Source organism: Maritalea sp. (assembly GCF_051251695.1).
GTDB lineage: Bacteria > Pseudomonadota > Alphaproteobacteria > Rhizobiales > Devosiaceae > Maritalea.
The window spans coordinates 57672-114955 of record NZ_JBPOEU010000003.1 but is presented as its reverse complement, the minus strand read 5'-3'; the positions used below and the strand labels follow the sequence as shown (position 1 = coordinate 114955).

The 57284-nt window shown below is 49.8% G+C and carries 55 protein-coding genes (1 of these 55 only partly in view); 33 read left to right on the top strand and 22 right to left on the bottom strand.

Annotated features, from left to right (window positions below; translation table 11 throughout):
- Window positions 1–514: 514 nt before the first annotated feature.
- Genes ACSHWX_RS02435 through ACSHWX_RS02415 form a run of 5 tightly spaced genes read left to right on the top strand, consistent with a single transcriptional unit; the run spans window position 515 to window position 5773 of the window.
- Window positions 515–2116: an ABC transporter substrate-binding protein gene (locus ACSHWX_RS02435; protein ID WP_435666589.1), complete on the top strand. Its 1602-nt coding sequence runs from the start codon at window positions 515–517 to the stop codon at window positions 2114–2116.
- A gap of 17 nt (window positions 2117–2133) precedes the next feature.
- On the top strand, window positions 2134–3195 hold the full coding sequence (locus tag ACSHWX_RS02430; RefSeq protein ID WP_435666588.1) for an ABC transporter permease: 1062 nt from the start codon (window positions 2134–2136) through the stop codon (window positions 3193–3195).
- A gap of 12 nt (window positions 3196–3207) precedes the next feature.
- Window positions 3208–4146, top strand: coding sequence for a nickel transporter permease (gene nikC, locus ACSHWX_RS02425; RefSeq protein ID WP_435666587.1), 939 nt, complete (start codon window positions 3208–3210; stop codon window positions 4144–4146).
- Window positions 4143–5000 (top strand): ABC transporter ATP-binding protein, encoded by an 858-nt coding sequence (locus tag ACSHWX_RS02420; protein ID WP_435666586.1) that lies wholly within the window; start codon window positions 4143–4145, stop codon window positions 4998–5000. Before nikC ends, ACSHWX_RS02420 begins: the two co-directional genes overlap by 4 nt.
- On the top strand, window positions 4997–5773 hold the full coding sequence (locus tag ACSHWX_RS02415; RefSeq protein ID WP_435666585.1) for an ABC transporter ATP-binding protein: 777 nt from the start codon (window positions 4997–4999) through the stop codon (window positions 5771–5773). The genes ACSHWX_RS02420 and ACSHWX_RS02415 overlap by 4 nt, the downstream gene beginning before the upstream one ends.
- A gap of 39 nt (window positions 5774–5812) precedes the next feature.
- Here the strand turns inward: ACSHWX_RS02415 and ACSHWX_RS02410 are convergent, their stop codons facing one another.
- Window positions 5813–6166 (bottom strand): PRC-barrel domain-containing protein, encoded by a 354-nt coding sequence (locus tag ACSHWX_RS02410; RefSeq protein WP_435666584.1) that lies wholly within the window; start codon window positions 6164–6166, stop codon window positions 5813–5815.
- A 138-nt stretch (window positions 6167–6304) separates the two neighbouring features.
- On the opposite strand from ACSHWX_RS02410, the gene ACSHWX_RS02405 reads away from it, so the two are divergent.
- The gene (locus tag ACSHWX_RS02405) at window positions 6305–6790 is read left to right on the top strand and encodes an MgtC/SapB family protein (RefSeq protein WP_435666583.1); all 486 of its coding nucleotides are present in this window, start codon (window positions 6305–6307) and stop codon (window positions 6788–6790) included.
- A 67-nt stretch (window positions 6791–6857) separates the two neighbouring features.
- On the opposite strand, the gene ACSHWX_RS02400 is transcribed toward ACSHWX_RS02405, so the two are convergent.
- The 3 genes from ACSHWX_RS02400 to ACSHWX_RS02390 all read right to left on the bottom strand — a co-directional run bounded on the left by ACSHWX_RS02400 (window position 6858) and on the right by ACSHWX_RS02390 (window position 8483).
- Window positions 6858–7052 carry a DUF3008 family protein gene (locus ACSHWX_RS02400; RefSeq protein ID WP_435666582.1) on the bottom strand — a complete coding sequence of 65 codons (195 nt, stop codon included), beginning with the start codon at window positions 7050–7052 and terminating at the stop codon, window positions 6858–6860.
- A 77-nt stretch (window positions 7053–7129) separates the two neighbouring features.
- Window positions 7130–7579 (bottom strand): MaoC/PaaZ C-terminal domain-containing protein, encoded by a 450-nt coding sequence (locus ACSHWX_RS02395; protein ID WP_435666581.1) that lies wholly within the window; start codon window positions 7577–7579, stop codon window positions 7130–7132.
- A 7-nt stretch (window positions 7580–7586) separates the two neighbouring features.
- Window positions 7587–8483, bottom strand: coding sequence for a LysR family transcriptional regulator (locus ACSHWX_RS02390; RefSeq protein WP_435666580.1), 897 nt, complete (start codon window positions 8481–8483; stop codon window positions 7587–7589).
- A 163-nt stretch (window positions 8484–8646) separates the two neighbouring features.
- On the opposite strand from ACSHWX_RS02390, the gene ACSHWX_RS02385 reads away from it, so the two are divergent.
- The 9 genes from ACSHWX_RS02385 to ACSHWX_RS02345 are packed head-to-tail and all read left to right on the top strand — an operon-like array spanning window position 8647 to window position 17730.
- Window positions 8647–10146, top strand: coding sequence for a CoA-acylating methylmalonate-semialdehyde dehydrogenase (locus ACSHWX_RS02385; RefSeq protein WP_435666579.1), 1500 nt, complete (start codon window positions 8647–8649; stop codon window positions 10144–10146).
- Between the two features lie 6 nt (window positions 10147–10152).
- Window positions 10153–11292 carry an acyl-CoA dehydrogenase family protein gene (locus tag ACSHWX_RS02380; protein WP_435666578.1) on the top strand — a complete coding sequence of 380 codons (1140 nt, stop codon included), beginning with the start codon at window positions 10153–10155 and terminating at the stop codon, window positions 11290–11292.
- A gap of 3 nt (window positions 11293–11295) precedes the next feature.
- Window positions 11296–12327, top strand: a complete 1032-nt coding sequence (locus ACSHWX_RS02375) for an enoyl-CoA hydratase/isomerase family protein (protein WP_435666577.1) — start codon at window positions 11296–11298, stop codon at window positions 12325–12327.
- A gap of 24 nt (window positions 12328–12351) precedes the next feature.
- Entirely contained in the window at window positions 12352–13236 is an 885-nt protein-coding gene (gene mmsB, locus ACSHWX_RS02370) for a 3-hydroxyisobutyrate dehydrogenase (RefSeq protein WP_435666576.1), read from the top strand.
- 39 nt (window positions 13237–13275) lie between these two features.
- Window positions 13276–14046, top strand: a complete 771-nt coding sequence (locus ACSHWX_RS02365) for an enoyl-CoA hydratase-related protein (RefSeq protein ID WP_435666575.1) — start codon at window positions 13276–13278, stop codon at window positions 14044–14046.
- Between the two features lie 9 nt (window positions 14047–14055).
- Complete coding sequence (locus ACSHWX_RS02360) at window positions 14056–14826, top strand: SDR family NAD(P)-dependent oxidoreductase (protein WP_435666574.1); 771 nt, start codon at window positions 14056–14058, stop codon at window positions 14824–14826.
- 10 nt (window positions 14827–14836) lie between these two features.
- On the top strand, window positions 14837–16021 hold the full coding sequence (locus ACSHWX_RS02355; RefSeq protein ID WP_435666573.1) for an acetyl-CoA C-acyltransferase: 1185 nt from the start codon (window positions 14837–14839) through the stop codon (window positions 16019–16021).
- Between the two features lie 30 nt (window positions 16022–16051).
- The gene (locus tag ACSHWX_RS02350; RefSeq protein ID WP_435666572.1) at window positions 16052–16801 is read left to right on the top strand and encodes an electron transfer flavoprotein subunit beta/FixA family protein; all 750 of its coding nucleotides are present in this window, start codon (window positions 16052–16054) and stop codon (window positions 16799–16801) included.
- Complete coding sequence (locus ACSHWX_RS02345; RefSeq protein ID WP_435666571.1) at window positions 16801–17730, top strand: electron transfer flavoprotein subunit alpha/FixB family protein; 930 nt, start codon at window positions 16801–16803, stop codon at window positions 17728–17730. The genes ACSHWX_RS02350 and ACSHWX_RS02345 overlap by 1 nt, the downstream gene beginning before the upstream one ends.
- A gap of 189 nt (window positions 17731–17919) precedes the next feature.
- Here the strand turns inward: ACSHWX_RS02345 and ACSHWX_RS02340 are convergent, their stop codons facing one another.
- The gene (locus ACSHWX_RS02340; protein ID WP_435666570.1) at window positions 17920–18090 is read right to left on the bottom strand and encodes a hypothetical protein; all 171 of its coding nucleotides are present in this window, start codon (window positions 18088–18090) and stop codon (window positions 17920–17922) included.
- Between the two features lie 277 nt (window positions 18091–18367).
- Between ACSHWX_RS02340 and ACSHWX_RS02335 the strand changes: the two genes are divergently transcribed.
- Window positions 18368–19204 (top strand): helix-turn-helix domain-containing protein, encoded by an 837-nt coding sequence (locus ACSHWX_RS02335; protein WP_435666569.1) that lies wholly within the window; start codon window positions 18368–18370, stop codon window positions 19202–19204.
- A 69-nt stretch (window positions 19205–19273) separates the two neighbouring features.
- On the opposite strand, the gene ACSHWX_RS02330 is transcribed toward ACSHWX_RS02335, so the two are convergent.
- The 10 genes from ACSHWX_RS02330 to ACSHWX_RS02285 all read right to left on the bottom strand — a co-directional run bounded on the left by ACSHWX_RS02330 (window position 19274) and on the right by ACSHWX_RS02285 (window position 29894).
- Complete coding sequence (locus ACSHWX_RS02330) at window positions 19274–20059, bottom strand: crotonase/enoyl-CoA hydratase family protein (protein WP_435666568.1); 786 nt, start codon at window positions 20057–20059, stop codon at window positions 19274–19276.
- Window positions 20056–20457 carry a DUF4440 domain-containing protein gene (locus ACSHWX_RS02325; protein ID WP_435666567.1) on the bottom strand — a complete coding sequence of 134 codons (402 nt, stop codon included), beginning with the start codon at window positions 20455–20457 and terminating at the stop codon, window positions 20056–20058. Before ACSHWX_RS02325 ends, ACSHWX_RS02330 begins: the two co-directional genes overlap by 4 nt.
- A 5-nt stretch (window positions 20458–20462) precedes the next feature.
- Entirely contained in the window at window positions 20463–21314 is an 852-nt protein-coding gene (locus tag ACSHWX_RS02320) for a hydroxymethylglutaryl-CoA lyase (RefSeq protein ID WP_435666566.1), read from the bottom strand.
- The gene (locus ACSHWX_RS02315) at window positions 21307–23289 is read right to left on the bottom strand and encodes an acetyl/propionyl/methylcrotonyl-CoA carboxylase subunit alpha (protein WP_435666565.1); all 1983 of its coding nucleotides are present in this window, start codon (window positions 23287–23289) and stop codon (window positions 21307–21309) included. Before ACSHWX_RS02315 ends, ACSHWX_RS02320 begins: the two co-directional genes overlap by 8 nt.
- Window positions 23290–23328: 39 nt before the next feature.
- Window positions 23329–23631 carry a hypothetical protein gene (locus ACSHWX_RS02310; RefSeq protein WP_435666564.1) on the bottom strand — a complete coding sequence of 101 codons (303 nt, stop codon included), beginning with the start codon at window positions 23629–23631 and terminating at the stop codon, window positions 23329–23331.
- On the bottom strand, window positions 23632–25239 hold the full coding sequence (locus ACSHWX_RS02305) for a carboxyl transferase domain-containing protein (protein ID WP_435666563.1): 1608 nt from the start codon (window positions 25237–25239) through the stop codon (window positions 23632–23634).
- 22 nt (window positions 25240–25261) lie between these two features.
- Window positions 25262–26410, bottom strand: a complete 1149-nt coding sequence (locus tag ACSHWX_RS02300) for an isovaleryl-CoA dehydrogenase (protein ID WP_435666638.1) — start codon at window positions 26408–26410, stop codon at window positions 25262–25264.
- A gap of 29 nt (window positions 26411–26439) precedes the next feature.
- A complete protein-coding gene (locus tag ACSHWX_RS02295) occupies window positions 26440–27036 on the bottom strand; it encodes a TetR/AcrR family transcriptional regulator (protein WP_435666562.1) in 597 nt (198 codons plus the stop codon).
- Between the two features lie 192 nt (window positions 27037–27228).
- A complete protein-coding gene (locus ACSHWX_RS02290; protein WP_435666561.1) occupies window positions 27229–29085 on the bottom strand; it encodes a hypothetical protein in 1857 nt (618 codons plus the stop codon).
- 341 nt (window positions 29086–29426) lie between these two features.
- Window positions 29427–29894, bottom strand: a complete 468-nt coding sequence (locus tag ACSHWX_RS02285) for an Lrp/AsnC family transcriptional regulator (protein ID WP_435666560.1) — start codon at window positions 29892–29894, stop codon at window positions 29427–29429.
- A 218-nt stretch (window positions 29895–30112) separates the two neighbouring features.
- Between ACSHWX_RS02285 and ACSHWX_RS02280 the strand changes: the two genes are divergently transcribed.
- The 9 genes from ACSHWX_RS02280 (at window position 30113) to ade (ending at window position 41410) form a co-directional block, all read left to right on the top strand.
- Window positions 30113–31381, top strand: coding sequence for a 3-methyl-2-oxobutanoate dehydrogenase (2-methylpropanoyl-transferring) subunit alpha (locus tag ACSHWX_RS02280; RefSeq protein WP_435666559.1), 1269 nt, complete (start codon window positions 30113–30115; stop codon window positions 31379–31381).
- A gap of 3 nt (window positions 31382–31384) precedes the next feature.
- A complete protein-coding gene (locus tag ACSHWX_RS02275) occupies window positions 31385–32401 on the top strand; it encodes an alpha-ketoacid dehydrogenase subunit beta (protein ID WP_435666558.1) in 1017 nt (338 codons plus the stop codon).
- On the top strand, window positions 32401–33654 hold the full coding sequence (locus tag ACSHWX_RS02270) for a dihydrolipoamide acetyltransferase family protein (protein WP_435666557.1): 1254 nt from the start codon (window positions 32401–32403) through the stop codon (window positions 33652–33654). The genes ACSHWX_RS02275 and ACSHWX_RS02270 overlap by 1 nt, the downstream gene beginning before the upstream one ends.
- A 103-nt stretch (window positions 33655–33757) precedes the next feature.
- A complete protein-coding gene (locus ACSHWX_RS02265) occupies window positions 33758–34639 on the top strand; it encodes a methyl-accepting chemotaxis protein (protein WP_435666556.1) in 882 nt (293 codons plus the stop codon).
- Between the two features lie 211 nt (window positions 34640–34850).
- The gene (locus ACSHWX_RS02260) at window positions 34851–36389 is read left to right on the top strand and encodes an ABC transporter ATP-binding protein (RefSeq protein ID WP_435666555.1); all 1539 of its coding nucleotides are present in this window, start codon (window positions 34851–34853) and stop codon (window positions 36387–36389) included.
- 40 nt (window positions 36390–36429) lie between these two features.
- Window positions 36430–37521: an ABC transporter permease gene (locus ACSHWX_RS02255; RefSeq protein WP_435666554.1), complete on the top strand. Its 1092-nt coding sequence runs from the start codon at window positions 36430–36432 to the stop codon at window positions 37519–37521.
- Window positions 37521–38441 (top strand): ABC transporter permease, encoded by a 921-nt coding sequence (locus tag ACSHWX_RS02250; RefSeq protein ID WP_435666637.1) that lies wholly within the window; start codon window positions 37521–37523, stop codon window positions 38439–38441. Before ACSHWX_RS02255 ends, ACSHWX_RS02250 begins: the two co-directional genes overlap by 1 nt.
- A gap of 45 nt (window positions 38442–38486) precedes the next feature.
- Entirely contained in the window at window positions 38487–39557 is a 1071-nt protein-coding gene (locus ACSHWX_RS02245; protein WP_435666553.1) for a BMP family ABC transporter substrate-binding protein, read from the top strand.
- A 131-nt stretch (window positions 39558–39688) separates the two neighbouring features.
- Window positions 39689–41410 (top strand): adenine deaminase, encoded by a 1722-nt coding sequence (ade, locus tag ACSHWX_RS02240; RefSeq protein ID WP_435666552.1) that lies wholly within the window; start codon window positions 39689–39691, stop codon window positions 41408–41410.
- 245 nt (window positions 41411–41655) lie between these two features.
- Here the strand turns inward: ade and guaD are convergent, their stop codons facing one another.
- Genes guaD through uraH form a run of 6 tightly spaced genes read right to left on the bottom strand, consistent with a single transcriptional unit; the run spans window position 41656 to window position 49198 of the window.
- The gene (gene guaD, locus ACSHWX_RS02235) at window positions 41656–42963 is read right to left on the bottom strand and encodes a guanine deaminase (protein ID WP_435666551.1); all 1308 of its coding nucleotides are present in this window, start codon (window positions 42961–42963) and stop codon (window positions 41656–41658) included.
- Between the two features lies 1 nt (window position 42964).
- Entirely contained in the window at window positions 42965–44194 is a 1230-nt protein-coding gene (locus ACSHWX_RS02230; RefSeq protein ID WP_435666550.1) for a urate hydroxylase PuuD, read from the bottom strand.
- Window positions 44184–45026, bottom strand: a complete 843-nt coding sequence (gene xdhC / locus ACSHWX_RS02225; protein ID WP_435666549.1) for a xanthine dehydrogenase accessory protein XdhC — start codon at window positions 45024–45026, stop codon at window positions 44184–44186. Before xdhC ends, ACSHWX_RS02230 begins: the two co-directional genes overlap by 11 nt.
- Before the next feature lie 3 nt (window positions 45027–45029).
- On the bottom strand, window positions 45030–47339 hold the full coding sequence (gene xdhB, locus ACSHWX_RS02220) for a xanthine dehydrogenase molybdopterin binding subunit (RefSeq protein WP_435666548.1): 2310 nt from the start codon (window positions 47337–47339) through the stop codon (window positions 45030–45032).
- Complete coding sequence (gene xdhA / locus ACSHWX_RS02215; RefSeq protein ID WP_435666547.1) at window positions 47336–48823, bottom strand: xanthine dehydrogenase small subunit; 1488 nt, start codon at window positions 48821–48823, stop codon at window positions 47336–47338. Before xdhA ends, xdhB begins: the two co-directional genes overlap by 4 nt.
- A 3-nt stretch (window positions 48824–48826) precedes the next feature.
- Complete coding sequence (gene uraH, locus ACSHWX_RS02210; RefSeq protein ID WP_435666546.1) at window positions 48827–49198, bottom strand: hydroxyisourate hydrolase; 372 nt, start codon at window positions 49196–49198, stop codon at window positions 48827–48829.
- Between the two features lie 212 nt (window positions 49199–49410).
- Here uraH and puuE point away from each other — a divergent pair, with 212 nt between their 5' ends.
- The 3 genes from puuE to ACSHWX_RS02195 are packed head-to-tail and all read left to right on the top strand — an operon-like array spanning window position 49411 to window position 52177.
- On the top strand, window positions 49411–50826 hold the full coding sequence (puuE, locus tag ACSHWX_RS02205) for an allantoinase PuuE (RefSeq protein WP_435666636.1): 1416 nt from the start codon (window positions 49411–49413) through the stop codon (window positions 50824–50826).
- Window positions 50827–50834: 8 nt separating this feature from the next.
- Entirely contained in the window at window positions 50835–51665 is an 831-nt protein-coding gene (locus ACSHWX_RS02200) for a bifunctional allantoicase/(S)-ureidoglycine aminohydrolase (protein WP_435666545.1), read from the top strand.
- A 2-nt stretch (window positions 51666–51667) separates the two neighbouring features.
- On the top strand, window positions 51668–52177 hold the full coding sequence (locus ACSHWX_RS02195; protein WP_435666544.1) for an ureidoglycolate lyase: 510 nt from the start codon (window positions 51668–51670) through the stop codon (window positions 52175–52177).
- Here the strand turns inward: ACSHWX_RS02195 and ACSHWX_RS02190 are convergent, their stop codons facing one another.
- Window positions 52178–52624: an Lrp/AsnC family transcriptional regulator gene (locus ACSHWX_RS02190; protein ID WP_435666543.1), complete on the bottom strand. Its 447-nt coding sequence runs from the start codon at window positions 52622–52624 to the stop codon at window positions 52178–52180.
- 236 nt (window positions 52625–52860) lie between these two features.
- On the opposite strand from ACSHWX_RS02190, the gene ACSHWX_RS02185 reads away from it, so the two are divergent.
- The 5 genes from ACSHWX_RS02185 to ACSHWX_RS02165 form a co-directional block, all read left to right on the top strand.
- Entirely contained in the window at window positions 52861–53976 is a 1116-nt protein-coding gene (locus ACSHWX_RS02185) for a saccharopine dehydrogenase family protein (protein WP_435666542.1), read from the top strand.
- Between the two features lie 453 nt (window positions 53977–54429).
- Window positions 54430–55209, top strand: a complete 780-nt coding sequence (locus tag ACSHWX_RS02180; protein ID WP_435666541.1) for an ABC transporter ATP-binding protein — start codon at window positions 54430–54432, stop codon at window positions 55207–55209.
- 49 nt (window positions 55210–55258) lie between these two features.
- On the top strand, window positions 55259–55981 hold the full coding sequence (locus ACSHWX_RS02175) for a transporter substrate-binding domain-containing protein (RefSeq protein WP_435666540.1): 723 nt from the start codon (window positions 55259–55261) through the stop codon (window positions 55979–55981).
- 147 nt (window positions 55982–56128) lie between these two features.
- Window positions 56129–56932, top strand: coding sequence for an ABC transporter permease (locus tag ACSHWX_RS02170; protein ID WP_435666539.1), 804 nt, complete (start codon window positions 56129–56131; stop codon window positions 56930–56932).
- Window positions 56929–57284: the 5' portion of an ABC transporter permease gene (locus tag ACSHWX_RS02165; protein ID WP_435666538.1), read on the top strand. Its footprint extends 484 nt past the window's final position; 356 of the gene's 840 nt are visible here — the first part of the coding sequence; its start codon is at window positions 56929–56931; its stop codon lies off the right edge, out of view. Before ACSHWX_RS02170 ends, ACSHWX_RS02165 begins: the two co-directional genes overlap by 4 nt.

Here is a 57284-nt window from a genome sequence, read left to right as displayed (position 1 = left end):
ACTGGTTGGTGATTTTAGAATTTGCCCAAATGCTTTTTTCATAAACCCTCTTATGGGTGCTCTAATTTGAAATACCTAAGCGCCACATTCGCAATAAGTGACCTCTTGAAAGGCACTTATAACCAATTTGGCAGATCGCTCTAGAACACAAATTCCGCACTCTGAATTATTGGAACACACTTAAACCGATCTAGCTTGTTTGAATAAGTTGGTGCAGGGGAAATTAAAACTGTATATTATATCCAAAAAATTCACTTTATTTTTTTGTTTTATTTCAGTTACTTAGCCCATCACCCCACAATACCCACCTCAAATTACACAGGGTTAAAGTATTTGCGATTGACAAATTGTTTGAACCAACAGCACACTTAGTAAAAAAATTATGATGGATTTGGAGATACGTAAAACTACATACCGTTTTTCGACCATGATGGTCGTAAATTCTTCACTGCGTGAAAAGACAAAAAACTGTGGTGGCGAACCAACACTTGTAAAGACCTTGAGGGAGGGAATGATGAAATTCAACCATTCAATCAAAGGGCTGTCGCTCGCGGCGGCGCTCTTAGCTTCAACCGCGATACCGGTTTTTGCCGACACGCCGGGTGATACATTTGTAATTGCCCGCAACACGGCTGATGTTATTACGCTTGATCCCGCTGAAACTTTTGAGTTTACCGGCGGTCGCGTAGTTGCCAACATTTACGAACGCGTGATGATGTTTGAGCCTGACGATCTAACCAAACTGGTTGGCGGCGCGACAGATAGCTATTCGTTTTCTGAAGATGGAAAAACGATCACGTTAAAACTGCGCGAAGGCATGACATTCCACTCCGGCAACCCGGTGACAGCTGCTGATGTGGCCTACTCACTTGGCCGCGTGATCAAACTCAACAAAACACCGTCCTTTATCTTCAAGCAAATTGGCTGGACAGAGGAAAATGTTGATGAGGCCGTAAAAGCGCTCGACGAGCTTACTGTTGAAGTCAATATTTTGGCGGACCTTTCACCGGCATTGGTGCTAAACCTGTTGTCGGCCAATGTTGGCTCGGTTGTTGATATGAAGCTGGTGCAAGAGAATGAAGTAGATGGTGATATGGGCTATGGTTGGCTCAAAGACCATTCTGCGGGTTCTGGCCCCTTTATGCTGAAATCTTGGAAGGCTAACGAGCTGATTATGCTTGAAGCCAATCCAAATGATCGCCATGGCGCGCCAGCAATGAAACGTGTGGTTATCCGTCACGTTCCAGAAGCATCTGCACAGCGTTTGTTGCTTGAAAAAGGCGACGTTGATGCGGCGATGGATTTGACCACCGATCAAATCAAAGGGCTTAAGGGCAAAGAAGGCGTTGATATTGATACATATCCACAGGGCACTGTGATGTATCTTGCCACCAACATGGAAAACCCAATTCTGTCTGATCCAAATGTCAGCCAAGCGCTGCGCCATATTGTTGATTATGATGGTATGGTTAGCTCATTCCTTGATGGCCAATATAAAACCCACCAATCGTTCTGGCCAACAGGCATGTGGGCGGCAAGTGCAGAAATCCCATTTGCCCATGATATGGCAAAAGCCAAGGAATTGGTCGCAAAAGCCAATTTGGCACCAGACGCCAAAATCACCATCGACACATTGAACCAGTCTCCGTTTAAAGAAGTTGCGCAATCTGTGCAGGCGAAATTGAGCGAAGTTGGCATTAATGCAGAGATCGTTTTGTCAGACGGCGCGACCCTGTGGCCAAAATATCGGGCACGTAAGCACGATCTAATCGTTGCTTATTGGGGACCAGATTATTCTGACCCACACTCAAATGCTGATGCGTTTGCCCACAATCCTGACAATAGCTTTGATGCTCAACTGACAGGTAAACTAACGTGGCGGAATGCTTGGGATGCTGGCAACCTTACCGCATTGACTGATGCGGCGGCAGCCGAATCTGATCCTGAAAAACGCTATGAGATTTATCAGGAACTGCAAAAACATGTACGTGAAGACTCTCCCTTCACTGTTATGTTCCAAGGAATTGGGCAGTTGGGTCGCCGCGATAACGTTGATGGCTTCATCAATGGGGTCACGTCCGACCAAGGGTTCTACCGTACTGTTGTCAAAAATTAGTCATCAGGACAGTTTGAATGTCTGAAACGTCTCAAACAGCTAAACGGGCGGCCGGCTGGTCGCCCCTTTGGCATCGGCTCGGCCAAGTTGGTGGCGTGCTGGCCATGCTCGCACTGACCATTATTGGGCTCACCGCAGTTACCTTTGTCATTGGCCGCATAATGCCCAATGACCCGGTGATTGCCATTGTTGGCCAACGCGCATCCCAAGATGTTTATGACGCGATGTATTTGCAGCTTGGGCTCGATAAACCGATTTGGCAGCAATATCTATTTTTCCTGCGCGACATTCTGCAAGGCAACTTTGGCACTTCGGTAATGACATCACGTCCGGTGATGGAAGACATATTGCGCTTTTTCCCCGCCACTTTAGAACTGGCCACACTCGGCACGATATCTGGCATTCTCATTGGGGTTCCAATGGGCGTCCTGGCAGCCGTTAATCAGGGGAAATGGATTGACCATGTTGTGCGCGTGGTTGGATTGCTCGGCCACTCCATACCTGTGTTCTGGCTGGGGATGGTTGCGCTTTTGGTGTTTTACGCCAAATTGGATTGGCTGCCTGGCCCTGGCCGGCTTGACTTTTACTTTGACGGCATCGTCGACCCGATTACCGGCATTATTATGATTGATGCGATCATTGCAGGGGAATGGGACGTGTTTAAAAACGCCTTCAGCCACGCAATATTGCCCGCATCCATGCTCACCGTTTATTCGCTTGCCTATCTGTCGCGCATGACCCGTTCCTTTATGCTGGATCAGCTCAATCAAGAATATATTTTGACCGCCCGGGTTAAAGGGTTGAGCGAACGTGAAGTTATTTGGTCCCACGCTTTCCGAAATGTGTTGGTTCAACTGATCACCATCATCGGGTTAACCTATGCAAGCCTTTTGGAAGGTTCCGTTTTAACGGAAACCATTTTCGCATGGCCGGGTATTGGCCAATATATCACCAACTCTTTGTTTAACGCGGATATGAACGCGGTGATTGGTGGCACATTGGTAATCGGCGTTAGTTTTGTGGGGATCAACATGTTGTCCGACCTCCTCTATCGTTTGGTTGACCCGCGTGCGAATTAGAGGACAGAACATATGAGTGAAAATTCTTCGTCCCCAACCGCAGCGCCCCAAGGCTTACGCGCATGGCTATTGTCGGATCGACCGGCCAGCGCGTTTCAAGCACGGTGTCAACGCGCCTATATTGGCTGGCTGAGTTTTAAAACCAATCCCATCGCAATGCTCGGGTTGATCATTGTTGCCAGCTTGATTTTGATCGCGGCGTTCGCACCGATTATAACGTCAGACGATGGGTCCACCCAAAATCTAGCAAATCGCTTGAAACCCCCAACATTGGACCATTGGTTTGGCACCGACGAATTGGGCCGCGATGTTTTTGATCGGATTATTTGGGGATCCCAAGTTACCCTTTATATCGTGTTTTTGGTGTCTGTAATTGTGATGCCGATCGGTTTGATCATTGGCACAACCGCTGGACTTTTTGGCGGCTGGATTGACCGCATATTGATGCGCATCACCGATATTTTCCTGGCGTTCCCGCGCCTGATTTTAGCGCTCGCCTTCGTTGCGGTTTTGGGCCCCGGTCTGGAGAACGCGGTGCTGGCCATCGCGATGACCTCATGGTCGCCCTATGCGCGGCTTGCCCGAGCGGAAACCCTAACAGTACGAAATTCAGAATATATTATGGCAGCAGAAATTCAGGGGGCTTCCAAGCTTCGTATTCTGATGTCCCACGTTATGCCTATGTGCCTATCTTCCACTGTTGTCCGACTTACTTTGGATATGGCTGGTATTATTCTGACGGCGGCAGGTCTTGGCTTTCTCGGACTTGGCGCGCAACCTCCCCTTGCTGAGTGGGGCGCGATGATCTCGACCGGTCGTGATTTCCTGCTGGATCAATGGTGGGTGCCCACCATTCCCGGTGTTGCCATTCTGGTTGTTTCGCTTGGCTTCAACCTATTGGGTGACGGGCTGCGCGATGTCTTGGACCCACGCAGTGGAGGCGGCGAATGAGCGACGCCCCTCTTATTTCCGTCGAAAATCTGAACGTTCATTTTTCGACGCCGCGCGGCGATGTCCATGCAGTCAAAAATGTCAGTTTTGATCTAAGGCGTGAACGGCTCGGCATTGTTGGTGAAAGCGGATCAGGCAAATCCCAAACAGGTCGCGCGCTTTTGCGCCTAACCGCGGGGAATGGCCGAATTAGCGCTGACAAAATGATGTTCGGCGACAAAGATTTGATGACGGCTTCAACCCGCGACATGCGCAAGATACGCGGCAGCAAAATCTCAATGATCATGCAGGACCCCAAATATTCACTGAACCCGGTGGTCTGCGTCGGCAAACAAATCGCTGAAGCTTGCCGGGTGCATGAAAAAATCTCAAAAGCAGAAGCCCAGCAACGTGCTTTAAAAATGCTAGACGTGGTGCGCATTCGCGAGCCAGAAAAAGTCTATGATCTTTATCCCCACCAAGTGTCGGGTGGCATGGGGCAACGCATTATGATCGCCATGATGCTGATCACTGACCCGCAGGTGATGATTGCAGATGAACCCACATCGGCGCTTGATGTAACCGTGCAAATGCAGGTGCTGGCTTTACTTGACGATATGGTACGCGAACGCGGGATGGGCCTTGTGTTGATCAGCCACGATCTCAACCTTGTTTCTTCGTTCTGCGACCGGGTGTTGGTGATGTATGGCGGCAGAATTTTGGAAATTTTGGATGCCAAAGATCTGCACAACGCCAAGCACCCTTACACAAAGGGATTATTGAACTGCCTGCCGAAGATGGATGGCCATCATGGCGAATTGCCTATTTTGAACAGGGACCCAAACTGGCTCAATGAGGATGGGATATTGTCATGATCAAAGTTGATGATCTCAATATTTATTTCGGCAGCAAAACCAGCGCAATCCATGCAGTTAAATCTGCGTCTTTTGATGTCGCAGAAGGCGAGAGTTACGGCCTTGTTGGCGAAAGTGGTTCGGGAAAATCCACCGTTTTACGAGCGATTGTTGGGCTGGTGCCCGATTGGACCGGCAAAATTGAAGTTGATGGCAACACCATTGTTGGCAAGCGCAGCAAATCCCAACGCAAAATGATGCAGATGGTCTTTCAGGACCCTTACGGTTCTTTGCACCCGCGTCGCACGGTGAACGATACGCTTAAAGAGCCGTTGGCCATCCACGGCTTCGACAATCAAGAACAGCGCATAATTGATGCGCTAGATGAAGTTGGTCTTGGCGCTGAGTTTCGATTTCGCTACCCGCATCAGGTTTCTGGTGGGCAACGCCAACGGGTCGCCATTGCGCGTGCGTTGATTTTGGAACCAAAAATCATTTTGCTTGATGAACCAACATCAGCCCTTGATGTTTCCGTTCAGGCTGAAATTTTGAATTTGCTCGGACGCATACAAAAATCGCGAGGGCTCACCTATATTATGGTCAGCCATGATTTGGCGGTTGTGGGGCATCTATGTAGTCGCATCGCTGTCATGAACCGTGGCGTGATCATCGAGGAAATAACTGACGATCAATTGCGTTCAGGCGAAGTGGGTCAGGCCTATACCAAACAGCTTTGGACCGCCTCAAAAGGCTATGACCGAACGGCACTCGAAAAATTTGAAGACTTTAAATAAAGCGACGCGGAGTTTCCCCCGCGTCTAAAATTTTCTCTTTTACATCCAGTATGGTGGCACACCGTAATGTAAGTATGTGCTGTCGCGCCAAGTGTTGTTGGTGGACCAGTCTTTGGTCCGCTCTGGTGCCCCTTCCAGCTGATCTTTCGTGATATCGGTCAAATAACCCTTTTTGTCCGTATCATAATTCAGCTTTTTCCAGGGAATCGCATATTCGCTTTCACCTAAGCCCAAAAAGCCACCAAACGTCATAATTGCGTAGGCGATATGGCCGCTTTGCTTATCGATAAGCAGATGATCTACATCGCCGATATGCTCGCCTGTTAGGCTAAACACTTTCGTGCCATCAACATCCTTGGAGGAAACCATAGGATCTGTTTGATGATATGTCATAATCGAACTCCTTTTGTTGTTTCCGATATCTTAGTAACGCGCCAACACACTTGATGTTCCAGAATTTTTGGTTTTTCTCATCAACCCCTTGACCCAAACCGTTGACGCAAGTCACATTTAAAACTAGAGAAATAGGTCATGCTTGAAGGTATCTATAAAGAATTTTTCGTGACGAATGGGCCCGGTTGGCTGACGCTAACCATAAGGCTTTTTGGCACGGTTGTTTTATGCGGGGTTATTGGGCTCGAACGCGAGTTTCATAAAAACACAGCGGGCTTGCGCACAAATATTCTTGTGGGTCTAGCATCCGCCGCCTTTGCGCTCATTGCGCTTACCATCATTGAAACGCCGGTCGCGAATGAGAGTGCCGTGAAGATGGACCCGTTGCGCCTGGTCGATTCCGTAACGAGCGGCGTGGCCTTTTTGGCGGCAGGCTTGGTGGTATTCACCAAAGGGAAAATTCGCGGACTAACAACAGGCGCCAGCCTTTGGCTTTCAGCCTCGATTGGCTTGTCGGTCGGACTTGGCTATTGGCAAATCGCGATCATGGTCACCCTGCTGGGATATGTTGTCTTAACAGCGCTGAATGCCGTTAAATCCAAAATCGGCGTCGAGGAAGAGTGACAGATAATCCTCGTGATATCCGATTAGATTTGAAGAACCACAACCAGAATAAATTTGATGTCTAGACCTAGAGCTGGGCCATGCTTGCTCTTTCAGGCAGTCCTTGACGGGATGTTGAAGACATCTCTTCAAGTTCCTCTTCGGTCATCAATTCGTACATTTGTCTTGATGCACCTTGCAGTAAACCAGGACCATCATAATTGCGGATCGCACTAAGCGCTGCACCGGCAGCTTTTTGTTGGGCTATTGACTGGGCTTTCATGTTTCTCGCTCGACAAATAAGTTTCGACACAAAGCGACAACGTTCCAACTCCAAAATTGTTCCATTATGGTTAATAATTATTTTCTGAAAGGCAGCAGACATGTCCACTTTTGCGTGACCACTAGCTCGTTATTATCGACCGTTTTGGTTTCAAGTTGAATGCCAACATAGCCGCGTTCGCCATTTCTTGAGCTTTTTAGGTCGATAATTTCCGCCTCAACAAAGACCTTCGTATCGGGATAAACTGGCTTTGCGAACTTCAAATCATCAATACGCATCCCGATGAGTGGGTTATCGCCAAATGGCTTTTCCAGCGCCATCAAACGCATAGTAGCGCCAAGGGTTTGCCAGCCCGAGGCGATGATGCCGCCAAATGGGCCATCTTTTGCGCCCTCTTGATCGATATGAATGAACTGCGGGTCATAGATTGAAGCGAATTCATCAATGTTTTGCGCCGTCAGCTCAAATGTGCCGGTGTTGAATTTTTCCCCAACCGATAGGTCTTCAAAAAAACGCGTATCACTCATACTATCCTCATATGTTGGCGGTCGCCTTTAGACGCGAAACAATATCATGGGTGATAAAATCCGCGACGGTTTTAATGCGCGTCAGGTGCGCGATGTCTTCGTGAATGGTCAACCAGAGGTCGCGCTTGATTTCCACTTCAGGGGCCAAAATGGGGATCAAGTTTGGATGATCCCGCGCGACGTAGTCGGGCAATATACAAACCCCGGCTCCCCCAAGCGCCATTTGCAATTGCACATGTAAACTGTTGGACGTCAGGTGGGCTTTAAGGCTTGGATCGACACTTGGAATATAGTCCAACTCCTTGTCAAAAATCATATCCGGGATGTAGCCGATGCCCCTAACACGCCGTAGATCTTTACGACATTGAATGGGTGACTGGCCTTCCAAATAGGATGCCTCGCCGTAAATATGAAGCACATAGGACGCGATTTTTTTGATTTTGACGCGACCGGACTGAGGGCGCGAACCGGTAATGACAAAGTCAGCTTCGCGCTTTGATAAACTAAAAGATCGCGGCACCGTGAGCAATTGCACTTCTAGCATGGGGTGTTGTCGACAAATCTGGGCAGCGCCCTCTGCCAACAAAAATGACGCCACCCCTTCATGGGCACCGATCCGCACCGGGCCTGAAAGGTCAGCATGGTGATCGCTAAGCTCATCAATGGCGCGCATCGCGTCGCTTTCCACTTGCTCGGCGATGGGCATCATTTTAAGACCCGCATCTGTTAGCGAGTAACCTTGTGGCGAGCGGTTGAACAGGGCTTTACTCAGGCTTTCTTCCAGCGCGGTGATCCGCCGGCCAACGGTCGCGTGATCAACACCAAGATGATTGCCCGCTCCGGACAATGTGCCGTGGCGTGCAACCGCCAGAAAAAACCGAAAATCGTCCCAATTGGTGCGCATGAGGATAATTATAGCGAACTATGCTATAGTAATACTAGTGCAAATTTGCACAATAGATCTGCTATTTCGATTGTTGATATCGCGTTGACGCACAATATGATGTCCGCGAAGAGACCAGAGGCACGTTAGGTTTTCCGACGCGCACCCTAGAAAGGCACCGGCAATGAACGAGATCACGCACTTTATCAATGGGGAACATGTTAAAGGGACTTCGGGTCGTTTTGCCGATGTCTACAATCCTGCAACCGGCAAAGTTCAAGCCAAAGTACCCCTCGCCAGCAAAACCGAGTTGGACGCAGCGATTGCTAACGCCAAAGAAGCACAAATTGGCTGGGCGAAAGTGAACCCGCAAAAACGCGGTCGGGTGATGATGAAATTCGTCGAACTCTTGCACCGCGATATGGATAAACTTGCCGAAGCCCTATCTCGCGAGCACGGCAAAACCATTCCAGATGCAAAGGGCGACGTCATTCGCGGCTTAGAAGTCGCTGAATTCGCTATTGGGGCACCGCATTTCCTTAAGGGTGAGTATAGCGCTGCAGCATCTACAGGCATCGACATATATTCCATGCGGCAGCCTTTGGGCGTTGTCGCAGGGATTACCCCGTTCAACTTTCCGGCCATGATCCCAATGTGGAAGTTTTGCCCAGCCATTGCGGCTGGAAATGCATTTATCTTGAAACCCTCAGAGCGCGATCCATCCGTTCCCAATATGCTCGCAGAACTAATGTTAGAAGCTGGCGCACCAAAAGGCGTGCTGAACGTCGTTCATGGCGATAAAGAAACAGTTGACGGCATTTTGGATCACGAAGACATTCAAGCCATCGGTTTTGTTGGCTCCACCCCAATTGCGGAATATATCTATTCGCGCGGCTCAGCCAATGGCAAGCGCGTGCAGTGCTTTGGCGGCGCGAAGAACCATATGATCATCATGCCAGACGCCGACATGAACCAAGTGGTCGATGCACTGGTTGGCGCAGGTTACGGCGCAGCAGGCGAGCGTTGCATGGCGATTTCAGTTGCGGTGCCCGTTGGTAAAGAAACTGGCGACAAATTGGTTGCAGCCCTAAAAGCGCGCGTAGAAACGCTACGGGTTGGTCCATATACCGATGGCGACGACGCTGATTTTGGTCCTTTGGTGACCAAAGAAGCGCGAGAAAAGGTCAAAGGCTTGGTCGATCAAGGTGTCAAAGAAGGTGCAGACTTGGTGGTTGACGGTCGTGACTTTGTCGCCAAGGGCCACGAAGATGGGTTTTTCATTGGCCCATGTCTGTTCGACAATGTGACCGAAGAAATGGAAATCTACAAACAAGAGATTTTTGGCCCGGTTTTGTGTGTGGCTCGTGTTGATGATTACGAAGCGGGACTAAAATTAGCGATGGACCACGAATATGGCAACGGCGTTGCGATATTCACGCGCGACGGCGACACCGCGCGCGATTTCACGTTCCGCATCAATGTGGGTATGGTTGGCGTAAATGTGCCAATTCCTGTACCCTTGGCATATTACACATTCGGTGGATGGAAACGTTCTGGTTTTGGCGATTTGAACCAGCATGGACCTGATGCATTTAGGTTCTACACAAAGACGAAAACCGTGACGTCTCGCTGGCCATCTGGCACCAAAGAAGGCGCTTCTTTCACCATCCCAACTATGGAGTAATCCAATATGGATTTTGCACTTAGCGAAGAGCAATCCGCCATTTTTGAAATGGCGCGTGAGTTTTCGATGGAAAATATTGCGCCGCATGCGGTTGAATGGGATCAGGCGAAACATTTCCCGCTTGATGTGATCAAGAAAACCGCTGAATTGGGCATGGCAGGCATCTATACTCGTGATGATATTGGTGGGTCTGATTTGACCCGTCTAGACGCCGCTTTGATTTTTGAAGCGCTGTCCCATGGTTGCCCGGCCACCGCCTCGTTCCTTTCGATCCACAATATGTGTTCTTGGATGATTGATAGGTTTGGCGCCGAAGAAATGCGCCAAAAATGGGGTCCAAAACTGACCAACATGGAGAGTGTGGCAAGCTATTGCCTTACCGAACCCGGCTCAGGTTCAGACGCAGCGGCCCTTCAAACTGTCGCCAAACGCCAGGGCGACAATTATGTTTTGAAAGGCACAAAGAGCTTTATTTCCGGCGGGGGCGTTTCAGACCTTTATATCGTAATGGCCCGTTCAGGCGAGCCAGGACCTAAAGGCATTTCTGCGTTCCTCGTTGAAAATGGCACACCCGGCTTGTCATTTGGTGCGAACGAAAAGAAAATGGGTTGGAATGTTCAGCCGACAACTGAAGTCATTTTCGACGATGTTGTCATTCCGGCTTCAAACCTTTTGGGTCAAGAAGGCGACGGCTTTAAATATGCTATGAAAGGCCTTGATGGTGGGCGATTAAACATTGCCGCCAGCGCGTTGGGGGCGGCCCAAGCCGCGCTTGATAAAACGCTTGGCTATATGGCCGAACGTAAAGCGTTTGGCAAGTCGATCAATCAATTCCAAGCCCTTCAATTCCGTTTGGCGGACATGGAAATCGAACTGCAAGCCGCACGCGTGTTTTTGTACAAAGCCGCATGGACCTATGACCAAGGCGCGCCCGACGCGACAAAATATTGCGCGATGGCGAAACGTTTCGTGACCGACACAGCATTTGACGTCGCAAACCAAGCGCTGCAATTGCACGGCGGGTATGGTTATTTGGCGGACTATGGCATTGAAAAAATTGTGCGCGATCTGCGGGTCCACCAAATCCTAGAGGGCACCAATGAAATTATGCGTCTTATCGTTTCACGCCAAATGTTGAAGGACTAATTTATGAGCGACTTGATTGTTCAGCAACATGGCGATGTCGGTGTCATCACCCTCAATCGCCCCAACGCGCTAAATGCTCTAAGCCACGCGATGGTGGATGGCATGACGGATGCACTAAAAGCCTGGGCAGACGATGACAGCATACGATGCGTTTTAATCGACGGTGCGGGCGAACGTGCATTTTGCGCGGGCGGCGACATTCAAGCGATCTATGAAAATGGTCGAAAAGACCCGGTTGGGTCTTTAAAATTCTGGCGCGATGAATATCAGCTCAACGCGATGATCGCCAACTACAAAAAACCCTACATCGCCTTAATGCATGGCTTTACTATGGGTGGCGGCGTTGGCGTTTCAGCCCATGGGTCACACCGCATTGTGACCGATAGCTCAATTATCTCAATGCCTGAGGTTGGTATTGGGTTTTTGCCAGATGTAGGTGGCACATGGTTGCTGCATAATGCCCCAAAAGGCGTTGGTGCCTATTACGGCATTTCTGGAGCACGGATGGGACCGGATGATGCGATCTTTTTAAACTTTGCAGACGCCTATGTTCCGCAAGAGACATTCGCCACCATAAAGGACCGATTGATAAAAGGCGCTGACATTGATGATCTGTTGGCAGAAGTTTCGCAAAAGCCGAAATCAGGTGAAGCGCGTTTGCACCAAACCGCCATTGCATGTTGGTTTGAAACCGACAATGTCGAGCAAGTGCTGGCCAATATTGAAGCTGATGGTAGCGCATTTGCGCAAGGCGCATTGAAGTTGTTGAAACGGCAGTGCCCGTTGAGCGTCAAGTCAACATTTTATGCATTGCAAAAGGCGGCAAATTTCAGTTCAGTTGAACAAAGTTTGCAGCTTGAACTCCGCTTTTGCGCAGCTAGCCTTCAGGGTGAAAATTTTTACGAAGGCATCCGCGCAGCGATCATCGACAAAGACCGCAATCCGCAATGGGCACCCGCCAGTTTGGCTGAGGTGAGCGACAAGATGGTCAAAGATATGTTCGCCCCGCTGGGTGACAATGAGTTGGTTTTTTAAGCCATTATTTAAGGGAGTGGGAACATGAACATCGCATTTATCGGACTTGGCAATATGGGTGGGCCCATGGCGGTCAATCTTGTTAAAGAAGGCCATGACGTGTTGGGTTTCGACCTTATGTCGCAAAATGCCGATAAGGCGAAAGCAGCCGGGGTAGCGATTGCCGCGAACGCGGAAGAGGCGGTGGCCAACGCCGATATTGTGATCACCATGTTGCCGAACGGCAAAATTGTTCTTTCTGTTTTTGATCAATTGCTGGGTCGTGCCCAAAAGGGCACTGTATTTGTTGATTGCTCGACCATTGATGTGGCCAGTGCTCGTAAGGCGCACGAAATGGCTCAAAAGGCAAACATGCTAAGTCTAGATGCCCCAGTTTCGGGCGGCGTCGGCGGCGCTGCAGGCGGCACCCTTACATTTATGGTGGGTGGCAGTGATTTAGCATTTGAAAAAACCAAACCTCTATTTGATATAATGGGCCAAAAAGCCGTGCATTGTGGTGCGGACGGTTCGGGGCAATCGGCGAAAATTTGCAATAATATGCTGTTGGGCATTTCAATGATCGGCGCAGCCGAAGCATTCAACTTAGCGGATGCGTTGGGTCTTGATAAATCTGCATTATTTGATGTTGTTTCCACATCAAGTGGCTCCTGCTGGTCGGTCAATACCTATTGCCCGGTGCCGGGTGTTGGGCCGCAAAGCCCCGCAGACAATGGCTATTTGCCCGGATTTGATGCAGCACTGATGCTCAAGGATTTAAAGTTGTCTCAAGACGCTGCCGGCCAATCTGGTGCGGCAACCCCTCTTGGCGAACACGCCACAAAGTTGTATGACGCTTTTGTCGAAAAGAATGGCGTGGGGCACGACTTTTCAGGCATCATAAATGAGTTAAAAACGCAATCGCGTTCTTAGCAATTCACATAATGCGCCCAAACTAAAAGGCCGTTCACGATGACCCAAACTATTCTAGTCGAAAAAATCGACCGCGTTGTGCATATCACCCTCAATCGCCCCGAAGCGCTAAACGCGCTCAATTTGGCTGTTATGGACGAGATAACCACAACGCTCGCCCAATATGATGCTGACCCAGAAGTCGGCTGTTTTGTTATATCAGGATCACCCAAAGCGTTTGCGGCGGGTGCCGATATCAAGGAAATGCAAAACCAGACCTATACCGATATGGCTAAAGCCAATTGGTTTGCTGGATGGGATAAACTGACAGCAACGCGCACGCCAATATTGGCCGCTGTAAATGGTTATGCGCTTGGCGGCGGTTGCGAGTTGGCGATGATGTGCGACGTGATTTATGCGGGTGATCGCGCGAAATTCGGTCAGCCTGAAATTAAACTGGGCGTTATCCCAGGCATGGGTGGATCGCAGCGCCTCACCAAACTGGTTGGCAAGTCCAAAGCGATGGATATGGTTTTAACGGGCCGGATGATGGATGCTGAAGAAGCCGAACGTTCAGGCTTGGCAGCGCGGACTTTTCCCGCTGACCAGTTGGTAGAAGAAGTACTTAAAATCGCGGCTGAAATTGCAGGCTTTGGCAAGCTCGCGACACAAGCCGCTAAAGAGGCCGTGAATCAAGCCGAAGAACTGGGCTTGCGCCAAGGGGTGTTGTTCGAACGCCGGACGTTCCACGCCTTGTTTGGCACTCATGACCAACAAGAGGGCATGGCTGCATTTACTGAGAAACGCGACCCGATATTTAAAGGCGAATAGGACAATGATATGCAGATAAATTCTGATTTGAGCGTTGTCATCACGGGCGGCGCATCTGGTTTGGGCGAAGGCGTTGCGCGGCATTTGGCGGCAAAAGGCGTGAAAGTCGGCCTGTTTGATCTCAACGAAGAACGCGGAGAAGCCATCGCTAAAGAACTGGGCGGCACCTTCGCCAAGGTGGATGTTTCTAACGCTCAAAGCGTTGCAGCGGGCTTTGAAAAAGTACGCGCAGCAAACGGCCAAGAACGTGTTGTGGTCAATTGCGCAGGTATTGCGCCAGGCGCGAAAACGATTGACCGGGAAGGCAACCCGCACGATCCAGCAATGTTTGCCAAAACCATTGGCGTCAATCTAATCGGTACATTCCACTGCGCTTCCATGGGTGCTGCTGGCATGGCCAAATTGGATACAGTAAGCGACGATCTAGAGCGTGGCGTTATCATCAACACCGCCTCTGTTGCAGCTTATGAAGGCCAAGTGGGCCAAATCGCTTATGCTGCCTCCAAAGGTGGCGTTGTGGGGATGATGTTGCCGATGGCGCGTGACCTGAGCCGTGATGGCATTCGCGTGGTCACTATCGCCCCGGGCATTTTTATGACCCCAATGATGGCGGGCTTTAGTGAAGAAGTTCAAGATTCACTGGCGGCGAACACCCCATTCCCCAAACGGCTGGGCACCCCGGCCGATTATGCATCTCTTGCAGAAGAGATCATTCGTAATTCGATGATCAATGGCGAAACCATCCGCATTGATGGCGCTGTTCGTTTGCAGCCGCGATAGGAGAAAATCTATGAGCAATGATCCAATTGTAATTGTAGGCGCTGCCCGTACCCCAATGGGTGGATTCCAGGGCGAACTTGGCGCAGTTGCAGCACCGACGCTTGGTGCGACTGCCATTAAGGCGGCGCTTGCAGGTGCTGGCATTGACAGCCAAGACGTGTCTGAAGTTCTGATGGGCAATGTTCTGTCGGCTGGCGTCGGCCAAGCCCCGGCTAGACAGGCAGCCCTTGGGGCTGATTTGCCGCTTGGCACCCCCTCCACCACCATTTCAAAAGTTTGCGGTTCTGGCATGAAGGCTGTGATGATGGCCCATGATCAGCTTAAGGCTGGCAATGGTGACGTTTTGGTGGCTGGTGGCATGGAAAGCATGACCAACGCGCCATATCTGTTGCCCAAAATGCGCGGCGGCGCGCGTATGGGCCACGCAGAAGTGATTGACCATATGTTTTTTGACGGCTTGCAAAACGCTTATGACGACCACGAACTAATGGGCAATTTTGCCGAAAACTGCGCCGGGAAATATGAGTTTTCACGCGAAGCACAAGATGAATTCGCCATTGGTTCGCTGAACAAGGCACTTGAAGCGCAAAGCTCTGGTGCTTTTGAAGCAGAAATTGCACCTGTGACGATCGCATCCCGTAAAGGCGAGATTGTTGTTTCACAAGACGAGCAGCCCAAAAATGCACGGCCAGACAAAATCCCAACATTGCGTCCTGCGTTCGCCAAAGACGGCACCGTAACCGCAGCCAATGCATCTTCCATTTCGGATGGTGCCGCAGCTTTGGTGCTGATGCGTGAAAGCGACGCCAAGGCAAAAGGCCTAAACATTCGGGCGCGGATTGTTGGCCATCAAAGCCATGCCCATGAGCCGGGTTGGTTCACCACTGCGCCGGTGCCCGCGATGCAAAAACTAGTCGATAAGATCGGCTGGAGCATTGCAGATGTTGATCTGTGGGAAATCAATGAAGCGTTTGCCGTGGTCACCATGGCTGCCCAAAAAGACATGAACATTGACGCCGAAAAAATCAATATTCATGGCGGCGCTTGCGCGCTTGGCCACCCAATCGGCGCGTCGGGCGCTCGAATTTTGGTGACCCTGTTGCATGCGCTTGAACGCACCTCTAAAACACGGGGCGTCGCATCACTTTGTATCGGTGGCGGAGAAGCCACAGCCGTCGCGATTGAAATCGCTTAGCTCATTCCATTTCAGGAGTTGATTGAGAACATGAAAATCCTCGTTCCCGTAAAACGGGTAGTTGACTATAACGTCAAAATTCGCGTGAAAGCCGACGGCACTGGCGTCGATCTAAACAACGTCAAAATGAGTATGAACCCGTTTGATGAAATCGCGGTCGAAGAAGCACTAAAGCTCAAAGAAGCTGGCAAGGCTGAAGAAGTGATTGTGGTGTCGATCGGACCAGACAAAGCACAAGAAACCTTGCGCACGGGTCTTGCCATGGGTGCAGATCGCGCGATCCACGTTAAGCACGATGAAACCGTTGAGCCGCTTGATGTGGCCAAAATTCTTAAAGGTGTCGTGGAAGCCGAAGGCCCAGAATTGGTAATTTTGGGCAAGCAGGCAATTGATGATGACGCCAATCAAACCGGCCAAATGCTGGCTGCATTGCTCGGCTGGGGACAAGGCACATTTGCATTTAAAGTTGAACTCGGTGACGGCACTGTTGATGTGACCCGCGAAGTTGATGGCGGCCTGCAAACCGTCAAACTCGACTTGCCAGCGATCATCACCACCGACTTGCGCTTGAACCAACCGCGCTACGCCTCATTGCCCAATATTATGAAGGCCAAGAAAAAACCGTTGGATGTGAAAACACCCGGTGATTTCGGCGTTGAGGTGAAAAACCGTTTAACGGTGCTTGAAACAACCGAACCAGCCGCGCGCAAAGCAGGCATCAAAGTTGGCTCGGTTGCAGAACTGGTCGACAAACTGAAAAACGAAGCGGGAGCGATCTAATGGCGACACTTCTACTTGCAGAACATGACAATAAAAATCTGAACGAAGCGACATTGCGCGCGGCGAATGCTGCTGTTCAGTTGGGCGGCGACCTTCATGTGTTGGTTGCCGGCGAAAATTGCGCTGACGTTGGTGAAGCGGCGGCCAAAATTTCAGGCGTGGCGAAAGTCATCGTCGCTGACAACGCGGCGTTTGCCAACCAATTGGCCGAACCAGTGGCCGACCTGATTGTCACCATGGCTGAAGGCTATGACGCGTTTGTTGCCCCTGCAACATCAAACGGCAAAAACACCATGCCGCGTGTTGCTGCCTTGCTCGACGTGATGCAGCTTTCTGACGTCACCGAAGTGATTTCTGCTGACACATTCGTGCGCCCAATTTATGCGGGCAATGCATTTCAAAAAGTGCAAACTTCAGACGCAAAAAAAGTACTGACAGTCCGCACGACGACATTTGAAGCAGCAACACTTGAGGGTTCAGCCAGCGTTGAAGCGGCTGGCCAAGAAGTTGGCAACGGACTATCCAGTTTTGTTAGCGCAGAACTAGCAGGCGGAGATCGGGTTGATCTGGCCTCTGCTAAAATCGTCATTTCTGGCGGTCGTGCATTGGGCTCCAAAGAAAAGTTCAACGAGCTGCTTGAACCCTTGGCCGACAAGCTGGGCGCCGCCCTCGGCGCATCTCGCGCTGCGGTTGATGCAGGCTATGCGCCAAACGATTGGCAAGTGGGCCAAACTGGCAAGGTCGTTGCGCCGGACTTGTACATCGCCATCGGCATTTCAGGTGCGATCCAGCACTTGGCAGGCATGAAAGACAGCACCATAATCGTTGCCATCAACACAGACGAAGACGCACCGATTTTCTCCATTGCTGACTATGGCTTGGTGGGTGATTTGTTTGAAGCTGTACCCGAACTTACAGCTTCGATCTAAAATTTGAAGGGGTCGCGATTTCCCCAAAATGCCAAAGTTAAAATATATACTCTGGTGTTTTTGGCGAGGTTGTGACCCTAATCTTTTGTCAAAATGACGCGCAAAGCCGCTTATCATCACCCCCGACCAGCAAGGAGCAGCAGTCGCAGTTCTTGAAAAGCTGCGATGGTTTGGTAGCTAGTCAATTCTCTATAAACATGTCTTTGTAATCACATACAGCAATGCGGTCAGCGCTAATCCGGCAGTTGCGCCCAGCAGCAGCGACATCATAAGTGCTTGCTGATGATCATTCTCGAAAAGCTGACAAAGAATGAGATAAAACCGACGAATTGAAAATTTTTGGTCGTTTGGAGTTGTCATCGTCGCCTACCAGGTCAGTCTCTTAAAATGCTTCATTTGTCGGACCAATTTTCTGTCCTTATGACAAAACTGGGCCAGAGCTAAAAACGCTCAAAACAAGGGAAAGCGCGATGTCACTGGCCCTTGCTGAGTACAACGTTGTACTAACATTTACCCATCGCAGCCGCATCTTTAAATTTGTCAACCCTTGTTGCGAACGTGCAACAAACTGGTATATGCATGGCAAATCGTTGGTGTTGATATGTCAGCCCCAAGCGAAAATCGAAGGGGCTTTCAAATGGCAACCCATGCGCTGGCGCCGCACTTATCGCCAAAACATGTTCGCGAAAACTGCCGTATAAACCTTGAACGCGCTGTGCAACAATTGGGTTCTGCATCTCGTGTTGCAGATGCAATGGGCATCAATCGCTCACAACTGAGCCGATATTTGTCTGGTTCTACCGTACCTCGCATTGAAACTCTTTTTACACTGGCACGGACCATGGGCGTTTCCATGGAATGGTTCTTGCTCGATCACCGACTTGAGCCCAACTTGACGGGGCGAGATCAATTTGCACGCTCAATGTCGCAACTCATTCGCGGTCGTGAATTTCAAATCACCGAGGATTTGCTGGAAGACGGATTTTATATGTTTTGGAAGGGCCTTTGGGGTCTGCCAAATAGATATGAAGCGCTGTTTTCCAAAATCATCGGTGCAAATGGCACTAAAAATATACGCACCAGTATGATTCGCCCTCTGCGACGGGAAAAATTATTGGATGCCTTCTATCCGGGCGACTTAATGTGCGAAGGCGTGCTCATTCGTTCCGCTGGCGGAATCACGTCCCTTTTCGCCGATACGCCAAACAATGTCTTGGTAATAGGTTATTTGGAAAAGCAAGAGAGACGATGGGAGTTTGGGGGGAACGCGATGTATTGTGGGAACCTTACCGTACATTTACCCCAGACAGAACAACGACCAAGTATGGTGCCGTTTCTAATCGAAAAAGTAGCGCCGAAAACCTCAACAGTTCTGCAAGCGGCGCGGTCGGTCGATTCTTATGAATTCGAAGACCTGCCCGAGCGAGTGAAGTTTCACATCGAAAACATGCAGCCCTCTAGGATGCACCGATAAAGTGTGTAGGGCACTGCGCATCTATTATCGCAATTGAAATGTAAATTCAGTTCAAACACAGTACTTCTGTTATGCAAGCCAATTCGGTTTGCGTTTCTCAAAAAAGGCTGAAATGCCTTCATGCGCTTCCGGGTCTTCCCAACAATCTGCCAGCTGGTTGACCGTGAAGTCTATTACGCTTTGGTCAATTTTTGGGCCAAGCGCACGCGCTAGCATTTTTGCACGGGCAACGGCGCCAGGCGCGGCGTTCAGGTAAGGCGCAACTTCTTGTTCAACCGCATCATCTAACTGGTCTGCGGCGACAAGTTTTGACAACAGATTAAAAGAAACGGCTTCTTTACCGCCAAAAATACGCGCTGACATAAACACGCGTCGTGCTTTATCTTCGCCCATGCGCGCAAGCACATAAGGGCTGATGGTGGCTGGGATTAGCCCCAGTTTTGTTTCCGTCAGGCCAAATTTTGCCCCTTCGACCGCTACGACCACATCACAGACTGACATCATGCCAACCCCGCCGCCAAAAGCGTTGCCTTGCACTTTGCCAATCAACGGTTTTTCAAGCGTGTTGAGTGCAAACAACATGTTGGCAAGCCGCTTGGCCTCCGCAATGCGCACTTGGCGCGTGGCGTTAAACTGCTGGCGCATCCATTCGAGATCGCCGCCAGCGCAAAAACTCTTGCCAGATGCGGCAAGAACGACAACCCGGATCGATTTATCCATGTTGATAGCCGATACGACCGAGCTGATTTCATCACACATCTCTGCGTTAAGCGCATTATGCTTGTCCGCTCGGTCCAACATTAGGGTCGCAACACCACGATCATCTGTTTCAAGGCGAATATATTGATAGGTCATTTTTGCTCATTCACCTCCACTGGTGTTCCTTGATGGAAGCGCAGTTGCCACCCGATTGACGTTTTTGACCAAATTGAAGAACGATTGCCGCGCAATATTTCACCATCATAATCCAGTTCGCTTACATATGTGACTTGGACAATTTCATCGCTCAGATAGCGCGCGCTAAAATTCTCTAAGGGTATCTTGGCTTTGATTTCGGTGGTGCTTGCCGGATCAAATATCATTTCATCACGAGTATAGGTTCGACCAGAGCGACCAAACTCAAAAAAGTCTGACGCGAAATATTGTTCCATCAATTTGGGATCAAATCTCGTCTCGGTTTGCCATAACTCTTCTTCACGTTTGCGCAAATCTTCTAGATCTTTTCCTGAGACCAACTTGTCCGCACGATGCATGAAACTTATCCTTTAAGTGAAGTTGCAAATGTACTTGCTTCACTCAATTTAACCACATCGATACCTGTGTCAAAGCCTTTGCCTTGAAGCATTTGAACAACACGCTCAGTGGCAACATTGCCTTTCGCGCCCGGAGCATATGGACAACCGCCCAGACCACCGACTGCCGCATCAAAGGTACGCAACCCATACCCCAGGCAGGTTTCAATGTTGTATATGGCATTGCCTTTTGTATCATGGAAATGTCCGGCCAAATTGCGAACTGGAACGCGGCGCAAAGCCGCTTCCAGCATTTTGGATGTAGTTTCAGGCGTGGCTGCACCAATGGTATCGCCGAGGCTGATTTCATAGCAGCCTAAATCGAACAATTGTTCGGCCACCTTCGCTACAGCTTCAGGAGACGTTGGGCCATCATAGGGGCAATCTGTGATGCAGGACACATATCCACGCACCGGTATGCCATCCTCTTTGGCTGCTTCCAGCAAAGGATTGAACCGCTCTATGCTCTCCTCAATCGAGCAATTTATGTTTTTTTGGCTGAAGCCTTCCGAAGCGGACGCGAAGATGGCAACTTCGTCAGCGTTAGCGGCGCGCGCGCCTTCATAGCCGCGCAGGTTTGGCGTTAGCGCCGCATAGGCAATATCATCATGTCGATCTATACCGCCCAGAACTTCTAGCGCATCCGCCATTTGCGGCACCCATTTAGGTGATACAAAACTGGTCGCTTCAATTTTTGAAAAACCACAATCTGAGAGCAGATTGATCAGTTTAATCTTATCAGTTGTGGCGATATGTTGCTTTTCATTTTGCAACCCATCGCGCGGTCCGACTTCAAAAATCGTGACGTGATCAGTCATCTAGCGGCTCCAATTGAATAAGCAGTCCGCCATCCTTAACTTGATCACCCAGATTGACAAACACCGCTTCAATCACTCCATCACGCGGTGCCAGCAATGCGTGTTCCATTTTCATGGCTTCAACCGCCACCAGCTTATCGCCTTTACTGACCTTGTCGCCAACCTTTGCACTAAGCGCCACCACGGCGCCGGGCATCGGGGAAAGAACGGCGTCACTGGATTGCGCGGTTTCACCAGCAAGAAGCAATTTCACCCGGTCAAATGTAAACGTTTCAGTGCCGGTGAAAATGGCGATGAAGTCATCATTGACAAAGAAACGTAAATGATGCCGTTGGCCATCAATCAGAAGCGAAATGTCGCTTTCGCCAACCGTCAGCAACTCAGCTTTTAAGTTTACGTCATCGCTGGAAATAGCAAAGCTTTGCCCCGCGCCAAGCGTCACCTCAAATTTTAGTCGGTCGTCGTTGTGATCAAACTCAACGTTGTCAAACTCTCCCGGCCATGCGCGCCAGCCGGACAATTGATCCCAAGGATCGTCCGATGCATTCACGCGAGCCAAGTCGAGCCCCAGCAACACCGCTGCTGCAATCGCTGAATTTGGTGGTTTGGACTGCACGACGAGTTGATCTAAATCGCGCTCGATCAGCCCAGTATCAACATCTCCATTGGCAAAACCTTGATGGTTGCAAAGTGCTTTTAAGAACGCCCGGTTCGTCACCGAACCTGATATCTCGGTTTTACCTAAAGCCGATGCCAACCCATTCAATGCTTGTTGGCGGGTTTCGCCATGCACCGTTATTTTGGCAATCATCGGATCGTAAAACGGCGAAATCACGTCTCCGGCAACTACACCAGAATCAATGCGGGCGCTATCTTGGGGCAACTTTAGATGCGCCAATGTGCCAGTTGCTGGCAAAAACCCTTTTGGCACGTCTTCAGCATATAATCTTGCTTCGAACGCCCAACCGTTGATCGCCAGTTGATCTTGAGTTTGAGGCAAGGTGCTGCCACTTGCCACCCGCAATTGCCAGGCAACCAAATCTTGCCCGGTTATCATTTCCGTGACCGGATGTTCGACCTGCAATCTTGTGTTCATTTCCATGAAGTAAAACCCATTTGGATTTAACCCATTAGCGGCATCAACAATAAATTCAATCGTGCCAGCACCCGAATAATTGATCGCTTTCGCTGCGGTGACAGCGGCATCCCCCATGGCGTTGCGCATCTCCAGTGTCATACCGGGCGCAGGGGCTTCTTCGATTACTTTTTGGTGGCGACGTTGCAACGAACAGTCACGCTCAAACAAATGCACCACATTGCCATGATCATCGCCAAAAACCTGAATTTCAATATGGCGCGGGGTGGTGATGTATTTTTCAATCAATACTTGGCCGTCACCAAAACTGGACAGACCCTCGCGGGACGCGCTTTCCAGCGCTGATTTAAACTCGGCTGGATCATCAACCCGGCGCATACCTTTGCCACCACCGCCAGCCCGCGCTTTGATCAAAACGGGATAGCCGATTTGATCGGCTTGTTTGGCCAAGAACTCAGCATCTTGATTGTCGCCGTGATAGCCGGGCACCACTGGTACATTAGCTTTTTCCATAAGGGCTTTAGCCGCATCTTTAAGACCCATCGCCCGGATGGCGTCCGCAGACGGGCCAATAAAGCGCACACCGACTTTGTCGAGTTCATCAACAAAGTCAGGGTTTTCCGAAAGAAAACCATATCCCGGATGCACCGCTTCGGCACCAGACAACTCAATTGCCTCAAGGATTTTATCGACCTGCAAATAGCTTTGAGCCACCGGCGCAGGGCCAATCCGATAAGCTTCGTCAGCCATTTTGACGTGCTGCGCATTGACGTCCGCATCGGAGTATACTGCAACACATTTGACGCCCATGGATTGCGCTGTGCGCATGATCCGGCAGGCGATTTCGCCTCTATTGGCAATCAGAATTTTCTTGAACATTATTCGCCCTTACTCAATCCGGTTTCGCTTGTAATAGAATCATTGAGTTTCCTCCTCCACCCATTGATCGCGCAATCCTATTGCGTCCACATCGCTTTCGTTCCAGTCAACGCCGATTGATCCGTATGCGGGCACGGGCTGCCCTGTCAGACAACTCCGATATGAAACAGCATTCCCATCCGTAGAGTTGCGCCCGATTTCGATGATTTTTCTGATTTCCCCCAAAATACTCACATGCATGCCGATCTCCGGCAATCCTTCAATGTTGGTTAGCGATAGAACTAGTCCCTTGCGCTCACGGAACATAAAGGCGTCTTGAATTTGCCCACGAAATCGCATCATTTACATCCTGAAAATGCCGAATTGCGTGTCGGCAATTTGGGCGTTTAGGGTTGCGGATAGTGACAGGCCAAGCTGATCACGGGTGCGGGCGGGGTGGATGATGCCATCATCCCAAAGCCGCGCAGACGCATAAAGCGGATGGGATTGGGTTTCGAACTGATCAATGATTGGTTGTTTGAATGCCGCCTCATCTTCTTGGGACCAGTCTTCGCCTTTTCGCTCATAGCCATCACGTTTGACCGTCGCAAGCACGCCAGCCGCTTGTTCGCCGCCCATCACTGAAATGCGTGAGTTCGGCCACGTCCATAAAAAACGCGGCGAGTATGCACGGCCACACATGCCGTAATTGCCAGCGCCGAACGAGCCGCCAACCAGCACTGTGATTTTTGGCACTGAAGTCGTGGCGACGGCGGTAACCAGTTTCGCGCCATGTTTGGCGATACCTTCGTTTTCGTATTTCTTGCCGACCATGAAGCCGGTGATGTTTTGCAAAAACACCAGCGGAATTTTGCGTTGCGAGCACAGTTCAACAAAGTGAGCGCCTTTTTGTGCGCTTTCAGAAAACAACACGCCATTATTGGCGATAATACCCACGGGCATGCCGTGAATATGGGCGAAACCACATATTAGGGTAATGCCGTAACGGGCTTTAAACTCTTCAAACCGCGACCCATCGACTACGCGCGCAATCACTTCGCGAATGTCATAGGGTGTTTTCAAATCACCCGGCACAACGCCAATAATCTCATCAGGGTCATAAAGCGGAGCCTCAGAAGTCTGCATCAGCAACTGGTTGGGCTTTTGACGATTGAGGTGCGCGACAGCTTTGCGCGCAAGTTCCAGCGCATGTTGATCATTTTCAGCCAAATGGTCGGCAACGCCTGACAGTCTTGTGTGAACATCACCACCACCTAAATCTTGCGCACTCACCACTTCGCCGGTGGCCGCTTTAACCAATGGCGGGCCGGCCAGGAAAATCGTGCCCTGTTCTTTTACGATGATCGTTTCGTCCGACATGGCCGGTACATAAGCACCGCCTGCGGTACACGATCCCATTACCACAGCGATCTGAGGAATGCCGCGTGCGGACATATTGGCTTGGTTGAAAAAGATGCGACCAAAATGATCGCGATCGGCAAAAACTTCGTCTTGATTGGGTAAGTTTGCCCCGCCGCTATCCACCAAATAGACGCAGGGTAAATTATTCTCCAGCGCGATTTCTTGCGCCCTCAAATGCTTTTTGACCGTCGCTGGGTAGTAAGTCCCGCCCTTCACCGTGGCGTCATTACACACCACCATCACTTCTTGGCCCTCGACACGGCCAATACCAGTGATCAGGCCTGCGCCCGGTGCCGCGCCGTCATATAGGCCATGTGCAGCTGTTGGGCCAACTTCCAAAAATGGAGAGCCGGGATCAAGTAATTTGGTCACCCGATCTCTGGGCAATAACTTTCCGCGCGATAGGTGTCGTTCACGTGAACGTTCGCCACCGCCTAGCCGCGCCAATTCTGTGGCCGCTGCGATATCAGCCATTTGGCTTTCAAGCGCTTGTCTGTTGGCAACAAACTGATCAGATTTTGTCGAAATTTGCGATTTGATGACCGGCATAAAAATGCTCCTAACTTGTCAGCTACTTAGATTCGCTGAACATTTCGCGACCGATCAACATCCGGCGAATTTCGCTGGTGCCTGCGCCAATTTCGTAGAGTTTAGCATCTCGCAACAAGCGACCCGTTGGATATTCGTTGATGTAGCCGTTACCGCCCAACAGCTGGATGCCATCCAACGCACATTGAGTAGCTTTTTCCGCGGAATAGAGAATGCAACCTGCTGCATCTTTGCGGGTGGTTTCGCCCCGATCACAGGCTTGCGCCACCGCGTAAACATAGGCACGCGAAGCGTTCATGGTTGTGTAAACATCTGCTAATTTGCCCTGCACCAATTGGAACTCACCAATCGCTTGGCCAAACTGTTTGCGCTCATGCACATAGGGCACCACAACATCCAATACGGCATGCATAATGCCGACGGGACCGGCGGCAAGAACAACCCGTTCATAGTCCAGGCCAGACATTAAAACCCGCACGCCTTTGCCCACTTCGCCAAGCACGTTTTCTTCGGGCACGAAGCAGTCTTTAAACACCAATTCGCAGGTGTTTGAGCCCCGCATACCCAATTTGTCGAGTTTTTGCGCGGTGGAAAAACCGTCAAAGTCCTTTTGAACGATGAAGGCTGTCATGCCTTTTGATCCAGCATCTGGGTCAGTTTTTGCGTAGACAACCAACGTATCTGCGTCTGGCCCATTGGTGATCCACATCTTGTTGCCGTTAAGTAAATAGCCGCCCTGCGCCGCCTCGGCTTTGAGTTGCATCGAAACAACATCAGATCCCGCACCGGGTTCTGACATGGCCAGCGCACCGACATGCTCACCTGAAATCAGCTTCGGCAGATATTTCGTTTTTTGCTCATCGTTACCGTTGCGGAAAATTTGGTTCACGCAAAGGTTTGAATGGGCACCATAAGAAAGACCAACCGATGCCGACGCGCGGCTAAGTTCTTCAACAATGATACATTGGGCGAGATAGCCCATATTTGCGCCGCCATATTGTTCTGAAACCGTTACCCCCAAAAGACCAAGTTCGCCGAATTCTTTCCAAAGTTCATTCGGGAACTGGTTTGTTTCGTCAATTTGAGCCGCCATTGGCGCAATGCGGTCTTGGGCAAACCGGTGCACCATACCGCGCAATGCTTCTAAATCTTCGCCGAGGGCAAAATTCATTTCTGTAGTGAACATGGCTAAATTTCCTTTTATGAATGCACACCAACGCTTTGGCACACAAGCTGAATGTAAATGTCTTCGATTGTTGTTTGGCTAAGGCGCCCCTTGGCGCGATACCAAGTGGTGACGCCGGTCAGTTGCGCCAAAATGGCCATTGCTGCGACGTGTACATCGGCAATGTTAAAGCTGGCGTCCTTTTGCCCGCGCTCCAGAATGAGTTTTAGTTCTTGCTCATATTGGCGGCGCAGTGCTTCAATTTTTTTGAAATTATCCGGCTCTAGATTGCGCAGTTCCATATAGGAAATGAAAACATGGTCTGGACGCGACACGTGATAGCGAATGTGGAACAGGACAAAAGCCTTAAGCGCATCAATTGGCGAAAAGTTGTCCTGGTTTTCTTTGTGCCAAGCCTCAAGCAAATCATCCATATGCTCGCTCATCAAGCGCGCGAGCAAATCTTGCTTGTTGGGGCTGTAATTATAAAGCGCGCCAGCTTGTACGCCAACTTCCCTTGCGATTTCACGCATGGATACAGCGGCATAACCCTTTTGCGCAAACAAACTTAGCGCAACATCATCAATACGAGATGCCGTTTCTTGCCCGTTTGAACCTGCGGTTCGCGCCATACTATTTCATCACCTTCTCACTGTGTATTCCACACACGAATTAAATGAACGTTCGTTTATTTAACACGGAAGTTGGTTAAACACAAATGGTGTTGAGTAAGCTTGAGTTTGAATACAAAAAGTAGGGGCATCCAACAAAAAAAGCCGCCCCTTTCAGGGCGGCCTTCAAATTTTTCTTAAAGCCTATTTGGCTTATTGAGCGCTTGATTGGATATCAACCAATTCAAGAACCTTAGTTGGATCAGATTGCAACGCCATCACTTGCGGCGCACCAACACCACTTGCAGATTTTGAAGTGACTTTGATGTTTACCTTCTTGGCATCACCAGAAAGGAAACCGGAAACCGCATCGCCAAGATCAACCGCTTGATCAACACCGCCCAGCAGCCCAACAATCATGCCTTTTGCAAGCGCTGAGATTTGAGTTTGGAATGCGTCAACTGGCGCACCTTGTTCTGCGGCAGCTTGCGCTAAAGCAATATCAAGGAAGCCTTGGTTGTCCAAATTCATGTCCAACTCTTTAATGCCAAGCCCTAGCGCAGCGATCATTGCCATTTGTGGGTCAGTGGCAAACAATTCTTTGCTTGCGCCAACCAACTGGCCTGACACGTCAACAGTACCCAGTTTTTCACCGGTAAACATCAGCCGTGCCACATTAATAACTTGGGTAGCTTCGTCCCAATTTAAGGTCACATCGTAACCCACATTAATACGCTCAAGGCCCAAGTCCCGTAATTGCTTAACGCTTTTTTCGCCTGAGTTTTTCGGCAAGTCAACTTTTAGACCAGCTGCAGAAAGTGAGATGTCTGCTGGAATACCATTTACATAATTGTGAAGACTAACGTCAAAATTTTCTATTTCAACGACAACTTGCTCACCTGAATCTCCATCCGGCACGTCCGCAAAGAAACCCGACATGGAGAACCCGTCAAAGGCTGGAATAAATGTGCGGAAATTTTCTTCAAACCAATCTTTGTCAAGCGCCGAAATGTCTTCGATGGCTCTGTAAGCCGCGACGGTTGGTGCGAAATCGATTTGCTTGACGGTGAAATTGCCGAGTTTAAAGTCAACATTGTCTTCGCCTGAGACTTTAACTTCCAGATCGCTGATTGAGATCTCTGGATAAACGCCGTTGCCCATGGCGCCCATCACGGTTTCACCCATTTTAATGTCAACCGCAGTACCGTCTTTTTCGCCAGCACATGTTAGACCGTCAAATGTTACTGGTGAAGATTCGAATGCGTAAAGCATATCCGCGTAGAAATCCAAAAACTTGACGATTTGGTCAGGTGAAGGATTATCGTTGGTCTCCATTTCCGTCGCCAAAACCATTAGCTCAGGGTAAGATACTTTCATCGCCCGGGCGCGGTATTCACCTGACTGGTATTTGCCGATATCGCAATGGAGTGGCCCTGCATCCAATGTGCCGCCAGCAACGATGTAATCTTGATAGACCCGCACCATTTCATTGCTACTTGGGGTGATCAGCCCATATGCGTTTAGCAAAGCACCAAGATTGAATTGAGTGATGGTTGATTGGCCAAAACTAAATTTGACCTTATCGTCGTCCATGTCGCTGATCAATTCTGCGTCCAGAGACCCTTTAGGCGGCTTGATTGTGCCATCAATCGTTTCCATTGATGCGGTTTGCGCGATACCGTTCTTCACATTGGTCAATGCAATGTTTTTGAAAGTAAAAACACTGTCTGTCGCTTCGCCATCAACTTCAACGTTGTAGGTTACTTTGATTTCAGGGATGAAGATGCTTTTTGCAGTCAATCCTGCCAAGGCTTGTGCGTTTTCAACCAATTCGCCTGAAATGATGCTGCGAATTGTCTCTGCATCTACATTAGATTCAACCACATCGATCGCGCCGACGTCTAAGCTAAACTTAACAGCTGAAGAGGTTAGGGTTTCAGACTTGGTTGTTGGCGTCGACGTATTGCTGTCCTGCGCCAATGTAACATTTGCACCAAGAGCTAAGGTCGCGACCCCTGCCAGCAGGATGGTTTTGAGGCCATTTGCCCCACGAGATTTAGTATTTTGCATGATTGACGGCTTCCCAAATTCAAAAAAGCGCTGGCCATTTTCAAAGACCAAAGCGGCTTGACCGTGTTTAGATCAGCGTTTCCTAACAACCAATTGTGACAAAGGGTTGGCAGACACTGATCACCTGAACAGTAGCAAAGATTATGAGGCAACACGGGGGCTAGAGTCAATTTTCTCCAATCCCACACCGCCGCGATCTCGCATTACTGTATTGGTGTGTTATATATGCACTACACCTAAGACTTCAAGTAAAAAAACAAAAATTGTTCGCATGCCTTGGCATGTGCTTAGGCATTTTACACAATTATCAATGTCGTGCGTTGGGAATTCGTTGGATTGGTTTATGATCCGGAAAGGTCTGGCAACCTGTTGCGCTTAACAATCCGGCGCAGCGCAAAACGAGAGCGGATCATGCGGATGCCGGGAACTCTGGTGAGTTTATCCTGCAAAAATTGTTCATAGGACGCCAGATCAGCTGCCACCACCCGCATCAGAAAATCTTGCGAGCCGGTCATGATGAAACACTCCATGATTTCTTCAAAAGTGATTACCTCGCTTTCAAACCGCGCTAGTGCTTCCGCGCCCTGATTTTCCAACTCCACTGAAACGAAAATGGAAATGGGCAATCCCAAACGATCCTGGTTTACCGTTGCGGTATAGCCCGTAATAACGCCATCTTCCTCAAGCTTGACAATGCGCCGGGCACAGGGCGTGGGCGACAGTCCAACCTTTTCAGCCAAATCAATCGTGCGAATCCGCCCCTCTTGCTGCAATATAGAGATTATCTTTCTATCAATAGCATCTAGCATTAGTTTATTCCTGTTTGACCTATCATTTTTGGCCATAATAGCCAAAAACTTGCATTTGTATGCTGAACTTTAGTGAAAAAGCGCGTTCACATTGCGCAATAATGCTTGTGTGGGGGAGCTAAGGATAAATGACGTCGGATTACTGACATTCAACTCCCCTAAATTGGCGCAGATTTTGGTCACAATGCGTGATCCAAAGCGGCGGGCTTGGAGGAATTATGGCGGAACAGGACAACAAAGGGTCAAAAGGCCCGCTCAGCATTCACATCCCGGAACCTCCGGGGCGTCCGGGCGACAAGCCAGATTTCTCCCACATCAATATCCCGCAGGCCGGTGCCACCCGCTGCCCTGACATCGATACGAAGGCAGAGGACATGCGCGACATGGCCTATTCCATTGTGCGGGTGTTGGACCGAAATGGGGAAGCAGTTGGCCCATGGGCTGACTATTTGGGGGACGACCTCAACAATGAAACAATGATGCGCGGCCTTAAAGACATGATGGTCACGCGCACTTTTGATCAACGAATGCAAACCGCGCAGCGGCAGGGCAAAACATCGTTTTACGTTCAATGCACGGGTGAAGAAGCCATCGCCACCGGCTTCCAGCGCATGTTGAAGCCCGGCGATATGAACTTTCCCACCTACCGCCAACAGGGATTGCTGATTGCGGCTGAAGCATCCTTGTTCGATATGATGTGCCAAATCTATTCGAACGAAAAAGACCCGCTTGATGGCCATCAATTGCCTGCTCTTTATTCATATAAAGAACATGGGTTTTTCACCATTTCAGGCAATTTAGGTACCCAATATATTCAAGCTGTTGGCTGGGCAATGGCATCTGCGATTTCCGGCGATGACAAAATCGCCTCCGCATGGATCGGCGATGGGTCAACCGCGGAAACAGACTTTCACTCCGGTATGCTTTTTGCATCAGTTTATAGACCCCCGGTTGTGATGAACATCGTCAATAACCAATGGGCGATTTCTTCTTCAAACGCGATTGCTGGCAGTCAAAACACCACATTTGCCGCCCGTGCCCTTGGCTATGGGTTCCCTTCGATCCGGGTCGACGGCAATGACTATTTGGCCGTATTGGCTGCTTCAAAATGGGCCACCGAACGGGCTCGTAAAAACCTTGGTCCCACGCTGATTGAGTGGGTGACATATCGGGTTGCAGCCCACTCCACATCGGATGATCCCAGCGCCTATCGACCACAAATGGAGTCCGATGCATGGCCTTTGGGTGACCCGATTGAGCGGTTAAAAAGGCATCTAATCGCAAGTTCCGATTGGACCGAGGAGCGCCACGTTCAAGCCCAAGCTCAGATCGAGAGCGAAATAATCGCGACCCAAAAAGAAGCAGAAAAATATGGCACCCTGAATAAGGGACATGGCCCAGGTGCAGAGAAAATGTTTGAAGGCGTTTATAAAGAAATGCCCGAGCATTTGGTGCGTCAGCGCATTGAATTTGAGAGGCAGGGCTAAATCATGGCACGTATGACAATGATTGAGGCCATCCGCGATGCGATGGACGTGAAAATGGGCCAAGACGAAGACGTGGTCGTCTTTGGCGAGGATGTTGGCTATTTCGGCGGCGTATTCCGTTGCACCCATGGTCTTCAGCAAAAATATGGTAAGGAACGGTGTTTTGATGCGCCGATCAATGAAAGCGCCATTGTCGGTGCTGGCATTGGCATGGCGACCTACGGAAAACGCCCCTGCATTGAAATTCAGTTCGCCGACTATGTACTCCCCGCCTATGATCAGCTTGTTTCCGAAGCCGCAAGGATGCGGCATCGGTCCAACGGCGAGTTTACGTGCCCGATGGTTGTTCGGATGCCAACAGGCGGTGGCATTTTTGGTGGACAGACCCACTCGCAAAGCCCTGAAGCCATTTTCACCCATGTGAGCGGACTAAAAACGGTTATTCCGTCTAATCCATATGATGCAAAAGGATTGCTGATTGCGGCGATTGAAGACGATGACCCAGTGATTTTTTTGGAGCCTAAGAGGCTCTATAACGGGCCGTTTGATGGGCATCACGAAGAAGCGGTGACCCCATGGGCGAAGCATCCAATGGGGGAGGTTCCAGAAGGCCATTACCGCCTGCCTATTGGTAAGGCGAATATAGTGAGAGCAGGTACTGAGGTCACAATTCTGGCCTATGGCACCATGGTTTTTGTTGCCGAAGCAGCAGCGAAAGAACAAGGCATTGATGCGGAAATCATTGATTTGCGCAGCTTGTTGCCGCTTGATTTGGACACCATAACGAAATCGGTCGAAAAGACCGGACGCTGCGTTGTCGTTCACGAAGCAACCCTTACGTCTGGCTTTGGTGCAGAACTGTGCGCTTTGGTGCAACAACATTGTTTTTATTCACTTGAGGCCCCCGTCAAACGGGTTGCAGGCTGGGATACGCCCTATCCCCACGCTCAAGAATGGGACTATTTCCCGGGACCTAAACGTGTGGGCAAAGCGCTTAAAGCAACATTGGAGGCAAAATAATGGGGACGCATGTCATTAAACTGCCCGATGTGGGCGAAGGTGTAGCTGAAGCGGAACTGGTTGAATGGAGCGTGAATGTCGGCGATGTGGTTGCTGAAGACGATGTGATTGGCGCGGTGATGACCGACAAAGCCACTGTTGAAATCCCCTCTCCGGTGCAAGGCACAATTTCATGGCTTGGGGCAGAAATCGGCGACACGGTAATTGTTGGCTCCGATCTCATCAAAATCACCATTATCGGCGATGATAATGATGACGCTACTGAAGAAGTTGAAGATACCTCCTCAGCACCTGTTGCAGCTTCTCAAGAAGTTGCAACACCTTCTGAGAAAAGCGATATTTCGCCATCACGCCAAACATTAGCTCCGGCCCCGCAAGGCAAGTTTTTGGCTTCGCCTGCGGTGCGCAAACGCGGCGTGTTTCTTAATATTGATCTTTCAACGTTTAAGGGCACAGGTCCAGATGGGATCGTCACCCACGAAGATCTCGACCGGCATTTGGTGAGTTTACAATCAACCAACGCCATCACAACTTCGCCTTATAACAAACCAGCAGGTGCTGAGACCCGCGAGATAAAGGTCATTGGCTTAAGGCGAAAAATCGCCGAGCAAATGAGCATCGCCAAATCCCGTATTCCCCATATCACCTATGTGGAAGAGATCGATGTGACCGAACTAGAAGCCTTGCGCAAAAATCTCAATGGTTCACGCGAGGCGCATCAACAAAAGCTCAGCCTGTTGCCGTTTTTGATGCGAGCGATGGTTTTGGCCATTGCGGATCAGCCCGGACTTAACGCGCATTATGATGATGAAAATGGGATTATCCATCAACATAAAGACGTCAATATTGGCATTGCGGCACAGACGGACAACGGCCTGATGGTGCCCGTCGTTAAAAATGTGCAATCACTTGGGCTTTGGGCAAGTGCGGGCGAAGTGGCGCGCCTTGCTCAAGCCGCCCGCGAAAATACAGCCAAACGCGAAGAACTGATTGGTTCAACAATCACCATTACTTCGCTGGGCAAAATGGGTGGTGTTGTCACCACACCAGTGATCAATCATCCGGAAGTGGCGATTATCGGGGTCAATAAAATGGAAACCAAACCGCATTGGGATGGCGAAAAATTTGTGCCCCGTCAAAAAATGAACCTGTCGTCGAGTTTTGATCATCGGGTTGTTGATGGGTGGGACGCTGCAATATTTATTCAGCGCATCAAGTCACTGCTGGAAACGCCACTGATGATCTTTTCATAGCTCAATAAATTCTTGGGATGGGGTTTGCTGACCCCATCTCTAATTCGTAAACGAATTATTACCTATATTGGGACATTCTCCGGCAACGGTTGGAGAAACCACTATGCAAAATCGCCTTTCCCATGATCACAACGAGCCTGACGCATTTAGCCAAAGCGCTTCAAAACTGAACGCCGAAGCCCTTGATGTGAAAACCATTTTGGGCGACTTGGATGATATCGGCAAAGCGCAGGCAAAGTTATTACGCGCGGCGATCGGCGCAACGCGCAATATGGATCAAAGCAACAATAAGCTTTCTTCTTGTATGGCAGAAACCCAACAAACAGCAGACCAAACCCGCACGATTTTGAGCAATAGTGCCGAAAAAATCGCAACATGTGTTGAGGCTAGTGCCGTTAAATTGGGTCACCTCAGCAACAATGCAATCGGGTTCAAAGATACGTTGGGCTCAATTGATGAAACCGTGAAAAAAGTTCAGGTTACCTCTGTTTCAATTTCGCAAATAGCTCGAGAAACTCAATTGCTTTCTCTTAATGCCAGCGTTGAAGCTGCGCGTGCAGGTGAAAAAGGCAAAGGTTTTGCGATCATCGCGACGGCGGTAAAAAGATTGGCCGACGAAATTCAAGGCTTTGCTGCGCAGAACTCTGAGAACCTTGAAACGCTCGCCGAAATATTGGCAAATGTGCAAACGCGCAGCAGCGAAAGCGATGAATTGGCAAAAGGTGTGGTTGATGACGCCGACGCTACGAAAAACACCAGCGATCAGCTAAATGAATTGGTGCGTTCTGTCAGCCAACTGGTCAAAGATATCGAGACGATGAGTGGCCCTATTGCGGAAAATCAACAAGCTGCGCAATCTGTTGGTCGTGAACTCACGGCTTTGGGCAACTCCATGCAATCAAGCCACGAGCAATTGCAATCGGCGCGTCTTCGTTCAGGCAGCATTTTGGGCATCTCCAATGAAATGCTCAACTTATGCCGATAGGGTCTATCGAAAACCAATAGGCCCGACACTCATCGCCATTTTCCATGAAAAAACCAACCAATTGCTGCCCCAAGCAAGTGCTTTTGCGGTATGAGACATGGTTGGAAAGTAACAATTTTTGACTTTTTGATAAAAAAATTCCACAGGAACGCTAAACTCCCCTTGCTACTTTAAATCATTGCCGACATACTTTACCTCATATTCGGGAGGAATGTGGAGTACTGCATTGACTGAGGGGGACGTCCTTCTAAATTTAGAAGGCATTTCAAAATACTACGGATCATTTAAAGCAAATGACCAAATTTCGCTGGAAATCCAAGCCGGGGAAATTCATGCCCTTTTGGGGGAAAATGGCGCGGGGAAATCCACGCTGGTTAAGATGCTTTATGGCAGTTTGCAGCCCGACGAAGGTCGTGTTGTCTGGCAAGGCAATGGTGTACACATTCCCAACCCAGCCGCCGCGCGGGATTTGGGCATTGGCATGGTGTTCCAACATTTTTCGCTGTTCGATGCACTTACAGTGGCGGAAAATGTCGCCCTTGCGCTGCCGCCGGGAAAATCTTTGCGCCAGGTGAGCAAAGAGCTTGAAGAAATCTCAACATCGTACGGCTTGCCGCTTAAGGCGGATGCGCGCATCCACGACCTTTCGGTTGGTGAACGCCAGCGGGTAGAGATTGTGCGCTGCCTTTTGCAAAAACCTAAACTCATCATTATGGACGAGCCAACTTCTGTGCTCACCCCGCAAGAAGCAGAAGACCTGTTTAAAGTGCTGCGCCGTCTATCGGATGAAGGCAAAGCGATCCTTTACATCTCGCACAAATTGGCAGAAGTGCAGGCGCTTTGCCAAAACGCGACCATTTTGCGTCACGGCAAAGTTGTTGGCGAATGTGTTCCAGCCGATGAAACCCCGATCAGCCTTGCAAAAATGATGGTTGGCTCTGACATTCACGAGATTTCGCCGCGCAATATTGCTGTTGCCCATGGTGACGTAATGCTGCAGGTCAAAAAGCTTGATCTTGAAGGCGTCACAGGATTTGAGACCAATCTTAAAGACATTAACCTGATGCTGCATGCGGGTGAAATCTCCGGCATTGCGGGTATTGCAGGCAATGGTCAGAACGAGCTTTTTGACGCCATTTCGGGCGAACGGTTGAGTTTGCCGGAAAATGTGTTGATCAAAGGCGATGAAGTTGGCCATTTGGGTATTCAACAACGCCGCAAGATGGGCGCGATGTATATTTCAGAGGAACGGCTCGGCCATGCGGCTGTCCCCGAATTTTCGTTGAGCGAAAATGTCATTCTGACCCGCCATGGTCTGCAAAAAGATTTGAACACAGGACCATTTGTTTCCCGTCGCGCGGCACACAAAATCAAAGACCAAATTGTTGAGCATTTTGATGTGCGCAAAGGGTCTGCTGACCCCGCAGCGCAGTCATTATCAGGCGGGAATTTACAAAAATTTGTGCTTGGGCGTGAAGTGATGGGGATTGCTGAGATCATTGTCGTTAATCAACCCACATGGGGTGTTGATGCGGGATCGGCCGCCCATATTCGCCAAACCTTGGTGGATTTAGCGGCAAAGGGCGCCGCTGTTTTGGTCATTTCGCAAGATCTGGATGAATTATTTGAAGTGTCGGATGCGATCGCCACACTAAGCGAAGGCAAATTGTCGCCGTTCGTGCCGGCGCGCATGACAGACCGGCACAAAATTGGGTTGCAAATGACGGGTGGAGAGCTGGAACAGGCCTAAAAATAGGGTTAGCGGCTTTTCATTGGGGGAAGGAACTAAGTTGAGGCTGGAACTTACAAAGCGAAGCGCGCCATCGCGCTTAATGACTTATCTGTCGCCGCTTATCGGGCTCGCGCTGGCTTTGGTTGCGGGTGCGATTATGTTTTCGATTTTGGGCAAGCCGCCTTTGCAAGCGCTGTACGCCTATTTCATCGAACCTGTAAGTGAAATGTGGAGCGTGCATGAATTATTGATCAAGGCCGCCCCGCTGATTTTGATGGGGGCCGGACTTTGCATTTGCTACCAGTCCAACAATTGGAACATTGGCGCTGAAGGGCAAATGATCATTGGGGGTATGGCTGGGTCGACTTTGCCAGTTATGTTGCCGCAGTTCACTGGCCCATTTGTATTGCCTTTAATGATTATCATGGGCGCAATGGGCGGCATGGCTTATGCGGCTATTCCTGCTTTGCTAAAAACCAAATTCAAGACCAACGAAATTCTGACCAGCTTGATGCTGGTCTATATCGCGCAGTTGTTCCTTGATTGGATGGTGCGCGGACCGTGGCGTAATCCGGAAGGCCTGAACTTTCCCGAAACCCGCAGATTTGATGCGTTTGCTCGTATTCCCGAAATGATCCCAGCGGATGGTCGCGCGAACTTTGGGTTTGTCATTGCGATTGTTGTGGCGCTTATCATTTGGGTGGTAATGGCGAAAACCATGAAGGGCTTTCAAGTCAAAGTTATTGGCGCAAGTCCACGCGCTGCCCGCTTCGCCGGATTTGACGCCAACAAAATGGTGTTTTTCGCTTTTCTCGTTGCAGGCGCAACTGCTGGGCTTGCTGGCATTGTGGAAGTTGCTGGCGCAACGGGTCAATTGCGACCCACTATTTCGCCGGGCTACGGCTTTACCGCTATCATTGTCGCTTTTCTTGGGCGACTGAATCCGGTTGGGGCAATTATCGCCGGGCTGGTCCTCGCCCTTACGTTTCTAGGTGGTGAGGCCGCGCAAATTTCACTTGGTGTATCGGACAAAGTTGCTCGTGTTTTCCAGGGGCTAATTCTGTTCTTTGTCCTCGCGTGTGACACACTCATCCTTTATCGCATTCGCCTTATTGGCGCGAAGCTGGCACCGACAAAGGGAGCTGCATGATGGGGATCACAGAAGCTATCATTCTAACCATCGCGACGGCGGCCACGCCCTTGTTGATCGCGGCTATTGGCGAATTGGTTGTTGAACGGTCTGGCATTTTAAACTTAGGCGTTGAAGGCATGATGATTATGGGTGCGGTTGGAGGATTTGCTGCAGCAAATCTAACCGGCAATCCATGGTTGGGCGTTTTGGTCGCCATTATTTTTGGTGCGATCACTTCGCTTGCCTTCGCCTTTTTAACCTTGTCGCTTGCTGCCAATCAAGTTGCGACCGGATTGGCGCTTACGATTTTAGGCCTTGGGCTTTCTGGACTTTTGGGCGAACCGTTTGTTGGGCAAGCTGGTGTGAAATTGACCAATATTTCCATTCCGGTTTTGACAGACCTTCCCATCGTGGGGCCACTGTTGTTCGGCCAAGACCCGATTTTTTACATGTCGATCGCATTGGTTATCGGGGTGAGTTGGTTTTTGTTCAACAGCCGTGCAGGACTAACGCTACGTTCAATTGGTGACAATCACATTTCCGCCCATGCGTTGGGCATCCCCGTTTTGCGTTATCGTTATTTGGCGGTGATGTTTGGTGGCGCTTGTGCCGGACTTGCCGGCGGGCATCTGTCCCTTGTTTACACGCCGCAATGGGTTGAAAATATGAGTGCCGGACGTGGCTGGATCGCGCTTGCCTTGGTGGTGTTTGCCTCTTGGCGCCCAGCGCGTGTTTTGGCCGGTGCTTATTTGTTTGGTGCTGTGTCTATTGGCCAACTTCACGCTCAAGCACTTGGCGTTGCAGTACCGCCGCAACTTCTAACGGCTTTGCCTTACATCGCCACCATTGTCGTGCTCGTCTTAATTTCGCAAAACACGCGCCTGACGTTGATTAACACCCCAGCGATGTTGGGACGACCATTTGTACCAGACCGATAGAATCATATATTGGCTAAAGAAAAAAATTAACAGGAGAGAACAGTCATGAAAAAACTAATAATCGGGCTTGCTGGCGTTGCGGCAATGACCTTAGGCATGGCGTCCACCGCTTTTGCTGACACAACCAAAGTTTGCTTTGTTTATGTTGGCTCAAAAACAGACGGTGGCTGGACACAAGCACACGATATTGGCCGACAAGAATTACAAGCCCATTTTGGCGATAAGATTGAAACCCCGTTTATTGAAAACGTCGCTGAAGGCCCACAAGCAACAGCCGTTATCGAGCGTTTCGCACGTTCTGGCTGTAAGATGATCTTCACAACAAGCTTTGGCTTTATGGATCAAACTTTGGAAGTTGCAGCCAAGTTTCCAGATATCAAATTTGAGCATGCAACTGGCTATAAAACCGCGCCAAACGTAACCAGCTACAATTCGCGTTTTTATCAAGGACGTTATATTCAGGGCCAAATCGCGGCTAAAACATCTAAAAAGGGTGTTGCTGGCTATATCGCTTCCTTCCCAATTCCTGAAGTTGTGCAAGGCATCAATGCCTTCACGTTGGGAGCTCAAAGCGTAAATCCAGACTTTAAACTTAAAGTTGTTTGGGTGAACTCATGGTTTGATGCGGGTAAAGAAGCGGATGCCGCAAAAGCGCTAATCGACCAAGGCGTTGATATCTTAACCCAGCACACCGACTCAACCGGTCCAATGCAAGTTGCTGAAGAGCGTGGCATCAAAGCGTTCGGTCAAGCATCTGACATGATTTCTGCGGGTCCAAACACACAACTTACCGCCATCATTGATACTTGGGGCGCTTACTACATTAAACGCACCCAGGCATTGATGGACGACACATGGTCAACCCAGTCTACTTGGGATGGTTTGGCAGATGGCATTTTGCAAATGGCTGACTACACCAATATGCCAGATGATGTGAAAGCTATGGCTGAAGCAACTGAAGCTGCGGTTGCTTCTGGCGAACTTCACCCCTTCACTGGTCCTGTTATGAAGCAAGACGGTTCCGTTTGGCTGACAGATGGCGAAATTGCTGAGGACGGCGTTTTGCTTGGTTTGAACTTCTACGTTCAAGGCGTAGACGATCAACTGCCACAATAGGCAAATCCAAATTTTTGAAGAAAAGGCGGTCTTCGGGCCGCCTTTTCTTTTGACCAAATTACTTTGATCAGTCGGTAAAATGTATCAGTCTAGAGTCTAGAACTTTTTCCCCATTCAGTTTATATTTGCGCATGACCAATTCATTGATTGATAAAGCCACCCTTTCCCGCATGATCAAGGCCGGCGCGAACAAAATCGCCGCTGACCTCGTCATCAAAAATGTTCGTCTTTTGGACGTCATGACGGGAGAAATCGCCACATCAGATATTGCCATTGTCGCCGACAGGATTGTTGGCACCCACTCGACCTATGAGGGCGAAAAAGAGATCGACGGGGCGGGGCGGTTTTGCGTTCCCGGTTTTATCGACACCCACTTGCATATTGAAAGCTCGCTCGTCACACCGCTAGAGTTTGACCGTTGCGTGCTGCCCTATGGGGTGACCACGGCGATTTGTGATCCCCATGAAATCGCAAACGTTCTGGGCAAAGAGGGCATTGAATATTTCCTCGCCAGTTCCGAACGAAGTGTGATGGACATCAAAATCAATCTTTCTTCATGTGTGCCAGCAACAGCGTTTGAAACGTCTGGCGCTGAATTGCTGATCAAAGATTTACTTCCTTACCGCGACCATCCAAGCGTGATTGGGTTGGCCGAATTTATGAATTTCCCCGGCGTTCTCGCTGCCGCACCTGAAGTGATCGACAAACTGCACGCATTCCAAGATGGCCACATCGACGGACATGCGCCGCTTTTGTCGGGGGATGACCTTAATGGTTATTTGGCCGCTGCAATCCGCACGGACCATGAAGCCACCAGCGCTGCAGAAGCGCGCGAGAAACTTAAAAAGGGCATGGCAATCCTGATCCGGGAGGGCTCCGTTTCAAAAGACCTCAACGCGTTGGCCGAAGTATTGGATCAAAATACATCAAGCTTCATGGCGCTTTGCACGGATGACCGCAATCCACTCGATATTCACGAAGAAGGTCATTTGGACAGTCTTGTCCGACGCCTCATCGCCAAGGGTTGTCCAACCCATCATGTTTACCGCGCGGCCAGCACATCTGCAGCACGCATATTCGGCCTTAAAGACCGAGGTATGGTTGCACCGGGCTGGAAAGCAGATTTTGCGTTACTGGATAATTTGGAAGAATGCGCCGTTTCGGACGTGATCATGTCCGGCGCGTTGGTGACAGCGGAACGGTTTGCACAACGCGGCCATGTTGAGACGGTCGGTTTGCATTCCATGAAAGCCCAACGTCAAACTGCGGATAGTTTTAAGGTGCCGGTTAAGCCGGGCCGCAATCTCACGCCGATGATGGGCGTAAAGCCCGGCCTGATCCTCACCTTTCGCGAAGAAGGGGTTCTGCCCGTTGAAAACGGCATTCTTTGCCCCGATGTCAAACAGGATGCAGTGCAAGTTTCCGTTGTTGAACGACACGGCAAAAACGGCAATATCGGGCATGGGTTTGTAAAAGGGTTTGGACTTCAACAGGGCGCTATTGGCTCCTCGGTTGGCCATGACAGTCATAATATAACTGTCATTGGCGCAACCCATGAAGACATGGCGGTTGCCACCAATCGGATTATTGAAATGCGCGGCGGTTTTGTTGTTGCTAATGAAGGCAAAGTGATCGCTGAATTGGCGCTACCAATTGCCGGCTTGATGAGCGAATTGGCATTTGAAGATGTCGCCCATGAATTGGAAAAACTTCGCGCCGCTGCGCACGATCTTGGCTGTGTGTTGCCAGAGCCGTTTTTGCAAGTCGCCTTCCTCGCCCTGCCGGTCATACCGCATCTCAAAATGACAGATCGTGGGCTTTTTGATGTGGATGCGTTTGACTTTGTTGATTGATGTTTGATGTTTGATGTTTGATGCAGCCTCTAACCTCATCCTGAGCCTGTCGAAGGATGGAAAGTCAGTGCAACACATTTATTGGGCGCACACCATCTTCCCTCCCCGTGATGGGGACGGATCGAGGGTGGGGTGGCCAATGGAAAAGGATTGTTCCCATCTTTGCCATGCACTGACTAGATCCCCGTCATGGACCCTCGTGTCAAGCACGAGGGTAACGACTTAGGGTAAGGCAGAAGCCGAGATCAAAGCCCTGACTTCAACGCCTCACCAGCAACATAGGTCTCAACAATTGCTCGATCATCGCCCACTGTTTGCATGAGGAATAATTCCTCTTCCAGAGTGGTGACCGTTTCCATACGCACCTGCATGGCCGGTGTCGCATTGGCATTCAGCACCACAACATCCGCATCTGTACCCACATCCAGCGAGCCAATTTGATCTTGCAGTGAAACGGCACGCGCATTGCCCAATGTGATTTGATAGAACGACGTCAACGGGTTCATGCGCTGACCTTGCAAGTTGAGAATTTTGTAAGCCTCATCAAGCGTTCTGAACATAGAATAATTGGTGCCGCCGCCAACGTCTGTTGCAAGCGCTATACGCCCTTTTCCTTCAGGGCCAGCCACCCGCGCCCAGTCAAAAAGCCCTGAGCCAATGAACAGGTTTGAGGTCGGGCAGAATACGGCCACAGAATTGGTTTCTATCATCGCGTCACGTTCTCGGTCTTCGAGATGTACGCAATGGCCAAATAAAGACTTTTCGCCAGCTAAACCATAATGCTGATAAATGCCGAAATAATCACCCGCATCTGGATAAAGCGAATTGGCGAATTCAATCTCGGCTTTGTTTTCACTCAAATGAGTTTGGATATGCAGGTCAGGATGCTCGCCTGCCAATGCTTGCGCCATTTCCATTTGCTCAGGCGTTGAGGTAATCGCAAACCGAGGTGTAATCGCATAATGTCCGCGGCCTTTGCCGTGCCATTTTTCGATTAGCGCATTGGTGTCATCATAGCTTGATTGTGGCGTATCGGTGAGCGAAGCAGGCGCCTCGCGATCCATCATCACTTTGCCGCCAATCATCAGCATGTTGCGCTTTGCCGCTTCTTCAAAAAACGCATCGACCGACTGAGGATGAACCGAACAATAAGTCACCGCGCTTGTTGTGCCATGCCGGATCAGTTCATCATAGAATGAGCTGCCAATTTTCCGGGCATGAGCGAGATCATCGAACCGCTGTTCCTCGACGAAAGTGTAGGTGTTGAGCCATTCCAAAAGCGAACCCGCATAGGACGCCAACACCTGCATTTGAGGGAAATGAATGTGGGTGTCGATAAAGCCCGCCATCAAAATATGCGGTCTATGATCGATAACATCTATGTCTGTTGGCGCCGTTTTCTTGATGCCTGAAAATTCGCCACGGGCGGTGATTTTGCCGTTCTCAATCAGCAACGCACCATCTTCAATATAGGTGTAACAATCTTTGTCATCGCGTGCTTTTGGGGCGTCATTGAAACTCAAGACGCGTCCGCGCAAAATCTTTGCTCTCATTCTAGGTGCCCTTATTTGCGCTTTCAAACCATGTGACAAGCAACTGGCGTTCTTCTTGGCTAATATCGGTTACATTGCCCGGTGGCATGGCGTGGGAACGCCCAGCCTGAATGTAAATTTCATGGGCGTAAGATGCGATTGCAACGTCGCTATCTAACAGAACATTTTTCGGTGCTTGCGCGACGCCTTCCCAAACCGGTTCTGAGGTATGGCACATGGAACAACGCCCCATCACTGTGTCCCGTGCATCTTCAAAATGGGGGGACGCGAGGTAGATTTCTGCTTGAGCACGTGCCACATCACCTTCAGCCATGCCGCCAACTTTTGGGTTTGTGGACAGCCACATAATGAAGATGAAAAGCACTGCAGACAGGAGCCAAGGCCAAAGGAGATTTTCGCCTTTAAGTTGTTTGGTGTTGAAGTGATGCCGGATCAATACGCCGATCAAGAAGATCAGTGCCGCGATCACCCAGTTATATTCGGTGGCAAACGCCAGCGGGTAATGGGTCGATAGCATCAAGAACAACACTGGCAGTGTTAGATAATTGTTATGTACCGAGCGTTGTTTGGATTGCATGCCCAACGCCGGGTCTGGTGATTTTCCGGCTTTTAGGTCCGCAACGATGATTTTTTGGTTCGGTATAATGATGAAAAACACATTTGCCGACATGATGGTCGCCGTAAACGCGCCCAAGTGGAGCAATGCCGCGCGGCCGGTAAATAGCTGAGTATATCCCCACGCCATGGCGACCAAAACGACGAACAAAAATAACATCAAACCGATGTCAGATTTGCCCAGTTTTGATTTACAGAGTTGATCGTAAATCAACCAGCCAAGGCCAATTGATGCAACAGAAATCGTAATACCGACTGGTGCAGAAACGTCCAAAACATTACGGTCAATCAAATAAAGGTCCGCACCGACATAATAAACGATGGCCAACATGGCAAAACCGGATAGCCAAGTGGTGTAGGCTTCCCATTTAAACCAAATCAAATGTTCGGGCATGTTGGACGGCGCAACCATATATTTTTGAATATGATAGAACCCGCCGCCATGCACCTGCCATTCTTCGCCTTGCACGCCCTTGGGCAATTGATCATGCTTGCGCAATCCCAAATCAAGCGCGATGAAATAAAAGCTGGAGCCGATCCACGCGATACCGGTGATGACATGCAACCATCTGACCCCAAAGCTGAGCCATTCGAACATTATCGCGCTATTCGGCATGTTGCGCTCCCTTTAATTCTTCTAGTGCGCCCGATTGCTCAATTGGATATAGCGCTGTGATAATTTGAGCCACAACGAGTGCGGCAATAATTTCTGGCCGTTTGTCGGTTGAAACTTCCCCGCCAATCGGACAGACCAATTCATTTGCCGATATTTTGGCATCATAAGCCTCACCCAGCCAACTTGAAAATACTGCGCGTTTTGTCTTGGAGCCAATCATGCCCACATAGGCAAAGTCCCCACGCGCCAATGCTTCACCTGAAATCAGAAAATCCAGCGCATGATCATGGGTCAAAACGACAATCGCGCTTCCTGGCTTTGCTGAACGGATTTCAGCTTCAGGCAATGGGGAAAGCCGCGTTTCTACATTTTCGTAAATTGGAAGCTCGTGCGCACGCTGATCGATGAGGATTGGTTTCACGGGAAGAAGCGTCAATGCTTTGGCCAGCGCTTTGCCCACATGGCCTGCGCCAAAAATTAGCACCTCAGGTTCCCGCGCATGTTCACTTTCAAGCCGTGCAAGCACGCTGTCTATGTCTACGATTTTTGATAGAGACAGTTCAACCTGTCCACCACAGCATTGCCCGATTTCAGGGCCAAGTGGCACGGTCACTGTCTTTTCAGGCGTGTCATGCCGCAGCATTTTTCGTGCTTCATCGATCATCATATATTCGAGCTGACCACCGCCAATGGTCCCAATCATATCGGTTTCGTTCACCAACATCCACGCGCCGACCTCGCGGGGCGCAGAGCCTTTAACGTTCACAATTTGAACGTCAATTGTTGGGTAACCTTGCATGAAGGTTTGTGCTTGATCGATGGACAGGCGCATTTACTATGCCCCTTTGAGCCGCTGCACAGCCATCAAAACGCGTTCCGGCGTTGCTGGCGCGTCAAGCCTTGGGCACGTCTTGTATTCAGCGACAGATGCGACCGCCATCGATAGCGCTTCAAGCACACTTATTGCCAACATAAAGGGCGGTTCACCGACGGCCTTGGATCGGCGGATGGTGCGGGCTTTATTTTCTGACCAATTGACCAAATTGACGTTGAATTGGCGTGGTCGGTCAGACGCCAGCGGAATTTTATATGTCGACGGTGCGTGGGTTTTTAGCTGCCCCTCTTTTGACCACCAGAGTTCTTCGGTGGTGAGCCAGCCCATGCCTTGCACAAAAGCGCCTTCAACTTGGCCTTTATCAATGGCCTCGTTTATCGAACGTCCGACGTCGTGTAATATATCAACGCGCTCAACGAAATACTCGCCGGTTAGGGTGTCGATCACCACTTCTGAAACTGCTGCGCCATAGGCAAAATAGTAAAACGGTTTGCCCTTGCCTTCATCGCGGTTCCAATGGATTTCTGGTGTTTTGTAAAACCCGGCAGCGGAGAGTTGCACCCGGTTCATATAGGCGTCTTTAACAAAATCATCAAAAGCGATGCGGTTTTCACCAACCACAACATGATTGTTGTTAAAACTCACTTCGTCTGCGGAAACTTCATATTTTTCAGCGGCGAAATCCACCAAACGCTGTTTGATTTGCTGCGCTGCGTTTGCGGCAGCCATCCCGTTTAGGTCAGTGCCTGATGAGGCGGCAGTGGCAGAGGTATTGGGCACTTTGTCGGTGCGCGTCGCGGATACTTTTATGCGCGACAGATCGATCTGAAACTCATCCGCGACCACTTGGGCCACTTTGGTGTAAAGGCCTTGCCCCATCTCCGTGCCGCCATGGTTGAGTTGGATCGAGCCGTCACTATAAACATGCACCAACGCCCCAGCTTGGTTGTACCAAGTGGCCGTGAAAGAGATGCCAAACTTAACCGGAGTCAGTGAAATACCGCGTTTTAGGATGCGGTTGGATTTGTTGAACTCTAGAACGGCTTTACGGCGTTCTTGATAGTCTGAACTTTCCTCCAGCTCATCAACAACCCGCTCGATAATGCTGTCATCAACCACTTGATGATAAGGCGTTAGGTTCTCGCCCTCCTGCCCGTAAAAATTGGTACGGCGAATTTCAAGCGGGTCTTTACCCAGCGTGTAGGCAATTTCTTCGATGATGCGTTCGCCACCAATCATCCCTTGCGGCCCACCAAAACCACGAAATGCGGTGTTGGACACGGTGTTGGTTTTTAGCGGTTTGGACCGTAATTCAACGTCTGGAATGTAATAGCAATTATCAACGTGGAACAACGCTCGGTCCGTTACCGGGCCAGACAGGTCAGCAGAGAACCCACAACGAGCGGCGAAGTCTGCGTCTACCGCGAGAATTTTGCCCTGCTCGTCAAACCCGACATCATAGCTCGCCACAAAATCGTGCCGCTTGCCGGTTGCGATCATATCATCGTCCCGGTCAGGCCGGATTTTAACAGCGCGGTTGTGTTTTTTGGCCGCCAGCGCCGCCACCGCCGCGAAAAGGCTGCCTTGGGTTTCTTTACCGCCAAATCCACCGCCCATGCGACGAACATTTACGGTGACGGCATTGGACGGCACGCCCAGCACATGGCCGACCATATGCTGAATTTCGGTTGGGTGTTGGGTTGAGGAAAAAATAGTCACCTCATCATCTTCACCCGGAATAGCCATCGCGATATGACCTTCAAGATAGAAGTGATCTTGGCCACCGATTTCCATTTCGCCCTGAATGCGCATAGGTGCTTTTTCAAGCGCGGGTTTAGGGTCGCCACGTTTTAATTTGAGCGGCTTGGTGACCATTTCCCCCCCTGCCGCTTCTGCAGATTTCACATCTAAATGCGCATCAAAGACGTCATATTTAATGTCGGCTTTGTGCGCGGCACGACGCGCCTGCTCACGGGTTTTCGCAATAACAGCAAAAATCGGCTGGCCATAAAAATGCACCATGCCCTTGGCAAATACCGGCTCGTCATCCAACCCTGTTGGGCTGACATCATTTGTGTCGGGAATGTCATGTTCTGTAAGAACATCAACAACGCCATCCGCAGCGCGAACAGCGTCCAAATCAATTGATGTGATGTTACCATGCGCACATGTGGACAGGCCTAAATAGGCATGCAATGTGCCTGCCGGTTCGGCCATATCATCAAGATATTCAGCCTGACCGGAAACATGTTTGTGTGCTGATTCATGTGCAACAGATTGGTGGACGCCGCCTTTAATGGTCTCGCTCATAGTACCGCCTCCAATGTCGCAGCACGCGCCAGATCATCCAGACTAAATGAGTTCTCATCTGCATGTTCGAGGTAAAACCGTTCCAACAGATTTTGTGCCACAGAAAGGCGATAATCCGCAGATGCGCGCCAGTCTGAAAGAGGCTTATAGTCGTTAGCAAACAACTGCTTTGCATCCATAATAGATCGCTCTGACCATGGTGCGCCAATAAGGGCGTTTTCCACTGCGCTCGCTCGTTTGGGCGTTGCGGCCATGCCACCAAATGCGATGCGAATGTCTTTTATGCGCCCGTCATCAATTGTTGCGCTGATCGCTGCGCAAACCGCTGAAATATCTTCATCGCGCCGCTTAGATATCTTATAGGCAGCAAAGATTTGGTCTTCCGCAGGCAGCGGAATTTCAATGGTTTCAACAAACTCGCCTTTTTCGCGATCTTGTTTCCCATAGTCGACAAAGAATTTCTCTAAATCAATCGTGCGGCGCTCATCGCCTTTGCGCAACGTCAGTGTCGCGCCTAGGGCAATTAGCGGAGGCGGCGTATCGCCAATTGGCGAGCCATTGGCCATGTTGCCGCCGACGGTGCCCATATTGCGCACTTGTTCGCCGCCAATACGACGCCAGAATTGAGACAGTTCGGGCAAATACTCATCAATAGTTTCCAGCAGGTCTGAATAGCTTGCACCGCCATCGACTTTGATTGAATTGTCGCTAACTTCAATATTTCGGAAATCCCGCAACCGCGAAGCAAAGATTACTGGAGAAATATCGCGCATCTGCTTGGTGACCCAAAGCCCAACATCGGTCGACCCTGCAACAATCGTTGCCTCAGGGTTTGCTGCATAAATTGTTGCGAATTGGTCCCGCGTTGCTGGGGCAAAAAACTGTTCATTTCCGTCAGAAATCTCGACGATCATATCGTCTTGAATTTGGCTGAGCTGCGCCAAAATACTTTCGCGCTCTGCAATTAAGAAATCATCTTCCAGCTTACCATTTGCCGTTATATCCAGCGCGGCTTTTACGATGGGGGCATAGCCCGTGCATCGACAAAGATTGCCCTGCAAGTATCGCTCCACCAGCGCTACATCCGGCTCAATCTCGTTCATCCACATGGCGTAAAGCGACATCACAAATCCCGGCGTGCAAAATCCACACTGGGAACCATGATGAGTAACCATTGCTTGTTGGATAGGGTGCAACTCGCCGTCTTTGCCCTTTAGGTGTTCAATCGTCACGATGTGACACCCGTCTAGCGAAGCGACGAACCGAATACATGAGTTCACGCTCTCATATTTCACGCGACCATTATCCATCCGGCCAACAAGCACGGTACACGCGCCGCAGTCGCCTTCCGCACACCCTTCTTTGGTGCCAGTTAAGGTGCGCTCCAAACGAAGATAATCGAGAAGCGTTTGGGTCGCTGGAACATTTTCAAGTTCAAGCATTTGGTCATTGAGCAAAAATTTTAGCTGCTGGCGCGTCGTCAAGTCCTAGCTCCCGCGATAGGTGGAAAAGCCATAAGGCGAGACCAAAAGTGGTACATGATAATGTGAGGTTTCATCTGAAACGACAAACTGAATTGGCACTACATCAAGAAATTGACCGCTTTCCAGCGTCACATTGTGCGCTGTGAAATAGTCGTTGACGTAAAACCGCAATTCATAGCGGCCTTTGCGCAAATTGCTTGCGTCGCGCATTGGTCCATCGCATCTACCGTCTTCATTGGTCATTGCGGTTACCAAAGGCGCTGTGTCGCCCGTTTCAAGGTCAAATAGTTCGATTTTAAGCCCAGATGCAGGGCAGCCACGTGCTGTATCCAAAACGTGGGTCGTCAGTTTACCACTGCCGTCTTTGTTGGTCATGAACTCCCCCTTGCTCTTTCTTTTTCCTTCAAATTTGGGCTTGAAGTCAAGAAATTTTAACAAATGGTCAAAAATTAGGATTTGTAATATGCTCAACCATCTATTGCGCGATTGACCAAATCAAATGCGCGCTTCATCTTAGCAAACACATTCCAGTTTGACTCAAAATTCCTGAAACTGAAAATTACGGACGAACAGAAGTGACAAAATCAATTCGATATGACCGGGATATGGTTGGGTATGGCGCAAATCCGCCAAAGGCAAGTTGGCCCAATAGTGCCAAAATTGCGGTGCAGTTTGTTCTGAATTACGAAGAAGGCGGCGAAAACTGCGTGCTGCATGGCGATGCTGCATCTGAAGCGTTTCTGTCTGAAATAGTTGGCGCACAACAATGGCCAAGCCAGCGCCATTGGAACATGGAAAGCATCTATGAATATGGATCGCGTGCCGGATTCTGGCGGCTCCATCGCCTGTTCACAGAGCTGGATGTCCCACTTACCGTTTACGGTGTGGCGACAGCCCTAGCGCGATCACCTGAGCAAGTCGCCGCCATGCAAGATGCAGGTTGGGAAATCGCCTCCCACGGTCTGAAATGGATTGAATATAAAGATTTCACCCGTGATGAAGAAGAGGCGCATATGCGCCGCGCCATCCAGTTGCATTATGAAGTAACAGGCGAGACACCAAAAGGTTGGTACACGGGCCGTTGTTCGTCAAACACCGTTGATCTTGCTGCGCAGATCGGCGAATTCGCCTATGTGTCGGACAGTTATGCAGATGATCTACCCTATTGGTATGAGGGCGCAGACAAGCCACAGCTGATCATTCCTTATACGCTTGATACAAACGATATGCGTTTTGCCGCCGTTCAGGGCTTTAATTCAGGTGACCAATTTTATTGTTACCTAAAAGACAGTTTTGATACGCTTTACGCAGAGGGCGAAACGGGTCAGGCGAAAATGCTCAATATCGGTTTGCACTGCCGGCTGGTGGGGCGCCCAGGGCGCATTGCGGCGTTAAAACGTTTCATCGAATATGTTCAAAGCCATGATGATGTTTGGATCGCCAAGCGGATCGAGGTCGCCGAACATTGGGCAAAACAGCACCCGTTCGAAAAACAACAAAACCGCCCCTCAACGCTGACGAAACCAAAATTTGTTGAACAATTTGGCGGCATTTTCGAACATTCCCCCTGGATCGCAGAACGGGCATATGAGCGCGAGATGGGCGCAGCCCATGACAGCGCAATCGGCGTGCATTCTTTGCTTGCAGCCGAGTTCAGAAAAGCCAGCGAAGACGAGCAGCTAGGCGTGTTAAACGCGCACCCTGATTTAGCTGGCAAACTGGCCGCCGCAAAACGGCTGACAAAAGAATCAACCGCAGAGCAAGCGTCAGCCGGGTTAGACGCCCTAACAGACGACGAGCGTGCCCGCTTTAGTGAATTAAATACGGCTTACGTTACAAAACACGGATTTCCCTTCATCATCGCGGTGAAGGGATTAGGCAAAGATCGAATTCTTGCACAGTTTGAACAGCGCATTCACAATGAGCGTGACGTTGAATTTACGACAGCCTGCAAGCAGGTGGAGCGCATTGCGCTTTTGCGGCTTAAAGAATTGTTGGATTAGGAGTGAATATGCCACATCGCAACTATTATGCACCAGCCGGTGGGTTGCCGCCTCAAACCCAACTGATGACGGGGCGTGCCATTTTCACTGATGCCTATGCGGTCATTCCCAAGGGCGTGATGGGTGACATTGTGACCTCTTATTTGCCGCACTGGACCCAAACACGCGCTTGGATTATCGCCCGCCCATTGTCGGGATTTGCTGAAACATTTGCCCAATATATCGTTGAAGTTGCGCCCGGTGGCGGATCAAACCGGCCCGAGCCGGACCCAAAAGCCCAAGCGGTGCTGTTTGTGGTTGAGGGGGAATTGGACATTGAATTGGATGGCCAACATCATCGCATGGCAGAGGGCGGCTATGCTTATATCCCCCCTTCGGCTGATTGGTCAGCCCACAATAAAACAGATCATCCTGTAAAATTTCATTGGATCCGCAAACAATATGAACCTGTCGACGGTATCGACCAGCCAGATGCATTTGTGACCAACGAAAAACTGACGCCTGAAAACCCAATGCCGGATACGAACGGGGCCTGGGCCACGACCCGCTTTGTCCAACCCGATGATTTACGCCACGACATGCATGTCAACATCGTCACGTTCGAGCCGGGCGGCGTAATCCCGTTTGAAGAAACCCATGTGATGGAACATGGACTTTACGTACTTGAGGGCAAGGCCGTTTATAAACTTAATAGTGATTGGGTTGAGGTTGAAGCGGGCGATTTCATGTGGCTGCGCGCCTTTTGTCCGCAAGCTTGCTATGCAGGTGGGCCGGGCAAATTCCGCTATTTGCTCTATAAAGACGTCAATCGTCATCCCAAACTTCATATTGGACGGTAGATATGGATATCCAAGATTTGGATCGCATTGACATATTGCCCTTAACGGCAGAAGCATTTGAACCATTTGGTGAAGTCATCGACCTTGCCGATGCTGAGAACTTTCAGATCAATAATGGCATGTGTACGCGGTTTAACGACCTAGCGACGGTGGAATTGGACGGCGAAGAAGCCCGACCTCTCGTAAATATATTTCGCGGCAAGCCTTATGATTTGCCGTTGCATCTTAAAATGGTCGAGCGCCATCCACTGGGGTCGCAAGCTTTCATTCCGATGTCAAAACGCCCGTTTTTGGTTGTTGTCGCCCCAGATAAAGATGGTTTGCCACAGCGACCAAAAGCGTTTCTGACCAAGCCCGGACAAGGGATCAATATTGGTCAAAATATCTGGCACGGGGTGCTGACAACTTTGGGCGAAGTGAGCGATTTTGTTGTGGTAGATCGAGGTGGTGCGGGTAATAATTTGGAAGAGTATTTCTTTGACGAAGGCTATATTGTGGATTTTGGGAAATAGTCAGCGCCGATCCAGTTTCCGCCCCAGAACCAGTGAGGTCTGCGTGCGGCGTACGCCGGGGATCAGCGCGATTTCGTCGATCACCGCGTCAATATCTTCAAGCTGCGGCGCTTCAACCGACACCAATAAATCAAATTCACCACTGATTGCCAAGCTCAGTTTCACCTCAGGGAAGCTCGCGAGCTTTTCATTGATTTGCTTATTTTGTTGCTGCAGCACTTCGATCAACACAAAGGCTTCCACCATTTGCTTGCCGGGGTCTTGGGCAAGGCGAACCGTATAACCGGTCACATATCCAATACGTTCAAGTCGGGTAATGCGCTCATGCACTGTCGTACGGGCAATGCCTAATTTCTTCGCAATTTCTGACGTTTTGGCGCGGGCATTTGCCTTTAGCAGCGCCACAAGCTCGCGGTCCAAATCATCCCGCAATGGTCTTTCAAGCATGTTTTTCCCCAAAACGATCTGTCAGCATACCGACAATCTGACGAACCCTATATGGACCAAAATGTAAGCAATGGAAATTGCTTAAGTCATCTTTTAGATTCATCACTCGTCATTTCATCGGCATTGCTCTTCATATTTCGTCATAATGACGATTTTTCTACTTTTATGTCGCTATTTTCCGACAATGCCCTCAGGCACTATTCCGCCAACATAAATTTCAAGTTTAAGGGCGAATTATGAATTGGGAAGTTTTGGTTGTTGGTGGCGGTAAAATCGGCCGTATGGTTGCGGTCATTTTGCAAAATGCTGCAGAATTTAATGTCACCATTGCAGATGCCGATGAAAAAATGCTGGCGGAAGTTGCAGCGCTTGGCATCGCCACACGTAAAGTTGACGTCACCAGCGAAGCAGAGCTTTTGCAAGCACTGGATGGCAAAAACGCCGTTTTGAGCGCCGCGCCATATTTCCTAACCCCAGCCATCGCGACAGCCGCGAAAAAGTCTGGCGCACACTATTTCGACCTCACCGAAGACGTTAAATCGACAAAATTCGTGATGGAACTGGCCAAAGACGCCAAATCAGCCTTCATGCCACAATGTGGCTTGGCACCGGGCTTCGTGGGCATTGCGGGCTATCATTTGGCCAAGCAGTTCGACAGTATTGAGGACCTTTCCATGCGTGTTGGCGCCCTTCCGCGTTACCCAACAAATGCGCTTAAATACAATCTCACATGGTCAACCGAAGGGTTGGTCAACGAGTATTGCAACCCTTGCGAAGCACTGGTTGATGGAAAACTCAAAGAAGTTGCACCGCTCGAAAACTTGGAGAACTTCTCTCTAGACGGTGTCGACTATGAAGCGTTCAACACGTCAGGTGGCTTAGGCACGTTGTGCGATACACTTGCTGGTCGCGCACAAAATGTCTCTTATCGTTCGATCCGCTATCCGGGCCACCGCGACGTTTTGAACATTTTGCTCAACGATCTAAAGCTCAACAAGCGCCAAGATTTGATGTGCGAGATTTTTGAAAACGGCTTGCCGCGCACGCGCCAAGACCAAGTCACTGTGTTCTGCACCGCAACAGGCATGATTGACGGGCAGTTTGAAGAACGCTCTTTCGTCAATGTTTCAACGGCTATGGATGTTGCAGGTCGCAATTGGAGTGCAATTCAAATCACCACAGCAGCTGGGGTTACAGCGGCGATGGATTTGATGCGACAAGGGCGCTTGCCACAGAACGGTTTTGTGGCTCAAGAACAGATCGATTTGGATGAGTTCTTGGCCAACCGATTTGGCGCCCTTTATTTGGGAAAACCTTTTGAAGCCCAAGCGTTGGCCCCAAAAGCCGCTTAACAGCGAACCAAACTGAATGTTACATTTTGTTCATATGGATTGAACAAAATGCGAAATGATGGGTCATTTTTGAGCAATTTTATGACTATTCATGAGATTGCTCTGCCTTCATAATCAATTTTTGCAATGTCGAATTCGTTTGGCATTGCATCAGCTATCAGGGAATAGCTGGATCTTATATTGGAGGATATAAGGTCATGGTGACTTTGCACACTCAACAAAGCGAAGCACTTAACGGGAGGAAGATGACGCATTCTGGTTACCCAACTTGGGCTTCTATGTCCGCTTTGGTGTCGCAAATGATGTTGCGCACCGGGCGGTTCTATGCCAATTGCGTTTTCGCTAGGCTAAATTCCCCCATTATTGGCATTTTTTCGTTGCTGGGATGCGTTAAGTCTTTGCAAAGGCACAAATATATGCCTACTCTTTGGCCGATGAGTAAAGAAAGTAAATATGTCGAATAACCAAACTCCTGTCATTGAAATACGTAATCTGCACAAGAGTTACGGTGCGCTTGAAGTGCTAAAAGGCGTGGATTTGGTCGCCAACAAAGGCGATGTCGTCAGTCTGATTGGGTCTTCTGGTTCCGGCAAATCAACCTTACTGCGGTGTGCGAACCTTTTGGAAGACAGCCAGCAGGGTGAAATTTTATTTGATGGGCATCCGGTCAAATGGCGCGGGGAAGGCCACAACCGCAATCCCGCAGACAAAGACCAAGTCATTGCTATTCGCACCAACCTTTCCATGGTGTTCCAACAGTTCAATCTTTGGTCGCACATGTCCATTTTACAAAATGTCATGGAAGCGCCGCTGACTGTTTTAAAACAAGCACCCGATGTGGTTGAAGAACGCGCCCGCATGTTGCTCGACAAGGTGGGCATTGGCGACAAATGCGATGCTTACCCCGCTCAACTATCTGGTGGCCAACAGCAGCGCGCCGCGATTGCGCGGGCCTTGGCGATGGAGCCGGAAGCCTTGTTGTTTGACGAACCCACATCCGCGCTTGACCCTGAATTGGAGCAAGAGGTGGTGAGGGTGATCAAAGATTTGGCCAAAGAGGGTCGCACCATGTTGCTGGTAACCCACGACATGCGGCTGGCCGCTGATGTTTCAGATAATGTGGTGTTTTTGCATCTTGGCAAAATTGAAGAGCAGGGACCGCCCAAAGAATTATTCGGCAATCCAAAAACCAAACGTTTACAACAATTCCTAAGTGCCGGAACACCAGACTAGGCATCAAGGGAACCAATACCAAATTTAAATAATTAACAGGGAGACCAAAATGAAAAAAATCTTGATTTCAGTTGCCGCATTGGCATTGAGCGCAAACTTTGCAATGGCGGATACAATTCGCTTGGGCACAGAGGGTGCATATCCTCCATATAACTTCATCAACGAAGCTGGTGAAGTTGACGGTTTTGAACGTGAGCTTGGCGATGAGCTTTGCAAACGTGCTGAACTAGAATGTGTTTGGGTGACCAATGAGTGGGATTCAATTATCCCGAACTTGACCACTGGCAACTACGACACAATCATTGCTGGTATGTCGATCACCGCAGAACGTGATGAAGTTATCGACTTCACGCAAAACTACACACCTCCATCACCTTCACTTTATGTGGCGGCATCAGCTGATATCGACCCAACAACTGCAATTGTTGCGGCACAAACATCGACCATCCAATCTGGTCACGTTGCTGCGTCTGGCGCGACATTGGTTGAATTTGCGACAGCTGACGAAGCCGTTGCAGCTGTGAAAAATGGTGAAGCTGATGCAGCTTTTGCTGATCTTGACTACATGGCACCAATCGTTGCTGAATCTGGCGGCGCATTGGTTGTTGTTGGCGAGCCAGTGCCACTTGGCGGCGGTGTAGGCATGGGTGTTCGCGAGTCAGACAATGAATTGCGCGACAAGTTTGATGCAGCGATTGGCACAATGAAAGCTGATGGCACATTGAACACTATGATCAAAAAATGGTTCGGTGACGACGCCCTAGTGTTTTAATCTGAACTAAACAATTGTCGGCGGAATGTCACTTTGGCGTTCCGCCGCTTTTTTGCAAAGCACATCAACATGTTTTCCTATTGCGTCGAACCAAGATTATTAGAAGGCACCCAGTGGCTCGCTTGTTATTTAACAACGGGCAAGCACATGGCATTCTACTCGTCGTTCGGCACAGTTTTGATCTTATTGGCCATTACCGCCCCAATCGCTCTTTTGTTTGGGTTTGGCGGTGCCACCGCTGCCCGTTCAACAATCGCGCCGATCCGCTGGTTTGGTAAAGCCTACACTGCCATTGTGCGTGGCATTCCAGATATTGCCTTTTTCCTATTTTTCGTGATCGCGCTCGATCAAATGTTCGAATATGCGCGCCACAAAATCTTATGCTCGGACTGGACCGAGCCTGTGCGCCAGGGCAACGACTTTGTTGTATGCTCAATCGCAAAACTTCCCCAATCATCTTCCCCTGAGTGGATGCATGAACTTTACGGATTTTCACTTGCTGTTCTCACGTTTGCCATTGTGTTTGGCGCGTTTGCAGCAAATGTTTTATATGGTGGCATGCGCGCTGTTCCGCGCGGCCAGTTAGAGACCGCGGAAGCTTACGGGATGAGCCGTCGACAAACATTTTGGCGCATTCTTGTGCCCCAAATGTGGGTCTATGCGCTGCCCGGTCTTTCCAATCTTTGGATGATATTGATCAAAGCGACCCCATTGCTGTTTCTGCTGGGGGTTGAAGATATCGTTTATTGGGCGCGCGAACTGGGTGGGTTCAAAACCCAAGTTTATGCCTACCCCCACAGTGATTGGCGGCTGTTCTATTTCCTTGGGCTTTTGGTGTTCTACCTTGCGCTCACAAAAATAAGCGAAATTGTTTTGGTGAAACTGATGGCACGACTAAGTCGTGGACAAGCCACCATGGGCGGCGAAGAGCAGAGAAAGGCCGCAGCATGAGTTGTTTTCAAACCATCACCGATTACGGCCTGCGCTCAATCGGCATAGGCAAGCGTTTGTTGCCAAAAACCGATTTCACGCTTTGCGAACACTTTACCCTTATTGGCTCAGGGATGATCTGGAACATCTATTTCGGGTTGATCGCTCTTTGTACCGGGTTCCTCCTCGCGACTTTGGTCGCGGTTGGCAAAAACTCCAAACATTATTGGATACGCAAACCAGCCGAGTGGTTTGTCTTTTTGTTTCGCGGTTCACCCTTGTTCATTCAGTTTTTCCTAGCCTATGAAACATTTGTGTTGTTGCCAAAGGTGGGCATTGACATCAATCTTGGCTTTATTGAAATCACGCCTGA

Coding starts and splice junctions, on each gene's coding strand:
- ACSHWX_RS02435 (WP_435666589.1), top strand. CDS start 515: ATGAAATTCAACCATTCAATCAAAGGGCTGTCGCTCGCGGCGGCGCTC.
- ACSHWX_RS02430 (WP_435666588.1), top strand. CDS start 2,134: ATGTCTGAAACGTCTCAAACAGCTAAACGGGCGGCCGGCTGGTCGCCC.
- nikC (WP_435666587.1), top strand. CDS start 3,208: ATGAGTGAAAATTCTTCGTCCCCAACCGCAGCGCCCCAAGGCTTACGC.
- ACSHWX_RS02420 (WP_435666586.1), top strand. CDS start 4,143: ATGAGCGACGCCCCTCTTATTTCCGTCGAAAATCTGAACGTTCATTTT.
- ACSHWX_RS02415 (WP_435666585.1), top strand. CDS start 4,997: ATGATCAAAGTTGATGATCTCAATATTTATTTCGGCAGCAAAACCAGC.
- ACSHWX_RS02410 (WP_435666584.1), bottom strand. CDS start 6,166: ATGACATATCATCAAACAGATCCTATGGTTTCCTCCAAGGATGTTGAT.
- ACSHWX_RS02405 (WP_435666583.1), top strand. CDS start 6,305: ATGCTTGAAGGTATCTATAAAGAATTTTTCGTGACGAATGGGCCCGGT.
- ACSHWX_RS02400 (WP_435666582.1), bottom strand. CDS start 7,052: ATGAAAGCCCAGTCAATAGCCCAACAAAAAGCTGCCGGTGCAGCGCTT.
- ACSHWX_RS02395 (WP_435666581.1), bottom strand. CDS start 7,579: ATGAGTGATACGCGTTTTTTTGAAGACCTATCGGTTGGGGAAAAATTC.
- ACSHWX_RS02390 (WP_435666580.1), bottom strand. CDS start 8,483: ATGCGCACCAATTGGGACGATTTTCGGTTTTTTCTGGCGGTTGCACGC.
- ACSHWX_RS02385 (WP_435666579.1), top strand. CDS start 8,647: ATGAACGAGATCACGCACTTTATCAATGGGGAACATGTTAAAGGGACT.
- ACSHWX_RS02380 (WP_435666578.1), top strand. CDS start 10,153: ATGGATTTTGCACTTAGCGAAGAGCAATCCGCCATTTTTGAAATGGCG.
- ACSHWX_RS02375 (WP_435666577.1), top strand. CDS start 11,296: ATGAGCGACTTGATTGTTCAGCAACATGGCGATGTCGGTGTCATCACC.
- mmsB (WP_435666576.1), top strand. CDS start 12,352: ATGAACATCGCATTTATCGGACTTGGCAATATGGGTGGGCCCATGGCG.
- ACSHWX_RS02365 (WP_435666575.1), top strand. CDS start 13,276: ATGACCCAAACTATTCTAGTCGAAAAAATCGACCGCGTTGTGCATATC.
- ACSHWX_RS02360 (WP_435666574.1), top strand. CDS start 14,056: ATGCAGATAAATTCTGATTTGAGCGTTGTCATCACGGGCGGCGCATCT.
- ACSHWX_RS02355 (WP_435666573.1), top strand. CDS start 14,837: ATGAGCAATGATCCAATTGTAATTGTAGGCGCTGCCCGTACCCCAATG.
- ACSHWX_RS02350 (WP_435666572.1), top strand. CDS start 16,052: ATGAAAATCCTCGTTCCCGTAAAACGGGTAGTTGACTATAACGTCAAA.
- ACSHWX_RS02345 (WP_435666571.1), top strand. CDS start 16,801: ATGGCGACACTTCTACTTGCAGAACATGACAATAAAAATCTGAACGAA.
- ACSHWX_RS02340 (WP_435666570.1), bottom strand. CDS start 18,090: ATGACAACTCCAAACGACCAAAAATTTTCAATTCGTCGGTTTTATCTC.
- ACSHWX_RS02335 (WP_435666569.1), top strand. CDS start 18,368: ATGGCAACCCATGCGCTGGCGCCGCACTTATCGCCAAAACATGTTCGC.
- ACSHWX_RS02330 (WP_435666568.1), bottom strand. CDS start 20,059: ATGACCTATCAATATATTCGCCTTGAAACAGATGATCGTGGTGTTGCG.
- ACSHWX_RS02325 (WP_435666567.1), bottom strand. CDS start 20,457: ATGCATCGTGCGGACAAGTTGGTCTCAGGAAAAGATCTAGAAGATTTG.
- ACSHWX_RS02320 (WP_435666566.1), bottom strand. CDS start 21,314: ATGACTGATCACGTCACGATTTTTGAAGTCGGACCGCGCGATGGGTTG.
- ACSHWX_RS02315 (WP_435666565.1), bottom strand. CDS start 23,289: ATGTTCAAGAAAATTCTGATTGCCAATAGAGGCGAAATCGCCTGCCGG.
- ACSHWX_RS02310 (WP_435666564.1), bottom strand. CDS start 23,631: ATGATGCGATTTCGTGGGCAAATTCAAGACGCCTTTATGTTCCGTGAG.
- ACSHWX_RS02305 (WP_435666563.1), bottom strand. CDS start 25,239: ATGCCGGTCATCAAATCGCAAATTTCGACAAAATCTGATCAGTTTGTT.
- ACSHWX_RS02300 (WP_435666638.1), bottom strand. CDS start 26,410: ATGAATTTTGCCCTCGGCGAAGATTTAGAAGCATTGCGCGGTATGGTG.
- ACSHWX_RS02295 (WP_435666562.1), bottom strand. CDS start 27,036: ATGGCGCGAACCGCAGGTTCAAACGGGCAAGAAACGGCATCTCGTATT.
- ACSHWX_RS02290 (WP_435666561.1), bottom strand. CDS start 29,085: ATGCAAAATACTAAATCTCGTGGGGCAAATGGCCTCAAAACCATCCTG.
- ACSHWX_RS02285 (WP_435666560.1), bottom strand. CDS start 29,894: ATGCTAGATGCTATTGATAGAAAGATAATCTCTATATTGCAGCAAGAG.
- ACSHWX_RS02280 (WP_435666559.1), top strand. CDS start 30,113: ATGGCGGAACAGGACAACAAAGGGTCAAAAGGCCCGCTCAGCATTCAC.
- ACSHWX_RS02275 (WP_435666558.1), top strand. CDS start 31,385: ATGGCACGTATGACAATGATTGAGGCCATCCGCGATGCGATGGACGTG.
- ACSHWX_RS02270 (WP_435666557.1), top strand. CDS start 32,401: ATGGGGACGCATGTCATTAAACTGCCCGATGTGGGCGAAGGTGTAGCT.
- ACSHWX_RS02265 (WP_435666556.1), top strand. CDS start 33,758: ATGCAAAATCGCCTTTCCCATGATCACAACGAGCCTGACGCATTTAGC.
- ACSHWX_RS02260 (WP_435666555.1), top strand. CDS start 34,851: ATGTGGAGTACTGCATTGACTGAGGGGGACGTCCTTCTAAATTTAGAA.
- ACSHWX_RS02250 (WP_435666637.1), top strand. CDS start 37,521: ATGGGGATCACAGAAGCTATCATTCTAACCATCGCGACGGCGGCCACG.
- ACSHWX_RS02245 (WP_435666553.1), top strand. CDS start 38,487: ATGAAAAAACTAATAATCGGGCTTGCTGGCGTTGCGGCAATGACCTTA.
- ade (WP_435666552.1), top strand. CDS start 39,689: ATGACCAATTCATTGATTGATAAAGCCACCCTTTCCCGCATGATCAAG.
- guaD (WP_435666551.1), bottom strand. CDS start 42,963: ATGAGAGCAAAGATTTTGCGCGGACGCGTCTTGAGTTTCAATGACGCC.
- ACSHWX_RS02230 (WP_435666550.1), bottom strand. CDS start 44,194: ATGCCGAATAGCGCGATAATGTTCGAATGGCTCAGCTTTGGGGTCAGA.
- xdhC (WP_435666549.1), bottom strand. CDS start 45,026: ATGCGCCTGTCCATCGATCAAGCACAAACCTTCATGCAAGGTTACCCA.
- xdhB (WP_435666548.1), bottom strand. CDS start 47,339: ATGAGCGAGACCATTAAAGGCGGCGTCCACCAATCTGTTGCACATGAA.
- uraH (WP_435666546.1), bottom strand. CDS start 49,198: ATGACCAACAAAGACGGCAGTGGTAAACTGACGACCCACGTTTTGGAT.
- ACSHWX_RS02200 (WP_435666545.1), top strand. CDS start 50,835: ATGCCACATCGCAACTATTATGCACCAGCCGGTGGGTTGCCGCCTCAA.
- ACSHWX_RS02195 (WP_435666544.1), top strand. CDS start 51,668: ATGGATATCCAAGATTTGGATCGCATTGACATATTGCCCTTAACGGCA.
- ACSHWX_RS02190 (WP_435666543.1), bottom strand. CDS start 52,624: ATGCTTGAAAGACCATTGCGGGATGATTTGGACCGCGAGCTTGTGGCG.
- ACSHWX_RS02185 (WP_435666542.1), top strand. CDS start 52,861: ATGAATTGGGAAGTTTTGGTTGTTGGTGGCGGTAAAATCGGCCGTATG.
- ACSHWX_RS02180 (WP_435666541.1), top strand. CDS start 54,430: ATGTCGAATAACCAAACTCCTGTCATTGAAATACGTAATCTGCACAAG.
- ACSHWX_RS02175 (WP_435666540.1), top strand. CDS start 55,259: ATGAAAAAAATCTTGATTTCAGTTGCCGCATTGGCATTGAGCGCAAAC.
- ACSHWX_RS02170 (WP_435666539.1), top strand. CDS start 56,129: ATGGCATTCTACTCGTCGTTCGGCACAGTTTTGATCTTATTGGCCATT.